Origin of the sequence: Vagococcus silagei (genome assembly GCF_004795745.1) — a bacterium.
GTDB classification, from domain to species: domain Bacteria; phylum Bacillota; class Bacilli; order Lactobacillales; family Vagococcaceae; genus Vagococcus; species Vagococcus silagei.
The window spans coordinates 57672-115342 of sequence record NZ_SDGV01000010.1 but is presented as its reverse complement, the minus strand read 5'-3'; the positions used below and the strand labels follow the sequence as shown (position 1 = coordinate 115342).

Here is a 57671-nt window from a genome sequence, read left to right as displayed (position 1 = left end):
ATCTACAATTAATTTAGGAAAAATAGTCTGCAAGCTTGGCGCAGCACTTAAGAGAACAGAGTCGCCAATCGCAGAAATATTTAATTGTTGTGCTTCTTGATACTCTTCAGGTGTGATTTCTTCAGATTTTTGTTCAGTTGATTCTGTTTCTGATTTCTCTTTTTCTTTTTCACTTGAAGACGTTGTTTCTTTCGTCTCAGTTGTCTTTGTTGTTTTTGAATCTTCTGGCTTGGGTTTATTTTCTTTGTTTTTTGTCTCAACCAACTTTTGATTTTCCTCAAGTTGTTTTTGAAGTTTTAAACTATCTTCAGTTTTTCCAGTTGAGGCTTGAACAAAACTAACTGAGAATAAAATCATCGAGATAATTACCAAACTTGCACCAATTTTTTGGCTAACTGATCCGAAATTGGTTTTCAAATTAGACAAATCAATTTCATAATGACGCAATAAAAAGACAAGTTGATAGAACAATTCTGAAATTGATAAGATTAAAATAATTTGAACTGTAAAATGTAACCACGGTAACGATCCATCCAACTTCATTAAGGATTCATAAATAATCATCACTGGAAATTGAACCAAATAGATCTCGTAACTTCTTGTTCCAATCCATTTTAAAATCACATTAGTCATTACTCGATTTGCAAACGGACTCTGAATAATTGTAAATAAAAATAGTGTTGATACTAAACTAAAGACAAACATTCCACCACGATACACAATATTCAAAGTATCACCTAAAAATACAAAGCCAAGAATGATTAATACAAATGTCGATAGAAACATCCAAATGCCGGCACTCATTCTAAATTTCTTCAGTTTCAAACTATTTTCTCGCATCCACAATGATAAGTATGCACCCATTAAGATCGAGAATAAACGGGTATCTGTTCCGTAATAAACACGATTAATTGATTCCGGTGTATAAAGAATAATCATTGCTGACGCAGATAAAATAATTAATATGCCTGTAAGGCGCTTTAATAACTTACCAGAATTATCTTTAAACATCGTAATAGCAACAATAATTGGCCACGTCAGGTAAAACTGGCCTTCAATAGAAAGTGACCACAAGTGTGTAAATGATGAGTGATTTGTAAAACGATCAAAATATGAAGCGCCATTGATGATCTGCCAAAAATTATTTACATTTAATAAACTTGTAGTCGTAATTCCTCTAAAATCATTTAAAAAAGTTTTTGGTAAAAATACTGCGATTGATCCAAACACTAGAAATAATAAAATTAACGAAGGGTAAATTCTTCTTGCCCGTCGACGGTAAAAATCAAGTAATTTTATTTTCTGTCGATTGGCCCATTCACTCAAAAGAATATCTGTCATTAAATATCCAGAAATAACAAAAAATAGTGGTACCCCTAGGTATCCTCCAGGCATTTTATCTGGTAACAAATGATATATAATTACACCAATCACAGCAATCGAGCGCATTCCGTCAATTCCTGTAATGTATTTTCTATTTGCCATAAATGTCAATCATCCCTCATTCTTTATAATAAAAATTATTCGTAACAAATTTGTTGCAAATATTGCAAATATTTCATTGTATTTCAAAGTATTCATTATTAGTTTTTCAAATAAATATATTATATTTTACCTTTAAAGACACAAACTTTCTATTTGTGGCATTAAAATTAATCAATGAATAGATTGTAACATATTAGTAATAATAAAGAAATAATAAGTAGAAAAAACGAGCAAATTAAATTTGCTCGCAAGTTATTTTTATATAATCAAATTGTTACTTTTATTTTAAACTGGCTTTCGAATTGATTTGCATTCTTTTTTCAAGAATTGGGATTATTTTTTTATAAGTCACGCCAAAGATAAGACTAACAAATACGCCTTTAATTAAGTTAAATGGAATAACACCAAAAATAATCATTTCAGACATCGGCATCTCGAAGTTTAATTTTAAAACGAACAAGTATATCGGTAAAATGACAAAATAATTTGCAACTGCCATAAAACCTGTTAAAAGTAACGTTGAAACAAAAGTTCCTGTTACTAATCCTTTGATATTATTTTTCTTTTTCATAAAGAAATGTATTGGCAACAGAAAAAGAACCGACGCAACAAAACCTGTCGTATTTCCAATCAAACTACCTAAATCTGCGCCACTCATAACATAGTTCAGCAACGAACGAATAAACGCAATGATAATCCCTGAAATCGGACCGTAAATTAATGTGCCAATTAAAATTGGAATATCACTAAAATCTAGTTTCATCCATGGAAAAGTTGGCAAAATAAAGAAATCTAGTTTCAATAATATAAATGCCATTCCTGCAAGTAACGATAAAACCACCATTTTTTCCGTTTTTGTTTTTCTCATCTGAAAATCCTCCTATGGATCATCTCCCGAGACTATTTAAGGATACAAAAAGGCGCCGTTTTCGTCACACAAAAGCATAACAAAACAGCGCTCACTTGATTGCATTCTCAAATAAGCTCTATCTTCTTTACTCCAGACTTTAACTGTCGGTTTTGGAATTTCACCAAATCGGCTTTACAAACGGTTTGTAAAGTTCGTGGACTATAACCACCGGTCGGGAATTACACCCTGCCCGTGAAGACGACCTTTATTTATTTTTATATAAGTTCATTATAACTAATTTTTAGTAAGTTGCAATTACTTTGTCTGACGTGTATGACGACGACCTGTTTTTAAGCCTTTCGCATCAACTGTCAACTGACTTACTTCTTTTTTTGATAATTCACGATATTCGCCTGGATTTAAACCTGTTAAGGTCAAATGACCAATTTGTTCTCTTTTCAATTTTAAAACTGGAAAACCAATCGCTTCAAACATTTTCTTAACTTGATGATTACGACCCTCGTGAATTGTTAATTCAACAATCGCCGTTTTCTTTTGAATGTCTGATGATTTTAATTTAGCGACTGCAGGCGCAGTTTTACGTCCATCAATTTCAACACCTGTCTCAAGAGCTTTTAAGTCCTCTTTAAGTGGGTTTCCTTTAACTTTTGCAATATAAATTTTTGGCACTTCATGACTTGGGTGAGTTAGTAAATTAGAAAACTCACCATCATTTGTCATAAGCAAGATACCTGAAGTATCAAAATCTAAACGTCCTACTGGAAAAATACGTTCATGAACACTTGGGAAATAATCTGTCACAACTGAACGTTCACGATCATCACTGACAGCTGAAATAACACCCTTTGGTTTATAGAATAGGAAGTAAACAGGTTCTTCTTGATAAATCGGAACACCATCCACTTCAATTGCGTCACTAGCAGATACTTTTACCCCTAATTCTGTCACCAATTGACCATTGACTTTAACTCGACCTTCTGTAATCATTTTCTCTGAATTTCTTCTTGATGCGACACCGCAGTGCGCCATTACTTTTTGTAATCTTTCCATTATTATTCCCCCATCTCAGTTTTGTTTTCGCTATCTATCTCATCAAATTTTTCTTTAAAACGATCGAAGAATAAATCATTTGGAATCGCTTTTTCTGCTTCTTCTTCAAGTTCTGTTATTGCTGGAAGACTACTCAGGTCTTTTAATCCAAAGTAATCTAAGAAATAAGGTGTTGTTCCGTAAAGAATTGGTCTTCCCGGACTATCTTTACGGCCTTTTTCAGTAATTAACTGACGCGAAATTAAGCGTTGAATCGAACCAGAAGAATTCACACCTCTGATTTCTTCTAATTCAATACGTGTAATTGGTTGTTTGTATGCTACAATCGCCAAACATTCAATCGCTGCTTGGGACAAGCTCTGCGTCACTGATGATGCTGCAAATTTTTTCAAAAGGTTTGAATATTCTTGTTTAGTTGTTAGCAAAAAGACATTGCCAACTTCTAAAATACTCATTCCCGATAATTCATCATCATGATATTTTTTTATTAATACCTGGATCAAGTCATATGTCTCGGACGTAGAACAACCAATCACATGTGCTAATTCTTCAAGCGTCACTCCTTCATTACCTGATACAAATAGTAAGACCTCAATTTGACTTAATTTATTCATTGTTTTCCTCACTTACCACTAACAACAAGCCAATTGAATTGGTTCATTGATATTTTCTTGATAGGCTCTAATCTTCCCATCTTTCATTAATTCGAGCATTGCCATAAAAGTTGTTACAACTTCTGTTTTGGTTCTCATTTTAAAGAGCGAAACAAAATCAATGGTTTCATGTTTATCTAATAAAGAAATTGTTGTTAATAGTTCATTCATCTTATCTTCAATTGTATAAGAATCACTTGTAACATTAACCTCAATTAGCTCTTGAAGCTCTTTTCGATTTACCACATCATGAAACGCAAGAAATAAATCGATAATCGTCACTTCATTAGGTTTCATTTTAGGAACTTCATCGCGATATTCATCGAGATTGGTTGCTTCTTTTGTAAAGAAACCTTCTCTTTCTTCTTCTCGCTCTTTTAAAATGGTCGCGGCATACTTAAATTTCCGGTATTCTAAAAGTTGATTTACCAACTTCTCACGCGGATCTTCTTCATAAATTTCGTCATCATCAAAGTTGACTGCAACCTGGGGTAACAACATCTTACTCTTAATCGACATTAACGTTGCCGCCATTACAATATACTCACCTGCAACTTCCAAATCAAGTAATTGCATTGAACGAATATAAGCCATGTATTGTTCGGTAATTTCTGCGATTGGAATATCGTAAATATCAATTTCGAGTGTTTTTATCAAATGAAGTAGCAAGTCAAGTGGCCCTTCAAATACATCTAATTTTATCTTTAATTCTTCCATTATTTACCTCTATCTATGCTCTTGGAAAATACTGTTTGTAGACATCTGTCATTCGCTTTTTGCTAATATGTGTATATATTTGTGTTGTTGAAATATCCGCATGACCTAGTAACTCTTGGACAACCCGTAAATCGGCACCATTCTCAAGTAGGTGTGTTGCAAAGCTATGGCGTAGTGTATGGGGCGTTACTTCTTTTGTAATACCTGCTTCTACGACATACACTTTTAAATTTTTCCAAATTCCTTGTCTTGAAAATCCAGTTCCTTGATAGTTTAAAAATAGATAGCCTTGATCTTCATTCGCTTTTAGAACTAACGAAGGACGAACTTCATCCAAGTACTGTTCAACCCAACTAATTGCTGTATCTCCCAAAGGAACAATTCGTTCTTTATCACCTTTACCAACGGTCTGTAATAAACCTAATGATAAATGTAAATTATCTAATTTTAAATTAATTAGTTCGCTGACACGTAATCCCGTTGCATACATCACTTCAAGAATAGTTCGGTCACGAATTCCCAAAATAGTCGTCGTGTCTGGCGCTTCAATAATACGCTCAACTTCCTCTACTGATAACGTTTGTGGCAAATGTTGTTGCTTTTTCGGTGTATCAATATGTTGCATTGGATCCGCCTCAGCGTATCTTTCTTGACGTAAGAATTGATGAAAACGACGTAAACTTGAAATCATACGAATAATTGTCGCAGAAGATTTGTTATCCTGTTTCATTTGTTCGAGAAAGTCCAAAATAAAATATCGTGAAATATCATCCCACGATGTTACATTTGCTTTTTCTAAAAATAATAAATAACTTGTTAAATCGCGACGATAACTTAATATAGTATTTTCTGATAAGCCGCGCTCAATTTTTAAATAATGAAGATATTCTTCGAAATCGTTTTTCATCGCTATCCCTCACTAACTTATTCATTTTAACAGCTTTTATGACTTAATTCTATTATTATGTAAACTATTTTAAAAAAAATGTCCGAGGTCATAGACTTTTAATCGTCTAACATATACAATAAGAATATTGCACAGGAAAGGAGTGGGACCCGAGTGTTTCCCAAATTAAAAGTAAATCCACACTTAAAGTTATTTCGTCTAATTGGTGTCAACGGCGATAAATATACAACAAAATTATCAGACTTTTATGAAGAAAAAAAACGGATTTATTTACTTTCACTCATGATTTGTCTTCCTCCGATTATTGTTCTTTCCGGGTTCTTTTATTTTATCTTGAGAGATCAATTTCATATCTTGCTTATTGTTTTAACAAGCCTATTTATTTTAGGATTTTTCATCATAGCACTTCCTGCCTACCTCACATCTCAACGTGAAACAGCAAAAATGGAGAAAGAATTATTTCATGATATTGAAACTCATCTCACAGAACTTGCAAACCAAGACTTCTTTTCAAAAGATGCTAAAGCAAAACGACTGCTCAATCAAGAGTTTCAAATTGCAAAACTTCAACCTGTTAAACAAGAGCACATTCAACAAATCTTACAAAATGAAAAACTTAGCTATACAACTCTTTACTATCGCCACCTTAAAACTAAAGAAATTGTCAAAAAGCAAGTTGTCTTTTACGAAAAACAGCCACTAAAACCAATTGTTTTAGCCACTATCTTCCTTCAAGACGATTCAAAGCGTTTCTTAATCCAAGTTCAAATACCTGTTGAATTCGAGTTAGTTAATGGCCTTGTTAGTGAACAGATTGTTTATCTTGATAAATCTGACTATATTGTCAATCCGAAAATTCTAATTGACCAATATCATTTTAGAAAACTTTATCAATCCAAATAAAAAATAGTGAACAAAATTGAGTTGAAGAAAACCTCTTCACAACATTTTCGTTTACTATTTTTTTATTATTTATTTTGACACTTTTGACAAACGCCATGAAAAGTTAAGCGGTGATCTTTAACTTTGAAATGAAAATCATGTTCAACGATCACTTCAACTTCACCTAATAAATCATCTTCAATTTCTTCAATACTGCCACATTCAAGACAAAGCAGATGGTGATGAAAATGTTTAGCACCTTCTTTACGCATATCATAGCGTGCTAAACCATCATTAAAGCTTACTTTATCCAAAATTTTTAGATCTGTTAACATTTCTAAAGTTCGATAAACAGTTGCCAACCCAATTTCTGGTGTCTTTAATTTTACAAGCATATAAATCTCTTCTGCTGATAAATGATCTTTTTCATTTTCTAGTAAAACTAAAACAGTTGATTCTCGTTGAGGTGTCAGCTTATAGTTTGCTTCATGTAGTTGCTTTTTAATTTTGCTTAACATTTTTACATTCGCATCCATTTTAACATCTCTTTCTTATTTATAATTAATATAATATAGGTAATAAAAACGACTGAATTCCCTTATTAAATTATAATTTATCTAAAGAGTAATTGCAACCATTCTCAATTAAAATTAACCTTTATTGACCAACTTTGTCATCCCATCTTCTTGAACAATCAACCCTTGTTTCATCAGAGATCCTAATGCCCGTTTAAATGATGCTTTACTAATCGCGAAGCGTGCATTAATATCTTCTGGAGTTGACTTATCAGTAAACGGGATCGTACCATCCTCACTGTTATTAAGAAACGTCAAAATCATTTGGGCATCGTCGCCTATTACTTCGTAACCACGTGGTCTTAATGATAGGTTTAAGACTCCATCTGGTCGTACTCCAATGACACGTCCACTGACTTCTTGACCTAAACGTGGTTCCATATCACGCTCTGACGGATGAATAAAGGCAATATAGAAATCATCAGTCAAGACATATGTTCCAACTAATTTAACACGATAAACTAAGCCTTTTACATCTTTATTTTGCATCGCTTCTTGATTCGCTGCACGTGACATCGCTTTAAAGTGAGTGTCCTCAGCTAAAGTTACCCATACACGTTCTTTTTCATCTACTTTGATTTTTACAAGGACATGATCACCTTTTTTAGGCCATAATTCTTTCATTGCCGGTAACTCATCAACCGATAAAACAATTTCCTTATCATCTAGTCCAATATCGACAAAGACACCTAAATCTTTTCTCTGCGCTACGACAGTCGCAAAAGCATAATGATCTTGTCGAACTTTTGGAATTTTAGTTGTGAATCGCAATTGGTCTTTTTGATTTCGATAACCAAACCCTTCAACAAACTCACCAATACTATATTCCGTTCCTTCTGATTTTGCCAATGAAAACGTCATACCATTTTTTTGAATATAATAATATTTGTCATTCTCGTCTGTTACTAAACCTGACCAAACATTTGCTAATAATTCTTTCATTTTTAACACTCCTCGTTCATATTTATTTCTAAGTTCGGGGTTAACGTTTTATATAGATGCGTTAACATTGCACGCGTATCAGATTCTGTGTAATCATCATTCGCGTTTCTTAGGACAGTATATGGTACCCCAATGATGCAGGTTTGAATTTTCGTTTTCAAAATTCCCTGTTTCAAGTAAAATGAGATACGCTTTTCTCTGAGTTTTCGTTCTGCTTCTGTTTTTGCCATTTCGGGTGTCTCACACTCGATCATCAAACATTTTGAACTGTTCTCTGCTAAAATCCATTGTAAGATTTCACTGCCAATTCCCTGGCCTCGAATAGAAGATGTCACGGCGAAGTAGTCCAAAAGATTACTCTTTTCTGACACACTCACAAAACAAGCATAACCAACCATTTCCTTATCTTTTATCGCAAGATACATGATAAAGTGATTTGCGTGATACAATGCTTTAATTTGATCCAAACTTTTTAACTCATCCTCAGGAAAATCATCCTTCATAAAATTAAGATAGACATGTTCAATTTTCTCAAGTGAAGCTTCCAGATACTCCATTCTCTCAAATCCTTTATACTTTCTTCGTTTTCCATCTTACCACGTAGACGCACATATGCATAATCATTTTAAAAAGGGTGCTAAAAATCGTGAATATTTAAACCAAAACGATTTTTAACAACCCTTTTTATTTAAGTTTGTGGTTTTTTCCAGAATAAAGATAAGAGTGCCGTAGCAAACATGACTGCTGCTGACACGTAATATGGATAAAAGTGATTGATATCAAATAAAAAACCTGACATCATTGGTCCAACAATATTTCCAAAACTTGTGAAAGTCGAGTTCAAACCGTTTACAGTTCCTTGACGGTCACCTGCATATCTTGATAGATAAGTCGTAATAGCCGGACGTAGTAAATCAAACGCTAAAAAGATAATAAAGGTACAAATACTCACGATTATCTTGCCATGATTCACTGATAATATCGCAATAAATAGGGCACTCGTAAAGAATCCTAAACGAATCAAGCCCACTTCACCAATTCGTTTAATAATACTATCAAAAAAGACAATCTGACAGACTAAGGCTAACGAGCCACTGATTGTAATTACGATTGCCATCTCCATTGGCGTAAAACCAAAGTTTATTGTCGCCATAATGCTATAGATAGACTCAAAGGCTTGTAACCCAAATGAAGACATGATGATCACAATAAACGGAAATGTAAAGAGGGGGTTCTTTAAAATTTCAAGAATAGATCCTTTTGTATTCACTTGACCATGAACAATTTTTTTCTCAGGTTCTTTTAAAATCATTAATGACAGAATCGCACCACCTAAGCCTAAAATACCAGCAGTAAAGAAAGGCATTCTAATGCCGAAATGAGCGATAAAACCACCTAATCCAGGGCCGATAATAAACCCGCCACTAATCGCGGCAGAAACGAGTCCCATCGCCTTAGGTCGTTCCTCAAACGTTGTCACATCAGCTACATACGCAGTTACGGAAGGCATAATTAGTGCTGCTGCAATTCCACCTAGCCCCCTAGCCAAGTAAAGCAATTCAACTGTTTGACCCAATCCAAAAACAATTTCTGAAATTGAGAAAATAAACATCCCTACAACAATAATCAACTTGCGGCCAACTTTATCCGATAAATGCCCGCCAATTGGAGACACGATAAGTTGTGCCGCTGCAAAAACTGAAACCAATGTTCCCATTGTTGCGCCTGATAAATGCATCTGATCTTTTAAGACAGGCATTACAGGAATAACTAAACCCGCTCCTAGAAAAACTAAGAACAAGTTCATAATTGCAAGATATAGCATTGATTTTTTATTTTCCATAGACTCCTCCCCTTTTTATCAAAATTAGACTAACTTTGTATATTTTACACTATTTCTAATAGAAAAGACTAGCTTTATTTTTTATTATTTTTAACTTCACCTTTTTTTAAAGTTTCCATAAAAAAAGGAGTTTGAGATTTAAACTCAAACTCCTAAAACTTATCGTTATTTAGCTAAAATTAAAGTGTTGATTCACCTTCGAAAACTGAACCATGACGTGGGTCAATTGAGATGATCATTTCATTTTTAACTTTAGTAGTTGCACCTTCAACACCAACAATTACTGGGATTCCTTGTGCGATTGCAACAACAGCTGCATGAGAAGTTAAACCACCTTCTTCAACAACTAAAGCTGAAGCTTTTGAAATAGCTGGCATGTAATCTTTATCAGTTGTTTTAACAACTAAGATTGCATTATTTTTCATCATTTCATTTGCTTTTTCAGCTGATTCAGCAACAATTGCTTTTCCACAAACTGCTTTATCACCAATTCCTTGGCCTGAAGCTAATTTGGAACCAATTAATTGAATTTTCATTAAGTTTGTAGAACCAGTTTCACCAACAGGTACACCAGCAGTAATTACGATTGAATCGCCATCTTTAGCGTAGCCTCTTTCTTTAGCAATTTTAGTTGCTAAGTTCATCATTTCGTCAGTGTTTGTTGTTCTTTCAGCGATTTCTGCATAAACACCCCAGTTAAGAGATAAACTTCTTGCAGCACGTTCACCAAAAGTCATTGCAACGATTTCTGCATTTGGACGGTATTTAGAAATCATACGTGCAGTCAGACCAGATTCAGTTGCCGCAACAATTGTTTTAATACCTAAGTTACGAACTGTATGTCCTACTGCTTGACCAATTGCTTCAGTCATGTCAGAACGATTATGTAATTTAAGAGCATAAGCATCATGTCCCACTAAAACACTTTCAGTTTTAACAGCGATGTTATACATTGTTTTAACAGCTTCTACTGGGTAATCCCCTGCAGCTGTTTCACCAGATAACATGATAGCGTCTGTACCATCATAAATTGCATTTGCAACGTCAGATGCTTCCGCACGTGTTGGACGTGGGTTGTTTTGCATTGAATCTAACATTTGTGTAGCAGTAATTACCGGTTTACCCATAGCGTTACATTTTTTGATCATTTCTTTTTGTACGATTGGCACATTTTCAGTTGGGATTTCTACACCCATGTCACCACGAGCAACCATTAAACCAGCTGAAACTAAAAGAATTTCATCAACGTTATCAATACCTTCTTGACTTTCAATTTTAGAAATAATTTGAATATGTGTTGCTTTTTCTTCTTCTAAAATTTTTGTAATTTCCATTACATCACTTGCAGTTCTTACGAAACTTGCAGCAATATAATCAACATCGTTTTCAATACCAAAACGAATGTCAGCAGCGTCTTTTGCAGTAATCCCAGGTAAGTTGATACTTACATTTGGAACGTTTACGCCTTTTTTATTTTTTAACGTACCTTCGTTTTTAACTTCAGTTACGATTTCATTATTTGCTTTATCTAATGCTGTTACTTGTAAGTCGATTAAACCATCATCTAAAAGAATGTGACTACCAACTTCTACGTCGTTAATTAAATCGCCGTATGTAATTGAGAATTTTTCTCTTGTTCCTTCAACTTCTGTCATTGAAATACGAACACTATCACCAGTATGGAATTCTACTTTTCCATCCTTCATGTCGTTAGTACGGATTTCAGGACCTTTTGTATCTAATAAAATTGCAATTGTTTTATCTGTGATCTTCGCTGCTTCACGAATATTCTTAATTCTTTGGCCATGTTCTTCAAAATCACCGTGTGAAAAGTTCAAACGCGCAACGTTCATTCCAGAATTCATTAACTCTACTAAAGTTTCCACTGATTCACTAGCTGGTCCAATTGTACAAACAATCTTTGTTTTTTTCATTACAAAACGCTCCCTATGTATTATTTATCTAAAATAGTAAAACTTATTAGGTCATATAATTAGTAAGAAATTTGATGGTTTAAATTGTATAAACTTACATCAGGTTGATGCTTCTTACTTTCCAATGTTTCAACAATGTCAGAGGCAACAACTTGATTGTTTAAAATACCAATACACAATCCGCCACGGCCTTCTTTTAATAAATCAACTGCATAAGAACCAAATTTACTTGCTAAAACGCGGTCACGTGCTGTTGGTGAACCACCACGTACAACGTGTCCTAAAACTGATACACGCGCATGGAAATCACCATGCTCTTTCAATTGTTCTGCAAACTCATGACCATTCATTACACCTTCAGCTAAAATAATTAAACAGTGTTTTTTACCACGGTCACGACCATCACGAACTCGTTTAGCAACTTGAGCCATATCAAAATTATGTTCTGGGATGACAATATCGTCCGCTCCACCAGCAACTCCTGCCCATAAGGCAATGTCTCCAGCATTACGTCCCATTACTTCAATAATAAATGTACGTACATGTGATGTAGCTGTATCACGAATACGGTCAATTGATTCTAATACTGTATTAATCGCAGTATCAAATCCAATCGTAAAATCTGTACCTGGAATATCGTTATCAATTGTGCCTGGAATTCCAATTGCTGGGAAACCACGTTTAGTTAACGCTAATGCACCATGATAAGATCCATCTCCGCCGATAACAACTAATCCTTCAATTCCGAATTTGTTCAATTGTTCAATACCTTTTAATTGTCCTTCTTCAGTAGAAAACTCAGGATAACGTGCAGAATATAGAACAGTACCACCCCGTTGGATAATATCACCCACATCTGGTGTATCAATTCGTCTAATATCTCCAGCAACTAATCCAGCATAACCATAGTTAATCCCATAGACTTCCATACCTTCAAAAATTGCTTTACGTGCTACTGCTCGAATGGCAGCATTCATTCCTGGTGCATCTCCACCACTTGTTAATATAGCGATGCGCTTCATACAATCTTTCACCCCTACTAAATTATAATTAACAATCCTAATAATGTAAAAAATACTTAAATCCAAAGACATAATACCATTTTTTTTGATAAAAGTCTTTTATTAATCGAAAAAAACTTGAAAAATTTTTGAAAACTACATTTCGGGTTGTTCTAATGCCAAATAGGAAATTTTATTTTCAACTATTTACTGAAAAACAATCGAATCTTCACCTAGTAATTTAGCTATAGCTTGGGTTAATTCCTCAGTCTGTGACACCCAAAATTTCGAATCTAACATCATCTTTTGCTTAGTGTCAGCAAAAAACAAGATAACCGGATGCTCTCCTTGATTTTCTTGAAAAAGCTGTTTCAATTTCGCCAAAATCAATGGCGTATTCATTTCGGCTGGAATTTTGATAAAACACTTCACTGTGTCACGCGCTTCTGCAAGTGTGTCTGCAGGTACGATTTTGGTTACGATTAATTGATTCTTGCGGGAATATTGACTATATTCAATGCGTCCTTCCACATAGTAAACAATTTTTTCTGGTAAATTAAAGTTAAGTTCACGATAGAGTTTAGGAAAAATTGTCAATTCGATATTTCCGGTATGGTCACTGCCATTTAAAAACAGCATAGACTCACCTTTTTTCGTTCTAATTTTCTTAGAATCAGTGATATATAGTAACATTTGAACTTTTTCATTGGTTATTACTTCATGACAAAGCTTAATGTTATAAAAGGAACGTTGTTTCTTGTATCGCTCTGTAGGATGGCTTGAAACATAAGTTCCCAAAAACTCGACTTCTTGTTCCAATTTTTCTTCTTCGGAAAAGTCACTTACTTTATCACCCTTCAAACTTAAAAAGCCTAAAAGATCGATACTCCCACCACTGTATTGAATATTTTGAATTAAACTTGATAAGTCGATAACTAATTGACGCCTATTTCCGTGCAAGCGATCAAAGGCGCCACTATAGATTAAAGGCAAAATATATTCTTCCTTCAACCATTTTTTATCTAAACGAATTAATAAATTTTCTAGTGAAGAAAATGAGCCACTTTGTTTTCTTTCATCTATAATTTGACGAATCAGATCACGACGCACTCCTTTTATCGAAGAGAAGCCCATTAAAATCTTGCCTTTATGACTTATAAAACCATATTGGCTATCATTAATACTAGGCGGTAGAATCGCAATTTGTTGCTGTCTTGCTTCATTAAAATACTCTACTGTTTTTGCTTGTGAGTGTTGCACTGAATGCAGTAATGAAGCAAAAAAGGCAAGCGGATAATGGACTTTTAGATAGGCCATTTGATAAGCCAAAACAGAATAAACAACAGCATGCGAACGGTTAAATCCATAATTTGCAAATTTTTCGATATAAGTATACACATTTTCACTAATTTTATTTGTGTACCCATTCGAAATGGCACCTTGGACAAAATGTTGTCTCTCTTCATCTATAATCGCTTTATCCTTTTTACTAATCGCACGACGCAAGATATCAGCTTGACTCAGTGAATAACCTGCCATCAATGAAACTATTTTCATCACTTGCTCTTGATAGACGATGACACCATATGTTTTTTCAAGAATTGGTTGTAAATCTGGTGTTAAATAATCAATCGGCGCCTGACCATTTTTTCGTTCGATAAACAAATCAATATTTTGCATTGGACCAGGTCGATACAATGCATTGACAGAAGTAATATCCTCAATAGACGTCGGTTGTAATTTTTTCAAAACTTTCTTAATACCAGGTGACTCAAATTGAAAAATACCGTCCGTCAAACCATCTCTAAACAAGGCTAGTGTATGTGTATCATCAAGCGGAATGTCAGTTAAGGTCAATTTTTCTTTTTGCGAATAATTGATATTTTCAAGTGTTTGGTTGATAATTGTCAAATTTCGCAAACCTAAAAAGTCCATTTTCAAAAGACCAACTTTTTCAACATCACCCATTGTAAATTGTGTTAAAGGTATTTCTCCGGAACCAGTTTGAAGTGGTACTTCATTAGTTAAATCATGATCCCCAATCACAACTCCTGCGGCATGTGTCGACATATGTCTAGGTAACCCTTCTAGCTTCAATGCAGTTTCAAAAATCAAACGATTTCGGTCAGAAAATTCAACTAGCTTTTGCAAGTTATTTGATTGTTTTAATGCATCACTTAAAGTAATTTTCAAAACATTTGGAATTGATTGCGACCATTTATTTGACTCAGCTTGAGATAAGCCAAAAACACGACAAACATCGCGTAAAGCTTGCTTAGCTGCCAATGTCCCAAAAGTAGCAATTTGTGCGACTCGTCGATTTCCATATTTTTGATGCACATAATTAAGAATGTACTCTCTTTTATTATCTGGAATATCAATATCAATATCAGGCATTGTAAATCGCTCGGGATTTAGAAATCGCTCAAATAGCAAGTCATATTCAATCGGATCAACTTGCGTAATTTCTAAACAATATGAAACTAGCGAACCTGCTGCCGACCCCCGACAAGCTGTAATAATATTTTCATCGCGCGCATATTTCATTACATCCCAGACTATTAAAAAATAATCATCATAGCCCATTTGATGGATGACAGAAAGTTCATAATTTAGTCGTGCGGCGTAGTCTGGATGAAAAGCTAGACCTCGCTTTCTTAATCCTTCCTCACTTAACATCTTTAAAAAATCCACAGCAACTTCGTCATGCGGTGTTTGATATTTAGGAAGCAACGTCTGATGTTTAGGTATCTCAACTTGACAACTTTCAGAAACGATTTCGTTATTTCTCAGAGCCTCTTCCAAATCCCTTTCCTTAAAGAAAGTAAAAATTTCTTCACTAGTTTTGAAATACTCTGGCCCCTGCTTTTCTTTTAAGTGATATACATTCATTGTCTGACCTGAGTCAATATGACGCAATACTTTATAATTAAAATAATCTTCCGTTTTTAAATATTTAACTGGATGCGTCGCAATTTTTTTAAATGGTAAACTTTTTATCTGTTCCTCTTCTTCACTAAACTGACTATCTGTATGAGGTAAACTATGATAAACATCAATTGATTTCAATGATTCTTGATATGTTTCTTGCCAAATATTTCGCGACTCTTCACTATTATAAACTGTAGTTAGGTTTAACCACTCACTATTTTCCCAAGGTATGATTGCTATTACATCTGCCAGTAAAGGTTTCACGTCACTTAATTCTAAAGTACGTGCCTTTTCAAAGTACAGTGTTACTATTTTTAATAGATTTTGATAGCCATCTAAATTTTTAGCCAACAATACTATTTGATAGTTCTTACCTTCAATAACCGAGGAAACAAAATCAATTGTCACACCAATAATTGGTTTAATGTCATACTTCAGACAGGTTTTTTCAAAATCCAAAACACCAGACATCGTATTCAAGTCTGTAATAGCCAGCGTTGAAAAGCCATGCTGTTGACTTTTTTTAACAAGTTCTTCAATGCGATTGGTACTTTGCAATAACGAATAACTTGTCAATAATTGAAGTTGTCCTAGCAACATTTTGTAACCTCCTTTTTTACCCTCCATTGTAACATAAAATATTGTGTGATAGATTCACGAAGTTCTTTACTTTTAGAGTAACTCTTGCTAAAATTATGTTCGAAGAGAGGTGCTAAGTCATGAAGAAATTAATTGTTTTAGGATGGTCATTCCTTTTAGGTCAAGTAGTTGGCTATATTGGAGGTGCCCTTAACGGCGGCTCTTACGATTTCGTAAAAACTACTATCGTTTCCTTAATTGCTGGAGTTTTAATCATGCTAATTGGCGAAATTTCAATTCCAAAGCAAAATAAAAAACAACAAAAAACACAAAGTTAAAAAATAAAGCGATCCAATCAACATATTTTAAATGTTGATTGGGTCGCTTTTTCTTTTTATCAAATTTTCTCACGTTTAAACAATGTTTTTCTAAAGGTAAATAAAGTCAATGCTATATTAGATGCAATTAAAATACTAGTTGCAATAAATACTGAGCGATAACCGTAAAATCCAGCCACTGCTGATCCAACCAATGGACCTGCAACTTGACCTAAGTTAGTAAACATCTGATTAAAACTAAACACACGACTCACACCTTCAGCTGGTGTTAGTTTACTGATTAATGTATTTATTGATGGCATCAATGCTCCCGTTGAAAATCCCAAAAGAAATCTCAGTAAACCTAGTTGAAAAGTTGACTTAACAAAGGCCATTGGTAGGATACATAGAAATGATAAAATCAAACCTGCAACTAGGATTTTTTGATTACCAATCCGATCACCTAGTTTCCCTAAAAGCGGTGACGAGATAAAGGCAGAAAGGCCTGCTACAGAAACGATCATCCCACTTACAAAGAGAATGTTACCACGTTCACCACCAATTTCACGAATGAACAATGTTAAAATGGGACTAATACTTGTCATGCCAACTTGTAAAATCAGTGTTGTGATAAATAATCCAATTAAAACTTGTAAATTTTTAACTTGCACGAATACTTCTTTGGTGGATAACATATTTTTTTTCTCAACTGGCACAAAATCTTCTTGAACAAAAAAGATCGTTAAAATTGTATTAATCAATAAAATAATTCCTGTCACAATAAAAACATTCTTAATCCCAACGGTTTGCGCAAGAAACCCACCCATTAAAGGACCAATTAGATTACCCGCCACAGCTCCCGTTGCCAAAGTTCCAAGTGCCCAGCCATTTCGTTCAACCGGTGCCTGAGACGCAATCATGGCTGTCGCATTTGGAATATAGCCAGATAGTGTTCCTGTTAAGAAACGCATAATCAATAGCCACGTTACATTTGGTACAAAGGCTAATGATCCCATTGTAACCATCATACCGACTGCTGCACGAACCATCATCAACTTTCGACCTTTGCGATCGGCAAGAACGCCCCACATCGGTGACACCACCGCTGCTGACAATGCTGTCACACTAATCGCAAGGCCGGAATAAAACTCAATTTTATTTTTGGGCGCACCCAATTGTTCAATGTAGATTGGAATAAAGGGCATTACAAGACTAAAACTTGCTCCTGTAAAAAAACATCCAATCCACGCAATATACATATTTCTTTTCCAATCAACTTTTTTTACCATTTAACAGTCCCCCTTAAAATATCAAAAACATATTAAAAGGTTCGCTTAACTTTTTGCTCTTCGCTTCAACCTTTTCAGCGAATGTTTAATTTCAGACTCGACTAAAGTCAGCTCTTCAGAAAAGTTTACCAATTCTTGGCGTAACACGTCCTGATTTAACTTTGTTTTAATTTCTGTCATTTCCTGATTCCAAGAATCATTGTTTTTTGTATCTTGATAGAACGTTTCAAAATGAGCAGTTTTTGCTTTTGGAAGTTCTACTGGTAACTCATCTAATACCGTTTTTTTCTTAAATAAAGACATTTAACTCAGCTCCAGTTTTATAAACTAATAATAGTTTAACTCATTTTATGAGAATTTACTAATAGAAAACCAGCGAAGATGAGCAAATCAATAAACCAACCATTAATCAAAGTCAGTTTGATTAATGGTTGGTTTACTAAATTTGTTTAGATTTTATAAAATTGCCATGACCGCAAAATTCAAAACAAAGAGTCCTGTTACCACCCAAAGTACTGGAGATATTTCTTTCATCTTACCTCTGACAACTTTAATGATAACAAAGAAGACAAAGCCAGCTGCTATTCCATAAGAAATACTATAGCATAAGCCCATAAAAACCGATGTAAAGAATGCAGGAATTGCATCTTCAAGATCATGCCAACGAATTTCTTTGAAGGAAGCCATCATCATAACACCAACTAAAATCAAGGCTGGTGCCGTCGCTTGAGCTGGCACAACACTTACTACAGGTGCTAAAAAGCTACTTGCAAGGAATAACAAAGCAATAACCACACTTGTTAAGCCTGTTCGTCCACCGGCACCAATACCTGCGGCACTTTCGACAAATGTTGTTACATTTGATGTTCCGAAAATTGAACCAGCCGATGTTGCAATCGCATCAGCAAATAGAGCTTTATCCATTTTTGATTTAAAGCCACGACTATTTTCAACTGCTGCTTCGTCTTCTTTAGAGAAAATACCTGTTCGACGACCTGTCCCAATAAATGTGCCAATAGTATCAAAGATATCAGACAAACTAAAGGCAAGTACAGTTAGCAATACTTGGGGTAATTTGGCCGGATCTGAAAAGAGCGAAGGTAATCCATGTGGTCCAAACGCTGCTCCAAAAGTCACGCCTAATTCTTTAAAAGAACTTCCCAAAGAATTTTGTTCGAAATTTATTGCTGATAAATCAACTACTCCCATTGGAATTGCAATAATTGTTGTTGCTAAAATCCCAATCAGGATTGCTCCTTTTACATCGCGAATAACTAATATTGTCATCAAAATCAAACCGATAACAGATAAAATAATAGCCGGGTTATTAAAGTTAGCTAAAGCGGGTACAATGCCACCGTTTGACACAACATTTACAACCTGATCTCCATCAACAACAGATGACACAATGCTATTTCCATCTGAAGTAAACTGTAATAATCCCGCATTCTTAATTCCTACATAAGCTACAAAAATACCAATTCCGCCGCCAATTGCATGTTGCAAACTTTCAGGTATTGATTTAATGATTAATTTTCTAAACTTAGTTACTGTAATCAAGATATTAATAATTCCACATAAGAAGACCATCGCAAGCGCTTCTTCCCAGCGATAACCTAACCCCATTACCACTGTAAAAGTAAAGAACGCATTTAACCCCATCCCCGGAGCCTGAGCATAAGGAACATTTGCGAACAATCCCATGATGAGTGTCCCAATTGCTGAACTGATAATCGTCGCTAGAAATACCGCTTGAAATGGCATTCCTGATAAAGATAAAATAGCCGGATTAACAAATAAAATATAACTCATTGCGAAAAATGTTGTAAAACCTGCCATAATTTCTGTTGAAACTGTTGTTCCATGTTCTTTTAACTTGAAAAACTTCTCCATTTCCTAACATACCGCCTTCTAAAATTGTATTTTGTTCGTTTTTATTACTTACAAATTTGATTATAACGATACAAGATATAAAATCAAGAGATTTCTAAATATTAACTAAAAAATATTGCATAACGTTCGTGTTTAGCTTAATTTTATTGTTATTTCTTTTTTAAAATCAGTATAATCTACTTAAATTACGATAGTTTTAAAAAAATACAGAACTAAGACATTTTGACTGTTAAATATGTTATAATTGTTAAATAATGGAATGATTATTGACATTTATCATCTAATGTAAGTAAAATTGTATATAAAGGCGTTTTTATCAACACTTTAAACCAGGAGGAGTCAGAATGAATATCTTCAAGAAATTTAAACAACTGAGATATTTAAATAACGATATTACTATCGCTAACCAAGAAATTAATGATCTTGAAATTAAAATAGATACATTGAGTGACATTCTATCGAATAAGCACTCTCTTTATGAACAAATAAAAGAAGACTGGATTCTACAACAAAATCAAAACCGTTCAACACAACAAGAAATTGACGAAATCAATCAAAAACGTGTCTTAAATGGTATTAACCACTTAACAAATGTTTATGAAACAAATAAACAAAATAATCAAGAGTTGATTGATGATAATCAAAAACTATTAAAAGAAAACCAATTCCTAAAACAGTACAAACTATCTTTAAAATCTAGTCTTGATTCTTTTGACAAAGAGTTTCCTAGCGCAGTCAATTATGACCGACTTGCTGTGATGTTGAATGAAATTACGCCAGATAAAGACTTTGCATTAACACTACACTTAATCGATAGCTTGACCTTCGATGCCTCTGAGTCATATGAGATTAAACAATTAATCGAGCAAACAAAAATTGAAATTAAGCAATTATTTAATAATTATCGAACTAATTATATTGATAACCAATACTATTCAATTTATCATTTACTTATTCTCGGCATTCAAGATGCTTTCCAATTTATCTTAAAAACGAGTCAACTTGCATCTTTGGGAGAAACAAAAACAGAAGTGCAAAATATGTTAAAACAGTATTTTTCAATCGCTGTAAAAGGGAATGAAACAAACTTACTACCAATCTTCACTCCTCTACTTTTCAAAATTGAACCTTTGTATTTAAAACTAGTGACTTTAGAGTATCAATATCAAAATAATGAAACTGAAGTCAATACTTTTGTAAATGAAAAACAAAATAATACCAATACAAAGATGATTCGTAAAAAGAAAGTTGTTCAGCCAATGCCTAAATTTAATCAAGTAAACGTGAATAACAATGTTAACTACAATAATTACGAAAATGAAAAATTGATTAAGTTACGTCATCAATAAAAAAAACCTCTCAAGAAAATTTGAGAGGTTTTTTATTAGTCTTCGAGTTTTTTTACATTCCATTTCTTTTGTGCCATTCTTGCTGAGATTGCTTGGATAAACGTTGTCGATAAAATCATTGTCGCACCTAAAGCCTCAATAATTGAAAATTTAGTTCCAAGGAGAACCATGGCTAATACTGTTGCTGTTAATGGTTCAAATGAACTCAACATACTTGTAACAGTCGGTTCTAAGTAGTTGAGACTTTTTGTATAAAATAAAAATGAAAACATCGTGCCACCAACAATGATATATGCCAGTGTCAACCAGCCATTCACTGTAATCGCTGGAATTGGGGTTGAAATCATTAATGGTAAAAATGCTAATCCTGTAAGGAACATTGCGCCACCTGTCACAAGTCCTACATCATATTTTTTCAATAGATCTCTAGGTAATAACGTATACGACGCCGCACTCACTCCGGCGAGTACACCCCAAATCACTGCTGCTGGTGCTAATGCAAGTTGTCCAAGTTTACCTTGTGTAACTAAAAGGAAAGTACCCAGCAAAGATAAGAAAACCGAAAATGTCTCTATTTTCCTTGGTAATTCTTTATTTTTGAGTGATAAATAAAACAAAATAAATAATGGACTTAAAAACTGCAAGACGGTCGCAGTTGGTGCATTACCATATCGAATTGACATAAAATACGTAAATTGCGCTGGTAAAACACCACAAAATCCGAATAAAAGTAGTCGAATAAAATCCTTCTTATTTTTTAATAATTCTTTTATTTGATCTGGTGTTTTGACAAGCGTCCAAATCATCAGCAATAAACCCGCTGTTAATAATCTTGCACCAACAACCCATTGTGTTGAAACATCATTTTCTTGAAAAAAGAACTGCGCTGCAGTTCCTGATGCTCCCCAAAGCATCGAGCCTAAAATAACATAAAAAAACCCTTTTTGTTTACCTGTCATACCTTTAAACACCTCTTTAACATTCTATTAAAGAAAATATAGCATCTCTAGTTTTGCATTACAATCTAAAGATTTAATTTACGAATAAAAGTACATCATATTTTCATAAAGAACTATTATTTTTTATACATATTGTGTATGATTAGTTTAAAAAGCATACGAGGAGCTTCCATGAAGAAAACAAAATTAATTTTAGTCGAAGTCATTATTTTTACAATTGGCTTTATCATATGGTTTTCTGTTTACAACCCAACCTTTCAACAAAAATATGAACTTTATGACATTAATAAGGGTAGTCACTATATTGTTGAGTTAAAAGGTAAAGGAAATGCAATTAAGCAAAAAAAGGTCGATTTTGCTAGAGTTTATGTCGATACAGGTACAAATCTTGTCGAGTCAGATACTTTGCTACCTAAGCACTATAATTTAGATAGTATTGAAGGTCTTAGTGTCTGGGATGCCCACGACACTTTAGAAATTAAGTATATGGTAGAAATTGATTTATATCGTATCAACACTGCTAAAATGTTACGTGCTTTTACAATGGGCTTTCGCGAAACAGACTACATTAAAGACAAAGAGATGTTAGATTTTTTTGACTCGCTAGAGGAGTTACCAGACTATGATGAAAATCGCCCTGTTGACTTCGCTGCACTCTCAAAAAAATTAAAAGATGCTGGCTTTAAAGAAATCGATGACGATCAAATTGTTAAAGATGGTAAAAAATACTTCTAGTAAACTTGGCGATTGCAAACTTTTATGGTAGAATGAAAGATGTTGTAATTCCCCTTAAGAGGGGGCGTTACGGATTCGACAGGTATAGTTCGAGCTTTGGTTGCGTTCCGTAGGTTACGTCTACGTAAAAACGTTACAGTTAAATATAACTGCTAAAAACGAAAACAATACTTTCGCTTTAGCTGCCTAAAAACAGCGAGCGAAGATCCTCTCGGCATCGCCCATGTGCTCGAGTAAGGGTCCTAACTAAAGTGGGATACGTTAAATTTTTCCGTCTGCAAAATTTAAAAGAGTTTATCAGACTAGCAAAGATGTCTGTTTGTTTTGTGTCATAAATCTTAGCGAAACTTAAACACTAAACTATGAGCGTAGATACTAGGGTGGCGATATATTTGGACGCGGGTTCGACTCCCGCCGCCTCCATATGTAGAGGTCTTGCTAAATCATTGTGAATGCAGTGATTTAGCAAGTTTTTTTTATCAAAAATCAGAAAAAAGCACTTGCCTCAATGCAGAGACAGTGCTTTTTAAATTCCTATATTATTTTACTTCTGAATAACCGAATCCCTCATACAATTTTGTTACAGAATCTAAAGAATATGTTTTATCTTTTTTCGTAGATATATTCTCCATTTCAGCCACATTTACTTTGTTATTCTCATCTAATACAATATTTGAAAAGCCAATAATAGCTGTAAATGTATCTTCTAGTTTACTATCTGTTCCAGCAGTATATTGTTTAATTGTATAAATACCAATAAGATTACCATCCGCATTAGTGTATGACCCAGTATCTTCTTTTGAATTTTCTTTAAAGAACTGACGATACATCATTTTATTTAATGAGATATCATACTTAAAGAGATATTCTGAATCTTCATAATTTCTTTTTGCTTCTTCATCAATCATTTGCTTAATATCATCTAAATTAGAAATATCCGTGACTTTAGCTGCCACATGATCTAACCCCTTAACTTCAAATGTCGGATCAAATTTTTCTTCCAAAGCGTAGCCAATTATACTTAAAGATTGCTTTAAATCTTTTGTAATCGCTACTTTAGCTTGCTCATCATTTTTTAATTTACCATCATTTTTGATTTTGAATTCAATGTTATACAACGGTGCGTCAAAAGTATTGTCAATTTGAGCTTCACCACGACCACTTGTTCCATTAAAATTAATGACTAATGCTTTCTCAACTTCTTTGCTAGTCAATTTTTTAGGCTCTTCTAATCCCTTAACCACTACTTCTTTTTTACCAGATTTGATTTTTTTCGTTTTATCTTGATTTACAGAAACCGTAATATTCACCTTATCACCGTTAGACAAATTTTCTGATTTATCCAGTTTAATTTTATAAGAATTATAGACAACTTCCATTTCTTTCTGCGCTTTTTCATCTAAAAAATCTGAATCTGATTCATAATTAAATAAGTCTTTATTTAGCTTATCTGTATCAACAGTTGCTATTGCCATACCCTCTGAATTCATCCCCGTGAATTCAACTTCCACGTAATTTGATAAATCTTTTGTAGAACTACATCCACTCAATAAAAAAACGCTACCTAAAAACAAAAATAACTTCTTCATTTCCTTTTCCCCAATCTAAAATAATTTTGTACCCAGTTATTATATAGATTTTATATTTCAAAAGCAAACAAATAACTTTTATCTTTAATATTATTTCGATTTTTTTTAGATCTTCATTTTAAAAAAATACAGTATCAAATATTTAAGATAACAATTTTACATATAATACATCTTTGTTGATTTTTTTATTAGATTTCCTCTTTATCTGATGGGTAAGTAAAAAAAGACCTAAAGAGAAGTCACTCTTTAGATCTTTCATTAGTCTATGTTAAAAATTAAAAGCTTATTAATCCTTTACTTCGCAAGCCAAGCACTTACTTCTGCTAAAGCGTCTTGCATACCATCAGGATTTTTACCACCAGCTTGAGCCATATCAGGACGACCACCGCCACCGCCACCGATTTTCGGTGCGATTGCTTTAATTAGATCCCCTGCTTTAAAGCCTTTTTCATTTGTTTCTTTAGACATTGCAACTAATAGATTTGCTTTACCATCTTGAGAGGTCCCAAGAACTAACACATCAGATAATGCTTTTTGTTTCCATTGGTCCGCTAGTTGACGTAATTGATTCATATCTTTCACGTTAACTTGTTGCGCAATAACAGTCACATCTCCAACTGTTTCAACTTTAGTAAAGACATCAGCCGCTTCTGCATTCGCAATTTTAGCTAATAATTGTTCATTTTCTTTTTGTAATTCTTTAAATTGCTCTTGTAATTGTTCAACTTTAGCTACTGTTTCTTTTGTTTGAGGTGCTTTAACCATGTGAGCAATAGCTTTCAAACGATTTTCTTCTTCATGAAGAACTTCAAATGCTTCTTGACTCGTTACAGCTTCAATACGACGAACACCAGCACCAATTCCTGATTCAGAAATTATTTTGAAGATACCGATATCTGAGGTAGTGTTAACGTGAACCCCACCACATAATTCAATTGAATAATTACCGATATTTACAACACGCACTACTTTACCATATTTTTCACCAAATAAAGCCATAGCACCCATATCTTTAGCTGTATCTACATCTGTTTCAATCGTTTCAACTAAAATGTTTTCCCAAATTTTTTCATTTACCTTACGTTCCATTTCGTTTAATTCTGCTTGTGAAATTTGTTCGAAATGCGTAAAGTCGAAACGTAAATATTCAGGAGCAACTAATGACCCTGCTTGATTTGCATGATCACCTAAAACATCTTTCAAAGCTTTATGTAACAAGTGAGTTGCTGTATGGTTTTTCGTGATTTTATCACGACGTTTCTTATCAACAACTAAACGATATGTTTTACCAACTTTAAAATTACCTTTCAATTCAACAAAATGCATTGATTGTCCATTTGGCGCACGTTTAACATCAGTCACTTTACCAATCACAACACCTTCTTGATTTAAAAGAATGCCATGATCAGCCACTTGACCACCCATTTCAGCATAGAAAGGTGTTTCGTTAAAGATAAATTGTGCAGTACCACCAGAAATAGAATCTACAAGTGCATCTTCTTGAATAATTGCCACTAATTCACCATCAGCTTCAACTTGGTCATAACCAATAAAGCGACTTTCAACTTTAATATCAGTCAATAAAGCAGATTGAACATTCATAGAACTTTCACTTGAACGAGCAGCACGAGCACGTTCTCTCTGTTGTTTCATCTCAGCTTCAAAGCCTTCATGATCCACTTTCAAGCCTTCCTCTTCAGCCATTTCTTCCGTTAATTCAACTGGAAAACCATACGTATCATACAATTTAAAGATATCTTTACCTGCAAGCACATCTTTTTTGTCTGCTTTTAATGACACGATTAAATCAGTAATAATTTGTAACCCATCATTAATTGTTTCATGGAAACGTTCTTCTTCAGTACGAATAATTTTTTGAATAAAATCTTGTTTTTCTGTTACTTCTGGGTAATAACTATTCATAATCTCAGCAACGACTGGTACTAATTGATATAAAAAGGCTTGGTTGATACCTAATTTTTTACCATGCATAACGGCACGACGAATTAATCGACGTAAAACGTAGCCGCGCCCTTCGTTTGATGGCAATGCGCCATCACCAATCGCAAAGGAAACCGCACGAACATGGTCAGCAATTACTTTATATGAAGTGTTAATCGCAGTAGATTCACCGTATTTACTTTCTTTACTCATTGCTTCTGTTGCCTTAATAATCGGCATGAACAAATCTGTTTCAAAGTTTGTCGGTGCATCTTGGAAAATTGAAACGACACGTTCTAATCCCATTCCTGTATCAATATTTTTATGTGGCAATGGTAAGTATTCATGATCTTCGGTATGGTTAAACTCAGAGAAAACTAAGTTCCAAATTTCTAAATAGCGTTCGTTTTCGCCACCAGGATAATTTTCTGGATCATCTTCGGCAACGTCATTGTATTCTTCACCACGGTCGTAAAAAATTTCAGAGTTTGGTCCACAAGGTCCTGCACCAATATCCCAAAAGTTGTCTTCAATATCAATAATCGATTCATTTGGTAAACCAACTTCATCGCGCCAAATACGACGTGCTTCTTCATCGTCAGGATGGACAGTAACGTATAATAAATCTTTATCCATCGCAAACCATTTTTCATCTGTTAAAAGTTCCCAAGCCCAATGAATTGCTTCGCGTTTGAAGTAATCACCTACGGAAAAGTTGCCTAACATTTCAAACATTGTATGGTGACGCGCAGTTTTACCTACGTTTTCAATATCATTTGTACGGATACTCTTTTGAGCATTTGTAATTCTTGGATTTTCAGGAACCACGGTGCCATCAAAATATTTTTTTAAGGTTGCAACACCAGAGTTAATCCATAATAATGTTGGATCTTCAATTGGTACTAATGATGCGCTAGGTTCTACAGAGTGTCCTTTTGTTTTGAAAAATTCTAAATACATCGCTCTAACTTGAGCACTTGATAATTGTTTCATGTTTTTTCCTCCTAAAAATAATAAAAAACACCCTGCAGTCAGGGACGATTATTCGCGTTACCACCCTAATTGCAATGATGTTTGTACAGTCATTACCTCTTTTACTCATTAACGCTGAGACACGTAAGTTGCCCAATCAATATGACCACTTAATTCTGAAGGGAGCATTTAATATTAATCCGGGCTTTTTTTCACCAACCAAAAGCTCTCTAATCACCGAAGTAAAATAAACATATCCTTCATTTATAACATTTAAATTATATGAAATCCATCACGCAATGTCAACAAAGATTATCCCAATGCGTAAAACTTCACAATTTAAATAAATATATGTGATAAAATTGAGAAAGGTCGGACTAAAATATAAGGGGAGATTTTCACATGTATCGTAAAGAAATCGGCTCAAAAGCTCACATTGTTGCTGGCGCATATTATTTAAGAATGATGGTATTTGTAGAAGAACAACAAATAAAATTAATGGATGAGTTTGATTCAATTGATAATATGAATCCGCCATACATTGTTTATTTTGATCAAGACCTACCCATTGCAACTGGTAGATATCAATTTATTGATAATCATACATGCATTGAACCGGATCGACTTTGTGTCCATCCTGATTATCGGACAAATGGATTGGGCTCAAAAGTATTAAATACTATTGAGAAAATTGGTCGTGATAATCAATGTCTATCGTCTAAATTAAGTGCTGAAATCACTGCATTAAAGTTCTATGAAAAAAAAGGGTATCAGGTTTATTCAGAACCGTTTACTCAAGACGGTATTCCATGCGTTAAAATGATTAAAATGCTCTAAAATTTCTACAAATAATAGGCTTAAACTTTTTGTACTTTATCAACGAAAAGTTTAAGTCTATTTTTCATTCAAGTGAAAAGACATATCATTATAAATATTAACGGCATTCAGTCAGGACTTTTTTGATTACTAAGCAGCAATTTATTGATTTTTTTAAAGGGGTATTCCATCAAAATCACTTTTTTCTTAATCATTTTATTGTACGCTTCGGAACTACAATTGGAAACAAATGTAAAACAATCTTTCATTTTGTTTTTAACGTACTATAATTAAGTAAAGGTTTCTTTACATAAAAAAGCAAGGAGGAACCAAAATGTCGACTGAAGTCACAAATTCGATCAAAGAAATTCGCGAAGCTCGAAAAATTAAACAATTGGATATGGCAAAGGAGCTTGGTGTTTCCCGGCAAACGATGACCGCAATTGAAAATATAAATATAATCCCAGTTTAGAATTATCATTAAAAATTGCTCAATTTTTTGACTTAAAGATTGAAGACATTTTTGCATTGAAAAAGGAGGAAAAATCATGACATATTTAAATCTTTTGCTATCAGCATTTTTTATAACTATTGCACAATTTAGTCTTATATCCACGTTTCAATTTTTTCTAATCTTGTTAATATCCGGGTTTTTGATGAACTTGAAAAAAATCAATTTATGAATCATTTACGCTAAGTTTCTTAATTATTGTAGGTGTACATATTTTACAATCAATCTTCATATTCATTTCGTTTGATTCACCAATTATAGTTATCACAGGTTTTCTAATGCATTCAGATGGTTTTCAGAAACTAAAAATTGGAAACCTTACACTTGATATGTTAGTAGTTGGAATCACTTATTTTTATAAAAGAGTGAAGTTTGGATTCTATTCAAAAACAGAACTTAGAAAAAAAATTATAATGCCATGACTCTTAACTTTTATCGGCATACTTGTGCTGGTTATCTTTATTTATAAAGATCAATTGTAATTTTTTTGGTAATTTTCATCATAAATATATTGATACGGGGAGTGTTTACTATGAACGTTTTTTTCCATTAACATCAGCTATTATAGATGTATGCATTATTTTTGGACTTTATTCAATTTATTTAATTTTCAAAATATTGATACAGTTTAGAACTTTTGATGAATTAGAAAGAAAAATAGTTTATCAATCTTTTTCAATAAGCTATCTAATTGTTATAACATATAACTTAATTCTTCTCATATTAGGCTTTTTCTACATCCGTATTCCAGTCATATTCCATCATGGGATTGGACCTTATCTTCAATCAACTTATTATATTGATTCTTTCTTCGCATGTTCAGCATTATTTGGACTAGTTTATTTTTTAATAAAAATTCGCTATGGACAGTACACAAATAAACAAATTTTAAAAAAAGGGATGATTCCATGGGGAATATTTTTTGTATTCTTTTTAATAATTGATTCATTTATTTAATGATCAGACTTGTTTCTCCAAAAGAAAATAGCACACACCAACCTAATTTCCGTAAAACAAACTTTTTTTAATACAATAACGCATGCTATACTTGTTATATAATATTAAAGGGGTGAAGGAAATGAAATTTGTATTAATTGATGGTATTCGAACGCTTCAATTGGATCTAATTACGACAGCTGCTCTCGCACTACTTCTACTGATGTTGGGTAATCATATTCGGAAAAAATATACAGTGTTTCAAAAGATGACTATTCCAGCTTCCGTGATTGGTGGATTTCTCTGTTCCTTTATTGTTCTCATTCTAAGAGTTACAAATGTTCTCTATATTGAAATGGACACCACCTTACAACTACCATTTATGCTTGCTTTCTTTACGTGTGTTGGTTTTGGTGGTAGTTTTAAAATGCTGAAAACAGGTGGGCGCCTACTCATTATTTATTTAGCATCTACGTGGATTTTGGCTATTCTTCAAAATATTATCGGTGTTGGGTTAGCCAAAACTTTAGGAATTGATCCACTACTTGGAATCATGGCTGGAACAGTTTCACTGGTTGGTGGCCACGGTAACGCAGCAGCCTTTGGACCAATCGCAGAGCAAGCAGGTGCACAAGGAGCGAGTGCAGTAGCCCTTGCATCAGCAACCTATGGATTAATTGTCGGCAGTCTTCTCGGTGGCCCTGTAGGTGATTGGATTTTAAAGAAAAATAAAATTGATGTCACTTCTGACGCTGAACAAGCTATATCAACTGACAAGTCAGAAACCACAACAGAAATGAAAAATGGATTTACAACAGATCGTTTCTTAGCCCATTTAACTTTCGTTTTTGTTTTCATGGCTGGCGGCGTTATCTTCTCAGAACTCATTGCAAAACTTGAAATTAAAAACTTTGCAATTCCTAGTTATGTTGGCGCAATGTTCTTGGCTATTGTTTTTAGAAATATCAATGATAAAAAGCAACTATTCAAAATGGACAATCAAATCGTTGAAATGATTTCTGATATTGGCCTCGGTTTCTTCTTAACCATGGCCATCATGACCTTAAAGATTTGGGAGCTCGCTTCTCTTGCGGGTCCATTAATTATTATTCTATTAGTTCAAACTGTATTTTTATTCTTCTTTGTACTCTTCTTTGTTTTCCCACTTCTTCGTGGCAAAAAAGGATCTACTGATTCCTATGATGCCGGCGTTTTAAGTGGAGGATTTATGGGTTGGGGGCTCGGAATTGCAGCAACTGCATTTGTCTGTATGTCTGCAATTGTTGAGAAATATCGCAAATCCTCACCAAAAGCTTTCCTGATTGCACCTCTTTGTGGGGCAGTATTTGTCGATATCGTAGCGATTCCGACCATTATTTTCTTTATTAGCTTATTTAGTTAAAAAAATGAGACGCAAACCCTCTTACTGGTGTGCGTCTCGTTTTTATTGTAAGGCTTTTTTGAATTTTATAACTAACTTCTCTAATTCTTCTTGTAACTCTAAATTAATACTTCCTTCATTGGTTAATTGTTTAACAGGTTGAACACTAAAATCAATTAATCCAGTAGCAATGACTTCATTTGGTGTCACACTCACGGTAATTTCAGGCGCCACTATGCTAGCACCACAACTGTCCATCTCTAAAAATGACAGTTTATAGGTATGTGCACTTTCTTGTTTCAAACGATAATAACCGCCACTGATAAATTTTTTTTCATTTGAAAAGTAATTTTTTAGTGCTAAAAAGTGTTCTCTCTCCATTATACTCACCTCTTTAGACAGCAAATATTGTATAAAAAAACAGGTGCATTTTATAGTTGCACCTGTCTATCAAACGATTCTATTTTGTCAAACAAGCTAGCAAAAAAATTATTTTTTGTTTTTTGCAGTTTGTGTTTTCATATTTTGCATCATTTGACGTACTTTTTTCTCTGATGGCTTTTGCCCCATTTGTGCCATCATCATTCTTAACATATCCTCATTAACAGGAGGATTTTTTTCTAATTGATCTTGAAAAGCTTTTTTTGCAAGGAAAAATCCGCCGACTGCTCCACCAAAAAGAGCCACGATGATTAATAAAATTGCTAATCCCATGTTCATTGTTCTGACACTCCTTTCCTCCAGTTAATTTCTTTCAACATTACATATTGTACTAAAATTCAAGCCTAAAGGAAAGTAGGAATTAATTTTATTTAGCATTTTGGATTTTTTCAAGTAAATTTGGATTAAAAATTTGTTTTTGTAACATCTCAATTTCGTGTTTATAAGGTGCTTTTGCTGTTTTTTTATCTTCACCTACAAAAGGTGTTTCCATAATCTTTGGCAGGTCTTCTAATTGAGGATGATGTGCAACATAATTTAAAGCATCAAAGCCAATCGTGCCAAAACCAATATTTGCATGGCGATCTTTATGCGACCCTTGCGGATTTTTAGAGTCATTCAAATGAATCACTTTCAAACGGTCTAATCCAATCACACGATCAAATTCTTCTAAGACACCATCAAAATCTTCACCCACATTATAACCAGCATCATTAATGTGACAAGTATCCAATGTCACTGATAGTTTTTCATTATGTGTGACACCATCAATAATTGCAGCAATTTCTTCAAAAGAACGACCAATTTCTGTTCCCTTACCTGCCATTGTTTCTAAAGCAATTTGAGGTATTTGATCTGCACGCAAAACTTCATTTAATCCCTTAATAATTTGTTGAATACCTGCTTCAGCACCTGCGCCAACATGAGCTCCAGGGTGTAAGGTAATTTGTGTCGCACCAATTGCTTCCACTCGCTCCACTTCTTGACGTAAAAAATCAATCGCAAAACCAAAATTTTGCGGTTTAATCGTATTACCAAGATTAATAATATACGGCGCATGAACAACAATTTTATCCAATGGAATATTACTTTCAGCCATCATCTTTTGTGCTAATTCAATATTCAACTCTTCAATCGGTTTTCGACGCGTATTTTGGGGAGCACCTGTATAAATCATAAATGTATTTGCCCCATAGCTTTGTGCTAATTCAACCGAACCAGCCATCATTTTTTTCCCATTCATACTCACATGAGATCCAATTATCATATTTAATTCGCTCCTGACTACGTTTTATCTCTCTCATCATAACTTTACTTTTCTTCTATGACAAGTATCCTGCCTAACTTTAGAGTTTCGTTAATAACAGGCAGCTAAACTAGGCAGATGGTATCTCACATGATATAATACTCTATATTTATACTATTTTTAAGAGGTGATAGTTTGTTTAAAAACAAGGATGACATTAATAAAATTAAAGAGAAACTCTCTTCACTCTCATTTCCGGTAAACGTTACATACCGTGTGTTGAGAGCTTTATTAGTGTTTACAATCTTTGCTTTGATCGCTCTAGGAACGATGGGATTAGGAATTGGCGTAGGCTATTTTTCATCACTTGTCAGTACGCTAGATGTTCCGAGTAAAGAAACATTAGAAACTAAAATTTATGATATTGAACGTCAATCAAAAATGACTTATGACGACGGCTCTCTTATTTCAGTTATTAAATCTGACTTAGTTAGAACACCTGTCGATGAAAAAAGTATTTCACCATTAATCAAAAAAGCTTTGATTTACACTGAAGATGAATACTTTTACGAGCATAATGGTATCGTACCTAAAGCACTTGCACGGGCAACCATTTCTGATGTCACAGGCTTAGGTGGCGGTTCTGGTGGTTCAACGATTACACAACAGTTAATCAAGCAACAGATTTTGACTAATGAAACATCATACACGAGAAAAGCGTCAGAAATTTTACTCGCGTTACATACTGAAAAATTCTTCAGTAAAACTGAAATTTTAAATGCTTATTTAAATGTTTCGCCATTTGGTCGAAACAATAAGGGTGAGAATATTGCTGGAATTGAAGAAGCAGCAAATGGTATCTTCGGCTTAAAATCAAGTGAAGTTAATTTACCTCAAGCAGCCTTCCTTGCTGGATTACCGCAAAGTCCAATTGAATATTCACCTTACAACAATGATGGTAGTTTAAAAGAAAAGTTTGATTCTGGTTTAGCGCGTAAAGACAATGTCTTATTTAATCTATATCGAGAAAAACAAATTTCTAAAAAAGAATATGAAGAAGCGAAGTCATATGATTTAGTTAAAGACTTCTTACAACCAGAAAAAGGACAAAATGCTGAAAATAGCTTCCTATATCATCAATTATACGATGAAGCAGCTAGAATTATGATGGTCCCTCTTTATGAAGCTGATAAGAAATCAAAAGATGAAGTCTATAAATCACAAGAACTATTCGAACACTACTTTGATCTTGCAAAACGTGATATTCGTCAAGAAGGATACACAATTGAATCTACAATTAATAAAAATATCCATAATGCCATGGAAGAAGCTGTACAACAATTTGGTTATATCCTAGACGATGGTCGTCCTCTACTATTAGAAACGGGTAGTATTCTAATGGATAATAAAACTGGACGCATCTATGGCTTTATCGGTGGACGTGATTATCAACAAAATCAAAATAATCATGCCTTCCAAAGAAGACGTTCACCTGGTTCAACAATGAAACCAATCTTGGCTTACGCACCTGCAATTGATCAGGGGTTAATTGGTTCTGAAACAAGATTAGCAGACTTTCCAATGAACTATAAGCATGGTGGAACACCCGTGAAGAACTATTCAGACTTTGGTTCAAATTCATTTAAAACAACGCGTGATGCACTTAAATGGTCTCTAAATATTCCTGTTGTTAATCTTTATTCAGAGATGCAAGGAAAAGTCGATCCGAAAGCTTACTTCGATAAAATGGAAATTGGCTTAAACCCTGAAGAATATGGTCGTGAATCGATTCCATTAGGTGGTACAGATGAAGGTTTAACAGTCTTTGAAGAGACTGGAGCCTACGCAACACTCGCTAATAAAGGAACCTATAATCGTGGTTATACAATTAATAAAATTAAAGATAAATCTGGTAAAGTCGTCTATGAACATAAGAGTAACCCAGTTCAAGTCTTTAAACCTGCAACTGCAAGTATTATGAATGATTTAATGCGAGATGTTCTCGATTCAGGAACTGGACAAGCTGCAAAAGAAGCTTTCCGAGGTTCAAACTTAGCTAAAGCTGATTGGGTCGGTAAAACTGGTACTTCGGAGAATCAAAGAGATTACTGGTTCACTGCTTCTACACCTTCAATTACTATGAGTAGTTGGATTGGATACGATGATAACACTGAAATGTATGACACTTGGAATAAACAAAATATGGTTTATTGGTCATATATGACCAACTACGTTTACCAACGAAGCCCTGAAATATTTGGGGAAAACGAAAAATTTACAATAGATCCATCTGTTAAAAAAGTTAAAGTTTCAGAATTCACTGGTCAAAAAGAAGGTCCTGTTAAAGTTGACGGAGGTGGTACTGTTAACCTACGCGGTAGTAAAACTGTTACTAGCCTTTATTCGGGCGACTATGCAAAAGATAGTACTTTCCGTTTTGGTATTGGTGGTACTGATAGTCAATATCAAAATGCTTGGCGTAACTTTGGTCGTGGCGGCTCGTCTTCAACTGAAAAACCTAAGACTAATGATTCAAATAAGAAAAAACCAAAAGAAACAAAAAAAGATGACGAAGAGAATGACGAAGAAACTGATGACTAGTCCTCTCACATAAAAAATGCGACACGCTAAATAATTTCAAGCGTGTCGCGTTTTTTCAATTGATTGCGTCTAAGTACATTTTTAACATCATAAAGGCCGCAAGCCCATTTTGAAAGAAATGGAAGAGCATCGAGTCACCAATATTTTTTCTCGTTCGATAGGTCAGAAACATTAACATTCCCATCGCGAAATAGATAATAAATGAAATAATATTAGTACTTAAATGACCTGCTGAAAATAAGAGTGACGTCACAATACCGATTACCCACATTGGCATTTTATCACCAAAGAAAGCTACTGGTATACCTCGAAACAATAATTCTTCCAAAATTGGTGCTCCAATGGCAATCGAAATTGTCATACATAAAACAGTCACCATAGATTGATCAGCACCAAAGAGTGTTTCAATCACGGCTTGATTTTCGGTTGTTGTATCTCCATAAACGACTTGCATTAAAACAGTTCCAATACCTGTAATTCCTAGACCTACAAGGTAGTAAAGAAAAACAACTACGCCATCACCTATATTTATTTTTTTGAACCCTTCTTTTGAATACTTGTTAAAAAATTTGATAAAGAAAATAATAATCGCTGTAAAGATAATCAGCCAAACAACCCCTATTCCCACCTGAACTGGAATTGATGCTTTGTTGGCAAATTTTCCGACAATAGTTGCTAAGAGTGTTGGTACTTGTGAAAGAAAAAACAACCCAATTAACCAGAGAATGCATTTGACATAGTACCATATTTTTTGACCACGTGTTTCCATATAAGTCTCCTTTATAAATTATTGATAGTTTTAGTTTAACAGAATTTTCTCTAAAAATAAAAGTGGTCACCAAAAAGGTTACCACTTTATTTTTTGAACTTATTTCTAAATATTTTGTTATTATTTAATTAAGCTTGCTGCAGCCTCGTCAATAATTAAAATAGCATCTTCATGGTTTTGTAATATACTTGCTGGAACCTCTTCAGAGATTGGTCCTTTAACTGTGTTATAGATTGCTTGTGCTTTTTTCTCACCATATGCGAGTAAAATAATTTGCCGACTACTCATGATTGATTTGATACCCATTGAGATTGCACGTGTTGGTACATCTTCAATTTTTTCAAAATTACGACTATTAGCTTTGATTGTTGATTCTGTTAAGTCAACAATGCCAGTTGTTCCTTCAAATGAGGCCCCTGGTTCATTAAAACCAATATGTGCATTTTCACCAATACCAAGAATTTGAATATCAATTGGGTTATTCGCGATGACTTCATCATAACGTGCACACTCTTCAGCTAAGTTTTGAGCTAAACCATTTGGTAAATTATTATGTTTAAATGGTTTTTGATCAAATAAGTGTTCCTTCATAAAATAATGATAGCTTTGATCATTGTCAGCACTTAAACCAATATATTCATCTAAGTTAACTGAATTTACACTTGTGAAGTCTAAATCACTTGCAACAAGTTCTTCATAGAGCGAAATAGGAGTGCTACCTGTCGCTAAACCAAATGTTTTTAAATTACCTGAATCTAGAGTTTCTTTAACAAGTTTAAAGGCTTCTTTTCCACCTTCAACTTGATCTTTTACAATAATAATTTTCATACCTATCGCTCCATTTCTTATCAGTTTGGTATAGTCCAATTATAATTAGATTTTACCACTTTTGCAAGTAAAAATAAAACAAAAACAATGACAAATGTTGTATTTTTGTCTGTTAAAAGAAGTTATGACATGATACTTGCCATAACTTATATTCATTTTATTCAACTGTTACACTTTTAGCTAAATTGCGGGGTTTATCAACATCTAAATCGCGTTGTAAACATGCAAAATAAGATATTAATTGTAGTGGCACGACTGTTGCAAGTGGCGTTAATAGTGCATGTAGTTCAGGGATGATGATTTGATCGCCTTCTTTTTGCAAACCTTCCATCGCGATTACCATTGTTTTCGCCCCACGACTTTCCACTTCCTTCACGTTACCACGAGTATGACTTGCTGTGTCTTCACCCGTAATAATCGCTAGAACAGGTGTATCTTTTTCAATTAAGGCAATTGTACCATGTTTTAATTCACCGGCCGCAAATCCTTCTGTTTGAATGTATGAGATTTCTTTTAATTTCAAGGCACCTTCTAATGAAACTGCATAATCCAAACCACGTCCGATATAAAAGGCATTTCTTGTTGTTAAAAGATAGTCACGACTGATTTCAGCCAGTTTATCTTTTTCTGAAACCAAAGTATCCATTGCACTTGCAACTAAACCTAGTTCGTGCGCAATATCAAATGATTTGGCTAGTTTTAAGTTTTTGTAATCCCCAATTGCTTTAGCAAGATAAAGCATCACAGCAATTTGAGAAGTATACGCTTTAGTCGATGCCACCGCAATTTCTGGTCCGGCATGTAACAACAAAGTATTTTCTGCTTCTCGTGAAAGGGTTGAACCTTTGACATTTGTAATGGTTAATGATGGTAAATTAAGTTCATTCACCTTAACTAGTACTTGACGACTATCAGCCGTTTCACCACTCTGACTAATAAAAATAAAGAATGGTCGTTCTGATAATAATGGCATATCATAGCCAATTTCACTGGCTAAATGAACTTCTACGGGAATATTAGCCAGTTCTTCAATCATTTTTTTACCAACTAGTCCAGCATGCCAACTTGTTCCACAAGCCACAACATAAATGCGATCACTTTTGGCAATTTTTTCAACTAAATGTTCATCAATCGCAACTGAACCATTTTCAGCAGTATATGTACTGATAATTTTACGCATGACTGAAGGTTGTTCATCAATCTCTTTAAGCATATAGTGAGGATAAAGACCTTTTTCAGTATCATTTGCATCAATTTCAGCTAAATAGAAATCGCGCTTAATTTCTTCGTTTGCAGCATTAAAGATTTTCATTTCAGATGCTGATAAAATGATACGTTCGCCGTCCATAATCTCAACAAAGCGATCAGTTTCACCAATCATGGCCATCGCGTCACTTCCAACAAGATGACAGTCCGTTCCAATCCCTATTAATAATGGACTTTTATTTTTAGCTAAAAAGATTTGTTCTGGATTTTCAAGGTCGATTAATGCGAAAGCGTATGATCCTTCCGTTACTTTAAGCATACTTGAAAATGCTTCAAATCCTTCTTGACCTTGACGAGAAAAATAATCAACGACTTCCACAATGACTTCAGTATCTGTTTCACCAGTTAAATAAATATCACTAAGATAATCTTTTTTTAATTGCTCAAAATTTTCAATCACGCCATTATGAACCAGACCGAAGCGGCCACTTTTAGATAAGTGCGGATGCGCATTTTCTTCTGTTGGTTCCCCGTGCGTTGCCCAACGCGTATGACCAATACCTGTTCCCTCGCTATTTAAGCTATCTGTTAATTTTTTTAATTCTGCGACACGTCCAGCAGTCTTTTTAAGATAATAACTTTCTGGTTGCGCAACAAGAATTCCAGCTGAATCATAGCCACGATATTCTAGTTTTGTAAGACCAGTTAATAAAATTTCCTTCGTACGACGACTTCCGACAACACCGACAATTCCACACATATAAAAATCCAACTTTCTTATTTAAAATTGTTTCTATAACCACTGCATCGCTAAAATTTTGTCATGGTCGTTTCCAACGCACTTTTAGTTTAACGTGTAGAGTGCAGACCCTGGGATCACCCGCCGAACTTTCGATAAATCCCTTCCTCGTCACCTATTCTTAAGAATAGGTCTGGCGCTTATAAATCGGTATAGATATTTTACCATATTGGTATACTTATAGAAACAAGATAATATTACTATTTTACCATTAACGTGTCAATGTTTTTGGAATATTTTCATAATGGTCTAAAAAATGGTCAAGCTATCATTGTAAGATAACTTGACCATTTACATTTATTAATCTAAACCAATTTTTTCAACAACAACTGCTGCAATTTTTTCAACATAATAATTTACTTTATCAGTTGTAGGTGCTTCAGCCATTACTCTTAATAACGGTTCTGTTCCAGAAGGTCGAACAAGAACACGACCATCACCAGCCATCTCTGCTTCTACTTCATCGATGACAGCTTTAATTTCAGGTACGTCCATCGCGCCGTGTTTGTCACTCACACGAATGTTAACTAATTTTTGTGGATACTCTTCAATTTCAGCTGCTAATTCAGATAGTTTTTTACCAGTATGTTTCATAACGTTCATCAATTGAATACCTGATAAAAGTCCATCTCCTGTTGTGTTGTAGTCTAAGAAAATAATGTGTCCTGATTGTTCACCACCAAGGTTATAACCATTCTTCTTCATTTCCTCAACAACATAACGGTCGCCTACTTGAGTCGCGATTGTTTTCATGCCAGCAACATCGATTGCTTTGTGGAAGCCAAGATTACTCATAACAGTTGAAACAACTGTATTTTTATTTAATTGGCCACTTTCTTTCAGATATTTACCACAAATGTAAATGATTTTATCACCATCAACAATCTGACCTTTTTCATCGACAGCAATCACACGGTCGCCATCGCCATCAAATGCTAAACCTAAATCAACTTGTTTTTCTAAAACAAATTCGGCTAGTGCTTCAGGATGAGTCGAACCCACGCCGTCATTAATATTTAAGCCATTAGGTTTAACGCCCATTGTGTAGAAGTCAGTTTCTAAATCAGCGAATAATAAGTTAACACTTGGAGATGTCGCACCATTTGCACCATCAACACAAACTGATAATCCTTCTAAATCACCATCGATTGTTTCTTTTAAGAAACCAATATATTTTTGAATACCTTCTTGATATTCGTCCAAAGTTCCTAAACCATCAGCTGACGGTCTTGGTAAAGTATCTTCTTTGGCATCTAATAAAGCTTCAATTTCTAATTCTTCTTCGTCAGCTAACTTAAATCCATCTGGTCCAAAGAACTTGATACCGTTGTCTTCTGCTGGATTATGAGATGCAGAAATCATAACACCTGCTGCAGCTTTTTGCGTACGTGTTAAATATGATACACCAGGAGTTGAAATCACTCCTAATTGAAGGACCTCAATTCCGACAGAGATTAACCCTGAGATTAAAGCTTGCTCTAATAATTGACCTGAAATACGCGTATCACGGCCAACTAAAACTTGAGGTTTTGATTCTTCATTTTGATGATGTTGGCATAGGACGTATCCCCCACAACGACCAATTTTAAACGCTAATTCTGGAGTTAACTCTTTATTCGCAACTCCTCGTACACCGTCTGTTCCAAAATATTTTCCCATTTTCTTCTTCTCCTACTTCTTTAAGTTTCGAAAAATTTCGTTTTATCGTCTAATCTTTTTTATCTTTTGATTCTTCACTATGTGGAATAACTGTGATAAACACCTTGTCTGGTTCCACTTTAATATTATTCGGTACAACCACTAAATAAGAACTGCTTGTTGTTTCACGAATATTACTTGTGTCGATTTTCAAATCCAATGAATTTATCTCATCGAGAGATTTTTTAGGGCCCTTGATTGAGACTTCATCATCTTTTACAGAAAACGTAAAATTCTTAATCCCCTTTGGTATAATACCAGACTGAACAGGGTTGACTTTTACCTTTTTAGAAGGGACATCTACCTTAACATCAACCCGGACACTCTCAGGTTTAATTTGTACTTCCAGGGTCTCCCCCTTATCGTTAATCGCATATAACTTAACTCTTGAGGTGAAATCACTAGAGACGCCTGACTTGTCACTAACACCTGCAATAACACGATCCACTTGATTCAAGGTGTCATTACCTGCTGCTAACTCAACTGTCGCAGGTTCAACAATTGCCTCGGACATTTCGTAGCCTGGAGCAAAAATTTTATTATCTACCGCAGCTTCAACTTTAAAATTGTTTTTCTTTTTCTTTTCAATTGTTACGTGCGCTTTTTTAGGCGTAACTTCTGCTTGAATAGCCCCTGTTTTGCCCACAATTTCAAGTGGTACTTCATAAGTGCCTTCTTTATATTTTGTTAAATCCATTACGACGGAGAAACTACGAGTTTCAGCGTTAGATTCCTTATCTAATAAAATTTTGTTCACACTTTTAAGTTCCACATCAACAGTCTGTTGATATCCTGAAATAAAATATTTATCTTGATTGTAGGTAACATTTACAGGAACATTTTCTGCAGTCGCTTCTAACTCATTTAATTTACTACCACCATCTGAGCCTTTATATGGCGTGTTCGCATTAAAGAAAAGTAATAGGGCAAAAAACAGAGAAAGTATTTTTAATAACCACGGAACGCGCTCTTGTTTTTCCATTACTTTTTCTCCTTTCGATGCGGTATTTTTAAGCTATCTAAAAATTGCACTAAAACATTTTTCTTTTCCACTACTTCACTTTCTATCAGCTCTTCATGAAAAATATTCAAATATTCATCACGTGTTTGATGTGGTAAGAAGCGATCTCGAAGTGTTAAACTGACATCTCCCGTTTCCTCAGATACCACAATCGTTAACGCATCAGCAACCTCTGACAAACCAATTGCAGCACGGTGTCTGGTACCGTATTCTTTAGGAATCTTTGGATTTTCTGTTAAAGGAAGATATGAACATGCTGATGCTATTTTTTCACCTTGTATAACGACAGCACCATCATGAAGAGGTGTGTTAGGAATGAAAATATTAATAAGTAATTGATTAGAAATATCAGAATCTAATGAAATCCCACTTTCGACATATTCCGTTAAACGCTCTTTTCTCTCAATACAGATCAAAGCACCTATTTTTCTTTTTGACATATATTGAATTGCTTCATCAAGTTCGTCAATCAAATAATCACGATTTTTTTTAGCATCCTGACTGCCACTTCTAATCAATGACCCACGGCCTAAATGTTCTAAACCACGCCGCACTTCTGGTTGGAAAATGACGATTGCCGCAATCGCACCATATGTAATGACTTGGCTCATTAACCACGACACAGTATTCAATCCAATAAAGTCACTTATAATACGAATTACAATGATAATTGCAATTCCTTTAAAGACCTGAATAGCTCTCGTACCATTTAACAAAGATAGTAATTTATATATTAAATACCACACGACTAAAATATCAATCACATGAAAAATGGCACTTACAGAGAACAAGCTCTCTGTAAACGATTCCCAAGTACTTAGCTTTAACAGGTTTAAAAAGTTGTCTATCATGGTCTTGCCTCCTTAGTTAAAGGTACTTTCAAATTGATGTGGTGTTATGATAAAAAGACAAAGTTACATATCACGCAACTTTGTCTTCAGTGCTTAATTTTTAGCACGTTTGATGTAAGTTCCTTCAGACGTGTTAATTTCTAATTTTTCACCAACTTCGATAAAATCAGGAACATTGACCACTAAGCCAGTTTCCATAGTAGCTGGTTTACCAGAACCTGTTACAGTTGCGCCTTTAATTGATGGTTGTGTTTCAGCAACTTCTAAAACAACTGATGTTGGTAAGCTCACGCCTACTACTTCATCAACATAAAATTGAATTGTAACTTCCATGTTATCTAATAAATATTTCAATTCCTCTTCAATGACTTCAACAGGAATTTCATATTGTTCATATGTTGCTAAATCCATAAAGTTTGCAACGCCTTCTTGGTTATATAAGAATTGAACCGCTTTGCTATCAATATGAGCTTTTTTAACTTTTTCATCAGGTCTCATTGTAGTGTCAGTTGTTGATCCACTACGCACGTCGCGTAATTTCATACGCATTACTGTATTACCTTTACCTGGTTTGTGGTGACTAGCTTCTAAAACTTTAATCAGTTTGCCATCTTTTTCAAATGTCATGCCTGCTCTTAAATCTACTGCTGATATCATATTTTATTCTCCCTTTCATAACAAATACCTTATTATTGTATCATATAAACGAACAAACTTGTATGCTATCAAGAATTTTTTTATTGATTCATACTATTTTTTTCAAGGTAAGTTTCTTTAAAATCTAAAGTGTAAATTTCCTTTAACTTATCAGGCATAAACGCGCTTTCTATACCATTTAAATTTAAAGTTAAAAAATCATTTCGCGAAAGATTAAAGCGAGAATACAATTCCAAGTACTCTTTTGTAAGATTGGTATTAGAAACTGTACGATTATCAGTATTAATACAACATTTCACACCTTCATCTAAAAATTGGCGAATCGGATAATTATTCCAACCATTCACTGCACCTGTTTGAATATTACTAATCGGGCACATCTCTAAAAGCACAGCTTGTTCTTTAACTGTTGCAAGTACTTCAGGGTCATTAATGATTGCAACGCCATGACCAATGCGTGAAGCACCAGCACTCATGGCTTCAATCACATTATGTGCACAGCCACATTCGCCAGCATGAAGCGTTAACGGATAGTCTAAGGCTTGAATTTTATCTAACCATTTTTTAAAAATAGCCACAGGAAAATTAGATTCATCTCCTGCCATATCAAAGCCTACAATTGAATCATGGTTTAAAGCGATGACTGTCTCTAAAACTTCTTCATTTTGTGCCACAGTATGATGCTTCATACCACAAATTAATAGGTTTACTTTTAAATCATATTTTTCTTCAGCTTCTAATGCACCTTTAACCACTGCTTCAATTACTTCAGTCAGCGTCAGTTCACCATGCAAATGTAAACGAGGAGCAAAACGAATTTCTAGATATTTCACACTATCTAATGAAGCCTGACGTGCCACATCGACAATGGCCCGCGTCAACGCTGATGAAATTTGAAGTAGTGGCAATATTAAATCAAAACTCTTCAAATAATCAGTCAAACTCACATTCTCTCCAACAATTGCAATTTCCTCTAATGCCAAGTCTTCTCTACCTTGCTCAACTGCTAATGTTTTTAATAATTCTAATCCCACCGAGCCATCTAGATGACAATGTAATTCTACTTTGGGTAATTTTTGAATTTCAACTTCGTTCAATCCGTACTCCTCCTTGTGATATGTTCTACATATTTTAATACATTATACATGAATCTAAAAAAAAGAAAACGGTTTTTAGGTAAGATTAAAAAAGCTATCATAAAAAAGAACACCACAGTCGAAATCAAAAAAATTTCGCATGCGGTGTTCATAATTATAGAATTAATATTGTTCTAAGTATTGTTCTCGTTCCCATTCAGAAACTTGCTCACGGAATGCTGACCACTCCATTTTCTTAGCTTCGACAAAATTACGATAAATATGCTCGCCTAAAGATCCACGAACTACTTCGTCTTTTCTTAAGGCTTTGACTGCATTATGAAGGGTTGAAGGTAAGTCAGTGATTTGAGCTTCTTTTCTTTCTTCTTCAGTCATCACATAAATATTGCGTTTAACTTCGGCAGGTGGTGTTTTTTTATTTTTTATTCCATCTAAGCCAGCCGATAATAAAACGGCCATCGCAAGATAAGGGTTAGCTGTTGGATCAACGGAACGTAATTCCAAACGTGTTGATAAACCACGTGAACTAGGAACGCGAACTAACGGCGAACGATTCTTCCCACTCCAAGCCACATAAACAGGGGCTTCAAAGCCTGGAACCAAACGTTTATATGAATTAACAATTGGATTACAGATTGCTGTGTAACCACGCGCATGCTCTAATAAACCGGCTAAAAATTGGTACGCGACTTCGCTTAATTGATCTTCACCATGTTCATCGAAGAAAACATTGCCATTTTGATCAAATAAAGACATGTTAACATGCATCCCTGATCCTGCAATGCCATGGATTGGTTTTGGCATAAAGGTTGCGTGAAGACCATGTTTTCTAGCAATCGTACGCACAACTAATTCAAAAGTTTGAATATTATCACAAGCTTCAATAGCATCGGCATATTTAAAATCAATTTCATGTTGGCCTGGTCCACACTCGTGATGAGACGCTTCGACCTCAAAACCTAAACTCTCAAGTTCAAGTACAATATCACGACGACAATTTTCACCTAAATCAACAGGTGCAAAATCAAAGTAGCCACCATTATCATTTAATTGCATGGTTGGCTTACCATCTTCTCCTAGTTTAAACAAGAAAAACTCTGGTTCTGGTCCAATATTGAAACCAGTAAAACCTAAATCAGTCATCTCTTTTAAAATACGTTTTAAATTACCACGAGGATCGCCCTCAAAAGGTGTGCCGTCTGGTTTATAAATATCACAAATCAAACGCGCCACTTTTCCTTTTTCACTTTCCCATGGGAAAATCATCCAAGTACCTAAATCAGGATATAAATACATATCACTTTCTTCAATTCGGACGAATCCTTCAATAGAAGAACCATCAAACATCATTTTATTATCTAAAACTTTCTCTAATTGGCTAATTGGAACCTCAACATTTTTAATACGACCTAAAATATCAGTAAACATTAAACGTAAGAATCTAACATTCTCTGCTTGAACCACTTCGATAATTTGTTCTTTTGTTGTAAATTTTTTCATCCTCTTTGTTCCAACTCTCCTATTAGTTTTAATGTCGACCATGTAAGCCACTTTCACGCATCATATCCTCATATAAAGCAATCCTAATTTTTTCGTCAGAAACCTGTTCTGGCTTTCCTTCTTTATTAAACTGCTTATGGATTTCTTTAATCGTGAAACTAGCGTCCAACATTTCTTTTATCTCAAGCAAGCGATCAATATCATTTAAAGAAAACTGACGCGTTTTCCCTTCATTTCGTTTTGGGAAAATCAATTTTTGTTCTTCATAATAACGGATTTGTCGAGCAGACAACTCTGTTAATTTCATAACAGAACCAATTGGAAAGACGGCAACATCACGTTTTAAATCTTTTTTCTTCAATTAGACCACTTCCTTCGATAAAAGGTTAGTAAGAGAATAACAAGCCTCAATTTATTTGTCAACAAACCATGTCAGATAATCTGACATGGTTTATAAAAATTAATGATTTGCCCACTTCGAATCAGGACGAGCAAAACCCTCAACTACATAATTTTGTTTTTCTTCATCAAAACGCCAAGTCGTTAATAGCGTTTTTTGCATTAATTCATTCAGTGAATAGGATTCATGTGCTTGTAGAATAATAGTATATGGTTGATAAATTTCTTTAATCATCGACACAATTCCTTTTTCAACTTTTTCTGAATCTTCAGTGCGTTGTGCTGACACAAGGATATTTGGAAATAAAGTGGGATAGAATGCTTCATCACCTAACAAATCAATTTTATTGTAAACAGTTAAGACTGGCATTTTTTCCATGTCTAAATCTTTTAATAAATCTAAAACCGTTTCTTCTTGTTGATGGCGATTAGTTGAACTCGCATCGACAACATGTAACAGTAAGTCCATTCCTTTACTCTCTTCTAAAGTAGACTGAAAAGCTTCGATTAATTGCGTTGGAAGGTGTTGAATAAATCCTACTGTATCAGTCAAAGTCATTTTCAAACCTTCTGGTAGTGCCATTTTTTTAGTTAATGGATCCAGTGTTGCGAATAATTGGTCCATCGCGTAGGTGTCTGATTCAGTTAATTGATTCATTAACGTTGATTTTCCAGCATTAGTATAGCCAATTAAACCGATTTGGAAGACTTCCGCATTCTTACGTTTTTCACGATTACGTTCCCGATGTTCTTCCGTTAACTTTAATTCACGTTTGATTTGCGTCATTTTATTTCGAATATGGCGTCGGTCTGTCTCTAACTTTGTCTCCCCAGGCCCTCTCGTGCCGATACCACCACCAAGACGAGAAAGCGACGTTCCCTGACCTGTTAAACGAGGCAACATATAACTTAATTGTGCGAGTTCAACTTGTAACTGACCTTCCTTGGAAGTTGCTCTAAGGGCAAAAATATCCAAAATAAGCTGAACACGATCAATCACTTTAACGCCAACTATTTCTTCAATTAATCCAGCTTGTCTTGCTGTTACTTCATGGTTAAAAATGATTAATTCAGCATCACGTGATTGAATTAAAGCTGCCAACTCTTCCAATTTACCTTTACCAACGATTGTCCGTTTATTTAAAACCGGCAATTTTTGCGTTAATTGGCCGACCACTTCACCTTGTGCTGTTTCAGTTAAATTTTGTAATTCGATCATTGATTCATCAAATGTTAAATAATTTTCTTGGGTTTCTACACCAACAATAATTGCTTTTTCGATTAGTAAGCCCTCCTACTCTTTAATCCATGGCTCTAGCTCTTCTTTTAATCTAGATACAGAATCTGGATTGGTCACAAGATCCCACCAATTCACATTCATCCGATTACGGAACCAAGTCATCTGTCTTTTGGCATATTGCCTTGAATGTTGTTTTACTTTATCGACGGCTTCATCTAAAGAACTTTGCTCGTCAAAATAAGGAAAGAACTCTTTGTAGCCAATTCCTTGGCTAGCTTGGACCGAACCCAACTGATGGACATACTTGGCCTCTTCTAAAAGACCTTGTGACATCATCATGTCAACTCGTTGATTGATGCGCTGATAAAGCAAGTCTCGTTCAGTTGTTAGTCCAATGATATAAGCATCATATTTCATGTCATCACTATTTTTAAAATCAATTTTTTGTTGATCAAGAATACTTTTTCCTGTATTTTCAAAAACTTCAATTGCACGAATCACGCGTTTGACATTATTATGATGAATCGTAGCAGCAGCTTTAGAATCTATCTGATTTAAGTGATCCCATAACCACTCATTACCTTTTTCAAATGCTAATTTCTCCAAACTCGCTCTTTTTTCTTGCTGAAGTGATTCAGATTCATTTTTACCCAGTTGAAAATCAAATAATAAAGACTGAATGTACATCCCTGTACCACCCACAATAATCGGAACTTTGCCCCGATTGATGATATCAGAAATTCGCATTGCAGCTTCTTCCTTAAAATCAAACGCCGTATACTTTTCTATTGGTTCTCTTACATCAAGTAGATAGTGAGGAATATTTTCTCGTTCTTCAATTGTCGCTTTCGCGGTTCCGATATCTAAATGGCGATATACTTGTAGTGAATCGCCACTTATAATTTCCCCATCTAGCATTTTCGCAAGTTCGATACTTAAACTTGTCTTGCCTACACCTGTCGGGCCCACAATAACAATTACTTTATTTTTCATACAAAACTCCTTACCCTTGATTCTTTCTCACTTCCCATTCTAACATAGATTTTTCAAAGTCACGATCAAGTTCCTCTGAAAAACATTCAAATAAAAAGCCAGTCCATGCTCACTTTTTATACATAAAATGTAATAAACTCTCTTTTTTAATGATTTTCGATAAATTATTGGCTTTTTGTTCAGAAATACGGCATAATATAAGTGTAGTTTTATTGAATTTTGTAGAGAAGGAAGTGTCACTCATGAAAAAATTTACATCAGGCTTTCTTGCTGGTACTGCAATGACTTTAGCTGCATTAGCTGGCGTTGCTGTAGGCTTTAAAAAAGTTGTTATCGAACCTGTTGAAGAAAAAGAAAAAATGGTTGAAGATAACCGCCGTCGTGCTAGCCGTAAAAGCTATTCTCGTTCATAATAATAGGCAAAAAAAGAGGTCAGTCACTATTCCAAGTGTCTGACCTCTTTTACATTTAATAAAAATAATAATTATTGCTTTTTCAAATATAACTCTTTAAGTAAATCAACTTGTCTTTGTCCAAAATTTAATTTTTGAGCAGCATAATTTTCAAACGATTCATATTGGTCACTAATTAACGTCATCACATGTTTTAAATATCTTACATCAACAGATAAAGCACGCAAGAGCGCTTGTGCATGTTCTTCAGAAATTTCTTCCTCACGAGCACGAACAATCAACGCTTCATTTGCTTCGCGTCTAGATTCATTTGTTTTTAGATAATCCGCAATAACTAATTCATCTGAGACACCTAGTAGTTTTAAAAAGAGCATTGCGCCAATTCCAGTCCGGTCTTTACCCGCAAAGCAATGAAACAGCGTAGCGCCTTCTTTTTGAGCCACTAATAATTCAAGAAATTCTTGATAACCTTTTTGAGAAACGCTATCTTCAAGTAACTGCGTATACAGTTGCATCATCAATTCATCGACACGTTCGACTGTTAAAATATTTTGCATATCATCAAAGTTGGCTGAATTTTTTTCCGTTTCTGCTAAAACATCAAGATGAGTGTATGAAACAGAATCAAACTCATCATCTGGAGCACTGGTAACTTCTTTAACTCCTCTAAAATCAACAATATTGACTAAATCGAATTCAGATATTAACTTTTCTTTTTCTTCATCTGATAAATTGACCAACTGACCTGCACGCAGAATTCTTTTTTCTTGAACGATTCGATCATCTGTTGTTGGGATACCACCTAAATCTCTAAAATTAACTAAATTCCCCATAGTTATCCCCTTTCTCTCTATATTTTCGTTAGAAAAAACCAAGAAAATAGCGACCTACTATCTCTTGGTTTTCGATTGCATTATTTTTTCTTAATTTTACCTGTCCACCCAGAGTAACCACCTTTTAAGATGTAAACATCTTTATAACCATTTTTCTTTAATAAAAGTGCCATGTTAATTGAGATGATTTTTTTATTATCATACAGATAAACTGGCATATCTTTGCGAATCGCATTCAAATACTCTTTTTGCGCACGTGCTAATGAATACGGTACACTGCGCGCACCCATAATATGCCCTTGGTTAAATTCTTGCTTTTCTCGTACATCAATAACTTGAGCTGATCTCATTGTTTCTTGAAACTTATCTGCTTCAATCCATTCTGCAGCACGTTTTCTTTGAATATAAAAATACAGATGATAAAGACCAATCCCGATAATGACTAGGACTAATACCATATTAAAGACTTGAAAAAACGTCATCAATAAAACCTCACTTTAATTTTTTAAATTATTTGAATTGTAATGCTAGTGAAGCTGCTCCAATTACTCCGGCTTCATTTCCTAATTGAGCTAACTTAATTTGCGTACTTGCAAAAACTTGTGGATACGAAAATTGTTTAAAATATTTTTGAATTCGCTCTAATAAAAAGTCACCCGCAGCAGAGACGCCGCCCCCAATTACGATATGTGTTGGATTTAGAATGTTACCTAAATCGCCACACGCATATCCTAAATAATAACATACTTTGTCGACAACTAAAAGAGCGAACGTATCATTTCCCTTAGCCAAATCAAAGATATCTTTACTTGAAACATCTTGTCCATCATCGATTCTCAATTTTAATTCTGAATCGCCAGAATACTCTTCTGACATTAAACGTGCTAACCGAACAACTCCAGTAGCACTGGCAACTGTTTCAAGACAGCCTTTTTTACCACAAGTACAGTCAAAACCTTCAGGATCAATTGTCATATGACCGATTTCACCTGCAGCACCAGCCACACCATGTAACAGTTGTGAGTTGGCAATAATCCCACCGCCTACACCTGTCCCCAGTGTCATGAAAGTAACGTCTGCTGCGTTTTCGCCTGCACCTTTCCAACGTTCGCCTAATGCAGCAACGTTAGCGTCATTATCTAAAGTAAACGGAATATTTAAAGCCGCTTCAATTGGTGTTTTAACTTCTTGTAGTGAGCCCCAGTTTAAGTTATACGCTCCCTCAACTGTTCCAGCTTCACGGTCTACGGTTCCAGGAGTTCCCATGCCAATTCCGACAAAATCTTCACTGGTCATATTGTATAAATTTAAACGGTGTTCTAATGACGCAATAATGTCAGGGACAATATGGCTCCCATTATCTTCAATATTTGTTTGGATGCTCCACTTTTGTTGGATTTCACCCTCTTCGGTTAAAATCGCAAATTTTGCTGTTGTACCACCTAAATCGATGCCAATTAATTTCTTACTCATTCGCTCGTTCCTCCTGAATCGTTTGTTCTAATTGATGTTCAGCTCGTAACACCATAATCGCATTGAGATATTCGCGTTGTTCGATTACACCAGCCTCATACAATTGCTTGACTTCAATCATCATGAGTTCAATATCCCATAAACGATTACCGACATAAATAAAAATGCCAAACCTTTTCAATAACTGTTGCACATCATATAACGTTTCCACTTCAACACTACCTCTCACATTATACCTATTTCTTCTTAAAAAAAATAGGGCAGAAAGTCTTTTTGTGGACTTTGCCCATTTTTTCGACAAATTGTTAAATTAGGCTTTGCCAAACCCGTAGAACAGACAAAAAACAATCATAAAAACTAACACGATGCCAGCTAAAATCCTAAAATGTGGATTCATCTCAGTTTGAGCAGCTTTATAACGTTTTGGAACATCAAGCAACAACATCATAATCACGCCACCAATTGCACCTCCCAAGTGCCCCCAGATATCAACACTCGAATCGAATAAATTTAAGACTAAGTTCATAATAATTAACAGTTTCATGTTTTGATACATTTGATTAATCAATGGTTGATTTGGATACATTCTCCCTAAAATTAAGAATGCTGCGAACATCCCAAATATCGAAGTACTCGCACCTGCCGATAGACTGACAGGGTTGGCAAATGCAAAACTGAGGAGATTTCCTAAAATACCACTCATAAGATATAAAACAAAGAAACGCCAATGACCGATGAGGGGTTCTAAAATTCGTCCGCAAAAATATAGTGTTAATGAATTGACACCAAAATGGACAAAACCAATATGAACAAAAATCGGTGTCACAAAACGCCAAAAATGATGTAAATCGGTCACTGCCACTGGATACATCGCACCGAATTTGTATAATGTTGCACTGCTTGTTGAGCCAGAAAATGTACCTTTTAAAACCCCCGATAATTCCATTAAGGCAAATATGATGACTTGAATTGCTAAAAAGAGATACATCACATAAGGGCCTGACATGAGTTGTTTAAATTTACTTTGTTTTGGTTGAAATTGATACATATTAGGCCTCCTGACTTAGTTGATCAATTATTAACTGCGACACTGGTAAATCATATTCGCCCGGTTCCCAATCTTCAGCCAGTTGTTCTTGGAATACAACACTACACGTTTTATTAGGAAAATCACTTAAAAAGCGGTCGTAGTAGCCACCACCAAAACCAACACGATAACCATCTGATCTAAAACCAACACCAGGGACAATTAACAAATCAATTTCTGATTTTAATGCAATGTCTGTTACGACTGGTTCTTTCACGCCAAATGACGTTTTTTCTAAAGCGTCTCCTATTTTGTAGGTTACAAAATCCATGCCTCGTTCAGGTTTTGTTTTAGGTACGACAATCCTCTTATTTTCTTTTTCAGCTTGTTTAATTATTTTATAGGTATCAAATTCTTTGGTCATAGGTAAAATCGTGCCAATGACCTTCGCATTTTGCCATTCGGGCATTGCACTTAATTGTGCTAATACATCAAATTCTTTTTGTTCTTTTAGTGTAACTTGAGCACTTAATTCAGAAAGTCTCGTTAAAACTTCTTTTCTAACATCGCTTTTCTTTTTCATATCGCACCTCACTTACTATAGTCATTGGTCTATTATAACATGTTTGTTAATTATTTCTAACTTTTCTCATAAAGGTAAGTCATCCCTAAGACTGAGAAAAATTTCATTCTTTGTTAGCTGTTTCCTATTGCAAACTCACGATATACTTGGTTCAACATTAAGAAAACAAATAAAGGATGATCAATATGAAAAAATTTCTAGTCTTTCTACTCGTTTCTGGCGTTTTAGTTGGTGGACCACTTTATTATTATTACGTAAATTACAATACGACTGATTATTATACTCAAATTAATAAAGGCGGCAAAAGAACCTATGACACTGAAGATGGCAATCCCGATGCCCGCCATTACAAATACGAATATCAATTAGAAAGTTTTAATGACAAAGGCGAAAAACGTGTCGAATCTTTCAATACGGTTGAAGATAAACCTTTGAAAGAAAATGCCTATCTTAAACTTAAAATCAATAAGAAAAAAGGCGTGATGGGCTGGGAAGAAGTCACCAAAGATGCTCTGCCAAAAACAATTGAAGAAAAATTTTCCAAATAACGTGAGTAACTGTTAAACATTTAGCAATTTAAATGTTTAACAGTTATTTTTTTGAGACAAAAGAAACAAAATATAGTACACTGACAATGTTTTAAGATAAAAACTACAAATTAAAGGAATTTTTCAAATGAAAACTCGTACAAAGCCTAAAAAGAAATCATATACTTTACATATCTTTTTATTTATTATTCTAATTTTACTACTTATCACAACCATCATCCTTCTAGTAAAATCTTACCAGACAACCGATGATACTTATGATCCAATCATCATTTCTCACCGCGGCGCCGCTGGAGAAGAAATGGAACATACTTTCGAGAGTTACGATTTAGCAATTCTTTACGGATCTGAATATATCGAACAAGATATCGTACTATCAAAAGATGGCACCCCTTACGTCTCACATGATACAAATAGTGCGCGCCTAACAGGTGTGAATAAAGAATATAATCAAATGCACGACAACGAAATTAAAACGTTAAAACTTGAGGGTGGTGAACCCATTCTGACGTTAGAAGAAGTCTTTAACAAATATAAAGATTCTACAAAATATGTCATTGAATTAAAAACAAAAGAACAAAGCAAAACGGTGGCAAACATTATCAAAAAACATAAACTAGAAGAACATGTTATTATCCAAAGTTATTATTTAAATGAAATCAAAGAATTCCATAAGCTCTTACCAGATACTCCACTTATGTTTTTAGCGGATAGTGATTCTGCAGAAGATTATCAAAATGCATTAAAAACAAAAGAAGTCACAATAATTTGCCTCAATAAAAAAATGATGAACGCTGATGTCATTAATGAAATTCATGAACAACATAAACAAGCCTTCTTTTATACTGTCGACAGTATGAAAGATATTAATCGTGCCTATAACTTACGTGCGGATGGCTTTTTTACAGGCTATACAGCCAAAGCACTAAAATTATTAGAGAACAGACAATAAAATACATTTAAAAGAATGAACTAACTTTAAGTTTCATTCTTTTTTATTTCGCAAATAATGATTGCGCTTCCAACACCTTTGATGATACGATTGTTACAATGATAAAAACATAAAAACATAAAACTATTGGAGGAATAAACATGGCTGTACCAGAATTATTACTATGGACATTTACAAAAGAATGCGAGATTCCAGGAGACGTTTACGAATTGCTTGTTGCAGGCGAAGAAGCTCTTACTGCCTATAAAACAATTCGTGATGTTGCGATCATCACAAATAAACGATTTATCATTAGAGATGCACAAGGTTTAACTGGTAAGAAAGTTGAGGTCTACTCTATTCCATTTAAAAATATCAACATGTGGTCCTCTGAAAACGCTGGTAAAATTGATCTCAACTCTGAAATTGAGCTTTGGACACGTGCCGGTCACATAAAAATTAATTTAGGTCGTGGAGTAGATGTTAGGAAAATCGACCACCTAATAGCCGAATATCTATTATAAAATTTATACTTTTTACTGCTACATACTTAACTTTTTAACATTTTATACCGATTTATTTTATGACGCAGGTCATTTAATAAGTCGGTATTTTTATTTATCTCGCTTGACAAAAGCGAACGTAAGTTCGTATAATTAAATAAAAAAAGAGGTGATCGTTTTGAAAAATAATTTAGTCGGCATTGTAGATCGAATAAAAGTCATCAACCAATATCCAGATGCATTAGTGCGCTTCACATTAATCGTGGAAAATAAAAAAATCAATTGTATTGTTCGCAATAAACAAATTTCAAATCAACTTCTCTTTTTAGAAAATGGGCGCACAGAAGTTGCTGTTTATGGAAATTATAACCAACTTCAACAACTCGTCATCAAAAAATTAACCATTCGTAACCCCACTTCCTTTGATCGCGTTTTTGCAATGGGCTTGAAAGCATAGGTTCTTTTCAAAATTTTCAAAAATAAAGAAGAAAAATAAAAATTATCTACATTATTTGCATAAATAACAGTAAATAGAGGTAAAAATTTTTACTTTTCAACTTTATGTGATACAATCTCTTTATTAGGTGTATTTTATCTATGACTGACTGATCAGCACTCCTCGCTGGTCGGTTTTTTTGTGTTTATGGGATGGATTGAGTTTAAAATATGGCTCAATCCGTTTTTGCTTTAACGTAATATTTTGACATGAACGACTTCAACGCTTCTGAATCATGATCTGTCAACAATCATTTGCATTTAGCCATAAACATTCGCCTAACCCATATCCCATATAAAAAAATAAAAGTATTCACATTCGGAAGATTTATTCTTATAGACCCGTGATATCTGATACTCTTTTCTTTTTTCGCCATGATTTTTTAATTTTAATGTTTGAAAACACTACACCAGCACCTATAAAAACATATTTTTTGGAAGGCTTTTTTTCAAAAACTTTATTATATGGAACATAAAAAATCTTTGTTTCCATGGGCTTTAATCGACAATCTTCTAATTCTACGTATTCCGCATAATCCGAATATTTGCAATAGACGCGGTACCCATTAATTATTGTTTCGTAATCACTTTTACTTTCAACTTCTAACTTTATTCCTCGATCTGGTATTACGTTATCAACATTCACCCTTACTTTTATCTTTAGCTTTTTTTCACGAATTGCTAAATAGATGCCAAGCGCTGTTATAATTCCACTAAACCATTCTGCCAAGCTACCTACGTTCACGACTAAAACTAGTTTTTCCATATTAAATATCTCCTTTTTATTTTAACTTAATCATACAAAATTCGAGTTTAGAATTACAGAATAAAAAACAGGTAATTATTGGTATAAAGAAATCGAGTAGAGGAATAAACCTTTAGGTTTATTGCCCCTCTCACACCACCGTACGTACGGTTCCGTATACGGCGGTTCAATAGTTTGAGTGTATGAACTGGTATTGTATAGCTATATCTTTATAGCCATACTTTGCCAGTTCTTTATTTGTTAAAGACCTATGTAATATGTAACTCTTTGATATTTTCCAGTACCCTTTTCTGGTATTTGACCATTCATAAGCCTTTGCCTTATCGATACCTAACCGAATCAGATTATGTCTCCTTGTTCGTGGAAGTTTCCACTGTTTCCAGATATATTGTCTGATTCTTCGTTTCAGCCATCCATTCAAGTCATTTATAAAAGTTTTCATTTCGCTTATTCCATAATAGTTTAACCACCGGTCATAAGTTGTTTGATTTCTTTTAATATTACTTTTACACTCTTGCCACGATTACGCTTCGTTATTCTACGTAACCCTTTGTGTGTTGACGAATTTTCACACCGTTCTTTGTTGCTAGAAGACAGAAACCTACAAACTTTCGTTTGAGTGGACTGCCAACTGCTGACTTATTTTGATTCACTTCTAATTTTAAAGTGTTCTCCAAAAATTCAACTGACTTTATCATCACACGTCGACCAGCACGTCGGCTTCTTACTTAGATGTTTACATCATCAGCGTAGCGGACAAATTTATGTCCTCGATTTTCTAGAAGTTTATCAAATTCATGTAAGTAAATGTTACTCAAAAGTGGAGACAAGTTCCCACCTTGAGGTGTTCCTTTATCAGATTTAGTAAACAAACCTTTATCCATAATCCCACTAACTAAGTAGCGACGAATAAGATTTAACACTTGTTTATCATTCACTTTCTTTTCGATATAGTACATTAACTTATCATGATTCACAGTGTCAAAATAAGCTTTCATATCAATATCTACAACATATTTGTATCCTTGTTCGTAATACGCTTTGGCTTGTATGATAGCCATTTGAGCACTACGTTTTGGACGAAACCCAAAACTGTTATCGGAGAACTCAGATTCAAATATGGGTTGTAGTACTTGATTAATCGCTTGTTGAATCATTCGGTCGACAACCGTAGGTATTCCCAACTTTCGAACGCTACTTGTTGGTTTAGCTATCTCTACCCTTAAGACAGGTTGTGGCTTATACTTCCCCGTTCTAAGTTGAGTTAATAACACCTCACGGTTTTCTCTCAAGTAGGGAAGTAGCTGGTCATACGTCATACCATCAATTCCAGCTGCTCCTTTATTTCTGACTACTTGGAGATATGCTTGATTGAGATTACTTCTCGAGATAATTTTCTCAAACAAATCTACACCATCTTGATTGTTTTGTTCACCATGAAAAGCACTACACGCTCTAGCATATCTTTCATGTTCCACATTGTCCTTTTGACAGTAGCTTTCTTTAACTGTTTTCTGTGATTTCTGCACTTTTCACACCTCCTAAAATTTTCAAGATTACTATTGTTCAATCCTTCATAGTTATCAGTCTAACTACTACTATGACGTTGGCTGACTTCTTTCGATTCATCTAAATGTCACCACTTAAATTGTACTTTGGCTTGTTTTTTATTCAACTTGCACTTGTACCCTCGAA

At 34.4% G+C, this 57671-nt stretch carries 54 protein-coding genes, 1 other RNA gene, 1 pseudogene, 1 riboswitch and 1 other annotated feature (1 of these 58 only partly in view); of the genes and pseudogenes, 14 read left to right on the top strand and 42 right to left on the bottom strand.

The annotated features are described in order from the left end of the window. The 6 genes from ESZ54_RS04225 to xerD form a co-directional block, all read right to left on the bottom strand. Nucleotides 1–1485, bottom strand: partial view of an acyltransferase family protein gene (locus ESZ54_RS04225; protein WP_136136434.1) — the 5' portion only. Its footprint begins 387 nt before the window's first position; only the first 1485 of its 1872 coding nucleotides appear in the window; it begins with the start codon at nt 1483–1485; the stop codon falls past the left edge of the window. A 280-nt stretch (nt 1486–1765) separates the two neighbouring features. After that, entirely contained in the window at nt 1766–2353 is a 588-nt protein-coding gene (locus ESZ54_RS04220) for an ECF transporter S component (RefSeq protein ID WP_136136433.1), read from the bottom strand. A gap of 116 nt (nt 2354–2469) precedes the next feature. Beyond that, nucleotides 2470–2599: riboswitch (FMN riboswitch) on the bottom strand. Nucleotides 2600–2650: 51 nt separating this feature from the next. Continuing rightward, complete coding sequence (locus ESZ54_RS04215) at nt 2651–3406, bottom strand: pseudouridine synthase (protein ID WP_136136432.1); 756 nt, start codon at nt 3404–3406, stop codon at nt 2651–2653. A 2-nt stretch (nt 3407–3408) separates the two neighbouring features. Continuing rightward, entirely contained in the window at nt 3409–4020 is a 612-nt protein-coding gene (scpB, locus tag ESZ54_RS04210; protein WP_136136431.1) for an SMC-Scp complex subunit ScpB, read from the bottom strand. A gap of 18 nt (nt 4021–4038) precedes the next feature. Then, entirely contained in the window at nt 4039–4776 is a 738-nt protein-coding gene (locus ESZ54_RS04205) for a segregation/condensation protein A (protein ID WP_136136430.1), read from the bottom strand. Between the two features lie 13 nt (nt 4777–4789). Next, nucleotides 4790–5683: a site-specific tyrosine recombinase XerD gene (xerD, locus tag ESZ54_RS04200; protein ID WP_136136429.1), complete on the bottom strand. Its 894-nt coding sequence runs from the start codon at nt 5681–5683 to the stop codon at nt 4790–4792. 153 nt (nt 5684–5836) lie between these two features. Here xerD and ESZ54_RS04195 point away from each other — a divergent pair, with 153 nt between their 5' ends. Beyond that, nucleotides 5837–6586 (top strand): hypothetical protein, encoded by a 750-nt coding sequence (locus ESZ54_RS04195; protein WP_136136428.1) that lies wholly within the window; start codon nt 5837–5839, stop codon nt 6584–6586. 65 nt (nt 6587–6651) lie between these two features. Here ESZ54_RS04195 and fur read toward each other — a convergent pair whose 3' ends face one another. From fur to dnaE, 7 genes are all read right to left on the bottom strand, one after another. Continuing rightward, nucleotides 6652–7101: a ferric iron uptake transcriptional regulator gene (gene fur, locus ESZ54_RS04190; RefSeq protein ID WP_162615091.1), complete on the bottom strand. Its 450-nt coding sequence runs from the start codon at nt 7099–7101 to the stop codon at nt 6652–6654. Nucleotides 7102–7215: 114 nt separating this feature from the next. Continuing rightward, nucleotides 7216–8082, bottom strand: a complete 867-nt coding sequence (locus ESZ54_RS04185) for a CvfB family protein (protein WP_136136427.1) — start codon at nt 8080–8082, stop codon at nt 7216–7218. A 2-nt stretch (nt 8083–8084) separates the two neighbouring features. Beyond that, nucleotides 8085–8639 (bottom strand): GNAT family N-acetyltransferase, encoded by a 555-nt coding sequence (locus ESZ54_RS04180; protein WP_136136426.1) that lies wholly within the window; start codon nt 8637–8639, stop codon nt 8085–8087. Between the two features lie 131 nt (nt 8640–8770). Beyond that, nucleotides 8771–9925: an MFS transporter gene (locus ESZ54_RS04175; protein WP_136136425.1), complete on the bottom strand. Its 1155-nt coding sequence runs from the start codon at nt 9923–9925 to the stop codon at nt 8771–8773. Nucleotides 9926–10104: 179 nt separating this feature from the next. After that, the gene (gene pyk / locus ESZ54_RS04170) at nt 10105–11859 is read right to left on the bottom strand and encodes a pyruvate kinase (RefSeq protein WP_136136424.1); all 1755 of its coding nucleotides are present in this window, start codon (nt 11857–11859) and stop codon (nt 10105–10107) included. A gap of 59 nt (nt 11860–11918) precedes the next feature. After that, entirely contained in the window at nt 11919–12881 is a 963-nt protein-coding gene (gene pfkA / locus ESZ54_RS04165) for a 6-phosphofructokinase (RefSeq protein WP_136136423.1), read from the bottom strand. Between the two features lie 186 nt (nt 12882–13067). Continuing rightward, nucleotides 13068–16391 (bottom strand): DNA polymerase III subunit alpha, encoded by a 3324-nt coding sequence (gene dnaE, locus ESZ54_RS04160; RefSeq protein WP_136136422.1) that lies wholly within the window; start codon nt 16389–16391, stop codon nt 13068–13070. Nucleotides 16392–16510: 119 nt separating this feature from the next. Between dnaE and ESZ54_RS04155 the strand changes: the two genes are divergently transcribed. Beyond that, the gene (locus ESZ54_RS04155) at nt 16511–16708 is read left to right on the top strand and encodes a YjzD family protein (RefSeq protein ID WP_136136421.1); all 198 of its coding nucleotides are present in this window, start codon (nt 16511–16513) and stop codon (nt 16706–16708) included. 59 nt (nt 16709–16767) lie between these two features. Here the strand turns inward: ESZ54_RS04155 and ESZ54_RS04150 are convergent, their stop codons facing one another. From ESZ54_RS04150 to ESZ54_RS04140, 3 genes are all read right to left on the bottom strand, one after another. Continuing rightward, nucleotides 16768–17976, bottom strand: a complete 1209-nt coding sequence (locus tag ESZ54_RS04150) for a multidrug efflux MFS transporter (protein WP_136136420.1) — start codon at nt 17974–17976, stop codon at nt 16768–16770. Nucleotides 17977–18021: 45 nt separating this feature from the next. Then, nucleotides 18022–18279, bottom strand: coding sequence for a hypothetical protein (locus ESZ54_RS04145; protein ID WP_136136419.1), 258 nt, complete (start codon nt 18277–18279; stop codon nt 18022–18024). 153 nt (nt 18280–18432) lie between these two features. Further along, nucleotides 18433–19869, bottom strand: a complete 1437-nt coding sequence (locus ESZ54_RS04140) for an NCS2 family permease (protein WP_136136418.1) — start codon at nt 19867–19869, stop codon at nt 18433–18435. Nucleotides 19870–20213: 344 nt separating this feature from the next. Here ESZ54_RS04140 and ESZ54_RS04135 point away from each other — a divergent pair, with 344 nt between their 5' ends. Further along, nucleotides 20214–21218: a hypothetical protein gene (locus tag ESZ54_RS04135; protein ID WP_136136417.1), complete on the top strand. Its 1005-nt coding sequence runs from the start codon at nt 20214–20216 to the stop codon at nt 21216–21218. 35 nt (nt 21219–21253) lie between these two features. On the opposite strand, the gene ESZ54_RS04130 is transcribed toward ESZ54_RS04135, so the two are convergent. Continuing rightward, nucleotides 21254–22177, bottom strand: coding sequence for a DMT family transporter (locus tag ESZ54_RS04130; RefSeq protein ID WP_136136416.1), 924 nt, complete (start codon nt 22175–22177; stop codon nt 21254–21256). Between the two features lie 171 nt (nt 22178–22348). Between ESZ54_RS04130 and ESZ54_RS04125 the strand changes: the two genes are divergently transcribed. Then, the gene (locus tag ESZ54_RS04125; RefSeq protein ID WP_136136415.1) at nt 22349–22912 is read left to right on the top strand and encodes a hypothetical protein; all 564 of its coding nucleotides are present in this window, start codon (nt 22349–22351) and stop codon (nt 22910–22912) included. A gap of 60 nt (nt 22913–22972) precedes the next feature. Continuing rightward, nucleotides 22973–23338, top strand: a transfer-messenger RNA (tmRNA) gene (gene ssrA / locus ESZ54_RS04120). 113 nt (nt 23339–23451) lie between these two features. Here the strand turns inward: ssrA and ESZ54_RS04115 are convergent. Next, complete coding sequence (locus ESZ54_RS04115) at nt 23452–24501, bottom strand: lipoprotein (RefSeq protein WP_136136414.1); 1050 nt, start codon at nt 24499–24501, stop codon at nt 23452–23454. Between the two features lie 294 nt (nt 24502–24795). Further along, on the bottom strand, nt 24796–27435 hold the full coding sequence (gene alaS, locus ESZ54_RS04110) for an alanine--tRNA ligase (RefSeq protein WP_136136413.1): 2640 nt from the start codon (nt 27433–27435) through the stop codon (nt 24796–24798). Nucleotides 27436–27472: 37 nt separating this feature from the next. Continuing rightward, nucleotides 27473–27691: a binding site (T-box leader), on the bottom strand. A 125-nt stretch (nt 27692–27816) separates the two neighbouring features. On the opposite strand from alaS, the gene ESZ54_RS04105 reads away from it, so the two are divergent. The 3 genes from ESZ54_RS04105 to ESZ54_RS04095 all read left to right on the top strand — a co-directional run bounded on the left by ESZ54_RS04105 (nt 27817) and on the right by ESZ54_RS04095 (nt 31079). Further along, entirely contained in the window at nt 27817–28251 is a 435-nt protein-coding gene (locus tag ESZ54_RS04105) for a GNAT family N-acetyltransferase (protein WP_136136412.1), read from the top strand. A gap of 313 nt (nt 28252–28564) precedes the next feature. Beyond that, the gene (locus ESZ54_RS12830) at nt 28565–28702 is read left to right on the top strand and encodes a helix-turn-helix transcriptional regulator (RefSeq protein WP_420824352.1); all 138 of its coding nucleotides are present in this window, start codon (nt 28565–28567) and stop codon (nt 28700–28702) included. Between the two features lie 1117 nt (nt 28703–29819). Continuing rightward, nucleotides 29820–31079: a sodium/glutamate symporter gene (locus ESZ54_RS04095; protein ID WP_136136411.1), complete on the top strand. Its 1260-nt coding sequence runs from the start codon at nt 29820–29822 to the stop codon at nt 31077–31079. A gap of 42 nt (nt 31080–31121) precedes the next feature. Here ESZ54_RS04095 and ESZ54_RS04090 read toward each other — a convergent pair whose 3' ends face one another. The 3 genes from ESZ54_RS04090 to ESZ54_RS04080 all read right to left on the bottom strand — a co-directional run bounded on the left by ESZ54_RS04090 (nt 31122) and on the right by ESZ54_RS04080 (nt 32766). Further along, nucleotides 31122–31439 (bottom strand): hypothetical protein, encoded by a 318-nt coding sequence (locus ESZ54_RS04090; RefSeq protein WP_136136410.1) that lies wholly within the window; start codon nt 31437–31439, stop codon nt 31122–31124. A gap of 108 nt (nt 31440–31547) precedes the next feature. Next, nucleotides 31548–31778, bottom strand: a complete 231-nt coding sequence (locus tag ESZ54_RS04085) for a YneF family protein (protein WP_136136409.1) — start codon at nt 31776–31778, stop codon at nt 31548–31550. Nucleotides 31779–31866: 88 nt separating this feature from the next. Further along, complete coding sequence (locus ESZ54_RS04080; protein ID WP_136136408.1) at nt 31867–32766, bottom strand: deoxyribonuclease IV; 900 nt, start codon at nt 32764–32766, stop codon at nt 31867–31869. Between the two features lie 174 nt (nt 32767–32940). Here ESZ54_RS04080 and ESZ54_RS04075 point away from each other — a divergent pair, with 174 nt between their 5' ends. Next, the gene (locus tag ESZ54_RS04075) at nt 32941–35346 is read left to right on the top strand and encodes a transglycosylase domain-containing protein (RefSeq protein WP_136136407.1); all 2406 of its coding nucleotides are present in this window, start codon (nt 32941–32943) and stop codon (nt 35344–35346) included. 55 nt (nt 35347–35401) lie between these two features. On the opposite strand, the gene ESZ54_RS04070 is transcribed toward ESZ54_RS04075, so the two are convergent. The 12 genes from ESZ54_RS04070 to miaA form a co-directional block, all read right to left on the bottom strand. Further along, a complete protein-coding gene (locus ESZ54_RS04070; protein WP_136136406.1) occupies nt 35402–36115 on the bottom strand; it encodes a CPBP family intramembrane glutamic endopeptidase in 714 nt (237 codons plus the stop codon). Between the two features lie 120 nt (nt 36116–36235). After that, nucleotides 36236–36943 (bottom strand): glucosamine-6-phosphate deaminase, encoded by a 708-nt coding sequence (locus tag ESZ54_RS04065; RefSeq protein ID WP_136136405.1) that lies wholly within the window; start codon nt 36941–36943, stop codon nt 36236–36238. A 157-nt stretch (nt 36944–37100) separates the two neighbouring features. Beyond that, nucleotides 37101–38909, bottom strand: a complete 1809-nt coding sequence (gene glmS / locus ESZ54_RS04060) for a glutamine--fructose-6-phosphate transaminase (isomerizing) (protein WP_136136404.1) — start codon at nt 38907–38909, stop codon at nt 37101–37103. A 339-nt stretch (nt 38910–39248) separates the two neighbouring features. Further along, a complete protein-coding gene (glmM, locus tag ESZ54_RS04055; RefSeq protein WP_136136403.1) occupies nt 39249–40607 on the bottom strand; it encodes a phosphoglucosamine mutase in 1359 nt (452 codons plus the stop codon). A 49-nt stretch (nt 40608–40656) separates the two neighbouring features. Continuing rightward, complete coding sequence (locus ESZ54_RS04050) at nt 40657–41628, bottom strand: CdaR family protein (protein ID WP_136136402.1); 972 nt, start codon at nt 41626–41628, stop codon at nt 40657–40659. Further along, the gene (cdaA, locus tag ESZ54_RS04045; RefSeq protein ID WP_136136401.1) at nt 41628–42518 is read right to left on the bottom strand and encodes a diadenylate cyclase CdaA; all 891 of its coding nucleotides are present in this window, start codon (nt 42516–42518) and stop codon (nt 41628–41630) included. The genes ESZ54_RS04050 and cdaA overlap by 1 nt, the downstream gene beginning before the upstream one ends. A 93-nt stretch (nt 42519–42611) precedes the next feature. Further along, complete coding sequence (gene efp, locus ESZ54_RS04040) at nt 42612–43175, bottom strand: elongation factor P (RefSeq protein WP_136136400.1); 564 nt, start codon at nt 43173–43175, stop codon at nt 42612–42614. Nucleotides 43176–43255: 80 nt separating this feature from the next. Beyond that, nucleotides 43256–44272, bottom strand: coding sequence for an adenosine deaminase (add, locus tag ESZ54_RS04035; protein ID WP_162615090.1), 1017 nt, complete (start codon nt 44270–44272; stop codon nt 43256–43258). A 162-nt stretch (nt 44273–44434) separates the two neighbouring features. Continuing rightward, nucleotides 44435–45772: a type I glutamate--ammonia ligase gene (glnA, locus tag ESZ54_RS04030; protein WP_136136398.1), complete on the bottom strand. Its 1338-nt coding sequence runs from the start codon at nt 45770–45772 to the stop codon at nt 44435–44437. A gap of 28 nt (nt 45773–45800) precedes the next feature. After that, nucleotides 45801–46133: a MerR family transcriptional regulator gene (locus ESZ54_RS04025; protein WP_162615089.1), complete on the bottom strand. Its 333-nt coding sequence runs from the start codon at nt 46131–46133 to the stop codon at nt 45801–45803. A gap of 99 nt (nt 46134–46232) precedes the next feature. Then, complete coding sequence (gene hflX / locus ESZ54_RS04020; protein ID WP_136136397.1) at nt 46233–47453, bottom strand: GTPase HflX; 1221 nt, start codon at nt 47451–47453, stop codon at nt 46233–46235. Nucleotides 47454–47465: 12 nt separating this feature from the next. Further along, nucleotides 47466–48404, bottom strand: a complete 939-nt coding sequence (gene miaA / locus ESZ54_RS04015; protein WP_136136396.1) for a tRNA (adenosine(37)-N6)-dimethylallyltransferase MiaA — start codon at nt 48402–48404, stop codon at nt 47466–47468. Nucleotides 48405–48646: 242 nt separating this feature from the next. On the opposite strand from miaA, the gene ESZ54_RS04010 reads away from it, so the two are divergent. Further along, a complete protein-coding gene (locus tag ESZ54_RS04010) occupies nt 48647–48817 on the top strand; it encodes a DUF3042 family protein (protein ID WP_136136395.1) in 171 nt (56 codons plus the stop codon). Nucleotides 48818–48888: 71 nt separating this feature from the next. On the opposite strand, the gene ESZ54_RS04005 is transcribed toward ESZ54_RS04010, so the two are convergent. From ESZ54_RS04005 to ESZ54_RS03980, 6 genes are all read right to left on the bottom strand, one after another. Further along, nucleotides 48889–49650 carry a tyrosine-protein phosphatase gene (locus ESZ54_RS04005; RefSeq protein ID WP_136136394.1) on the bottom strand — a complete coding sequence of 254 codons (762 nt, stop codon included), beginning with the start codon at nt 49648–49650 and terminating at the stop codon, nt 48889–48891. Between the two features lie 80 nt (nt 49651–49730). Beyond that, complete coding sequence (locus tag ESZ54_RS04000; RefSeq protein ID WP_136136393.1) at nt 49731–50132, bottom strand: rhodanese-like domain-containing protein; 402 nt, start codon at nt 50130–50132, stop codon at nt 49731–49733. A gap of 28 nt (nt 50133–50160) precedes the next feature. Further along, the gene (locus ESZ54_RS03995) at nt 50161–51123 is read right to left on the bottom strand and encodes an ROK family glucokinase (RefSeq protein ID WP_136136392.1); all 963 of its coding nucleotides are present in this window, start codon (nt 51121–51123) and stop codon (nt 50161–50163) included. Further along, nucleotides 51116–51334 (bottom strand): YqgQ family protein, encoded by a 219-nt coding sequence (locus ESZ54_RS03990; protein ID WP_136136391.1) that lies wholly within the window; start codon nt 51332–51334, stop codon nt 51116–51118. Before ESZ54_RS03990 ends, ESZ54_RS03995 begins: the two co-directional genes overlap by 8 nt. Before the next feature lie 99 nt (nt 51335–51433). Next, nucleotides 51434–52171, bottom strand: a complete 738-nt coding sequence (locus ESZ54_RS03985) for a rhomboid family intramembrane serine protease (RefSeq protein WP_136136390.1) — start codon at nt 52169–52171, stop codon at nt 51434–51436. A gap of 1 nt (nt 52172) precedes the next feature. After that, nucleotides 52173–52733: a 5-formyltetrahydrofolate cyclo-ligase gene (locus tag ESZ54_RS03980; RefSeq protein WP_136136389.1), complete on the bottom strand. Its 561-nt coding sequence runs from the start codon at nt 52731–52733 to the stop codon at nt 52173–52175. Between the two features lie 185 nt (nt 52734–52918). Between ESZ54_RS03980 and ESZ54_RS03975 the strand changes: the two genes are divergently transcribed. The 4 genes from ESZ54_RS03975 to ESZ54_RS03960 all read left to right on the top strand — a co-directional run bounded on the left by ESZ54_RS03975 (nt 52919) and on the right by ESZ54_RS03960 (nt 55172). Beyond that, nucleotides 52919–53281: a YxeA family protein gene (locus tag ESZ54_RS03975; RefSeq protein ID WP_162615088.1), complete on the top strand. Its 363-nt coding sequence runs from the start codon at nt 52919–52921 to the stop codon at nt 53279–53281. A gap of 127 nt (nt 53282–53408) precedes the next feature. After that, the gene (locus ESZ54_RS03970) at nt 53409–54233 is read left to right on the top strand and encodes a glycerophosphodiester phosphodiesterase (protein WP_136136387.1); all 825 of its coding nucleotides are present in this window, start codon (nt 53409–53411) and stop codon (nt 54231–54233) included. 140 nt (nt 54234–54373) lie between these two features. Beyond that, on the top strand, nt 54374–54736 hold the full coding sequence (locus ESZ54_RS03965) for a PH domain-containing protein (RefSeq protein ID WP_136136386.1): 363 nt from the start codon (nt 54374–54376) through the stop codon (nt 54734–54736). 157 nt (nt 54737–54893) lie between these two features. Beyond that, on the top strand, nt 54894–55172 hold the full coding sequence (locus ESZ54_RS03960) for a hypothetical protein (protein WP_136136385.1): 279 nt from the start codon (nt 54894–54896) through the stop codon (nt 55170–55172). 372 nt (nt 55173–55544) lie between these two features. On the opposite strand, the gene ESZ54_RS03955 is transcribed toward ESZ54_RS03960, so the two are convergent. Next, nucleotides 55545–55976, bottom strand: coding sequence for a hypothetical protein (locus tag ESZ54_RS03955; protein WP_136136384.1), 432 nt, complete (start codon nt 55974–55976; stop codon nt 55545–55547). Nucleotides 55977–56142: 166 nt separating this feature from the next. Continuing rightward, nucleotides 56143–57505, bottom strand: a pseudogene (ltrA, locus tag ESZ54_RS03950) (group II intron reverse transcriptase/maturase). Between the last annotated feature and the right edge of the window lie 166 nt (nt 57506–57671).

What these genes read in the sequence shown, in the direction of transcription:
- ESZ54_RS04005 (WP_136136394.1), bottom strand. Translation starts at nt 49,650, where the DNA reads ATGGGGAATTTAGTTAATTTTAGAGATTTAGGTGGTATCCCAACAACA.
- ESZ54_RS04135 (WP_136136417.1), top strand. Translation starts at nt 20,214, where the DNA reads ATGAATATCTTCAAGAAATTTAAACAACTGAGATATTTAAATAACGAT.
- ESZ54_RS03955 (WP_136136384.1), bottom strand. Translation starts at nt 55,976, where the DNA reads ATGGAAAAACTAGTTTTAGTCGTGAACGTAGGTAGCTTGGCAGAATGG.
- efp (WP_136136400.1), bottom strand. Translation starts at nt 43,175, where the DNA reads ATGATATCAGCAGTAGATTTAAGAGCAGGCATGACATTTGAAAAAGAT.
- ESZ54_RS04175 (WP_136136425.1), bottom strand. Translation starts at nt 9,925, where the DNA reads ATGGAAAATAAAAAATCAATGCTATATCTTGCAATTATGAACTTGTTC.
- ESZ54_RS03995 (WP_136136392.1), bottom strand. Translation starts at nt 51,123, where the DNA reads ATGAGTAAGAAATTAATTGGCATCGATTTAGGTGGTACAACAGCAAAA.
- pfkA (WP_136136423.1), bottom strand. Translation starts at nt 12,881, where the DNA reads ATGAAGCGCATCGCTATATTAACAAGTGGTGGAGATGCACCAGGAATG.
- ESZ54_RS04220 (WP_136136433.1), bottom strand. Translation starts at nt 2,353, where the DNA reads ATGAGAAAAACAAAAACGGAAAAAATGGTGGTTTTATCGTTACTTGCA.
- ESZ54_RS03980 (WP_136136389.1), bottom strand. Translation starts at nt 52,733, where the DNA reads ATGAAAAAGAAAAGCGATGTTAGAAAAGAAGTTTTAACGAGACTTTCT.
- glmS (WP_136136404.1), bottom strand. Translation starts at nt 38,909, where the DNA reads ATGTGTGGAATTGTCGGTGTTGTCGGAAGTCGTCGTACGAAGGAAATT.
- ESZ54_RS04080 (WP_136136408.1), bottom strand. Translation starts at nt 32,766, where the DNA reads ATGATAATTGGATCTCATGTGAGTATGAATGGGAAAAAAATGATGGCT.
- ESZ54_RS04125 (WP_136136415.1), top strand. Translation starts at nt 22,349, where the DNA reads ATGAAGAAAACAAAATTAATTTTAGTCGAAGTCATTATTTTTACAATT.
- ESZ54_RS04050 (WP_136136402.1), bottom strand. Translation starts at nt 41,628, where the DNA reads ATGGAAAAACAAGAGCGCGTTCCGTGGTTATTAAAAATACTTTCTCTG.
- alaS (WP_136136413.1), bottom strand. Translation starts at nt 27,435, where the DNA reads ATGAAACAATTATCAAGTGCTCAAGTTAGAGCGATGTATTTAGAATTT.
- scpB (WP_136136431.1), bottom strand. Translation starts at nt 4,020, where the DNA reads ATGAATAAATTAAGTCAAATTGAGGTCTTACTATTTGTATCAGGTAAT.
- glmM (WP_136136403.1), bottom strand. Translation starts at nt 40,607, where the DNA reads ATGGGAAAATATTTTGGAACAGACGGTGTACGAGGAGTTGCGAATAAA.
- cdaA (WP_136136401.1), bottom strand. Translation starts at nt 42,518, where the DNA reads ATGATAGACAACTTTTTAAACCTGTTAAAGCTAAGTACTTGGGAATCG.
- ESZ54_RS04130 (WP_136136416.1), bottom strand. Translation starts at nt 22,177, where the DNA reads ATGACAGGTAAACAAAAAGGGTTTTTTTATGTTATTTTAGGCTCGATG.
- ESZ54_RS04180 (WP_136136426.1), bottom strand. Translation starts at nt 8,639, where the DNA reads ATGGAGTATCTGGAAGCTTCACTTGAGAAAATTGAACATGTCTATCTT.
- ESZ54_RS04065 (WP_136136405.1), bottom strand. Translation starts at nt 36,943, where the DNA reads ATGAAAATTATTATTGTAAAAGATCAAGTTGAAGGTGGAAAAGAAGCC.
- pyk (WP_136136424.1), bottom strand. Translation starts at nt 11,859, where the DNA reads ATGAAAAAAACAAAGATTGTTTGTACAATTGGACCAGCTAGTGAATCA.
- ESZ54_RS04115 (WP_136136414.1), bottom strand. Translation starts at nt 24,501, where the DNA reads ATGAAGAAGTTATTTTTGTTTTTAGGTAGCGTTTTTTTATTGAGTGGA.
- ESZ54_RS04205 (WP_136136430.1), bottom strand. Translation starts at nt 4,776, where the DNA reads ATGGAAGAATTAAAGATAAAATTAGATGTATTTGAAGGGCCACTTGAC.
- ESZ54_RS03970 (WP_136136387.1), top strand. Translation starts at nt 53,409, where the DNA reads ATGAAAACTCGTACAAAGCCTAAAAAGAAATCATATACTTTACATATC.
- dnaE (WP_136136422.1), bottom strand. Translation starts at nt 16,391, where the DNA reads ATGTTGCTAGGACAACTTCAATTATTGACAAGTTATTCGTTATTGCAA.
- ESZ54_RS03975 (WP_162615088.1), top strand. Translation starts at nt 52,919, where the DNA reads ATGAAAAAATTTCTAGTCTTTCTACTCGTTTCTGGCGTTTTAGTTGGT.
- ESZ54_RS04215 (WP_136136432.1), bottom strand. Translation starts at nt 3,406, where the DNA reads ATGGAAAGATTACAAAAAGTAATGGCGCACTGCGGTGTCGCATCAAGA.
- fur (WP_162615091.1), bottom strand. Translation starts at nt 7,101, where the DNA reads ATGGATGCGAATGTAAAAATGTTAAGCAAAATTAAAAAGCAACTACAT.
- ESZ54_RS04155 (WP_136136421.1), top strand. Translation starts at nt 16,511, where the DNA reads ATGAAGAAATTAATTGTTTTAGGATGGTCATTCCTTTTAGGTCAAGTA.
- ESZ54_RS04145 (WP_136136419.1), bottom strand. Translation starts at nt 18,279, where the DNA reads ATGTCTTTATTTAAGAAAAAAACGGTATTAGATGAGTTACCAGTAGAA.
- glnA (WP_136136398.1), bottom strand. Translation starts at nt 45,772, where the DNA reads ATGAAAAAATTTACAACAAAAGAACAAATTATCGAAGTGGTTCAAGCA.
- ESZ54_RS12830 (WP_420824352.1), top strand. Translation starts at nt 28,565, where the DNA reads ATGTCGACTGAAGTCACAAATTCGATCAAAGAAATTCGCGAAGCTCGA.
- ESZ54_RS04095 (WP_136136411.1), top strand. Translation starts at nt 29,820, where the DNA reads ATGAAATTTGTATTAATTGATGGTATTCGAACGCTTCAATTGGATCTA.
- ESZ54_RS04010 (WP_136136395.1), top strand. Translation starts at nt 48,647, where the DNA reads ATGAAAAAATTTACATCAGGCTTTCTTGCTGGTACTGCAATGACTTTA.
- xerD (WP_136136429.1), bottom strand. Translation starts at nt 5,683, where the DNA reads ATGAAAAACGATTTCGAAGAATATCTTCATTATTTAAAAATTGAGCGC.
- ESZ54_RS04140 (WP_136136418.1), bottom strand. Translation starts at nt 19,869, where the DNA reads ATGGAGAAGTTTTTCAAGTTAAAAGAACATGGAACAACAGTTTCAACA.
- ESZ54_RS04085 (WP_136136409.1), bottom strand. Translation starts at nt 31,778, where the DNA reads ATGAACATGGGATTAGCAATTTTATTAATCATCGTGGCTCTTTTTGGT.
- ESZ54_RS04185 (WP_136136427.1), bottom strand. Translation starts at nt 8,082, where the DNA reads ATGAAAGAATTATTAGCAAATGTTTGGTCAGGTTTAGTAACAGACGAG.
- ESZ54_RS03985 (WP_136136390.1), bottom strand. Translation starts at nt 52,171, where the DNA reads ATGTATCAATTTCAACCAAAACAAAGTAAATTTAAACAACTCATGTCA.
- ESZ54_RS04000 (WP_136136393.1), bottom strand. Translation starts at nt 50,132, where the DNA reads ATGACGTTTTTTCAAGTCTTTAATATGGTATTAGTCCTAGTCATTATC.
- ESZ54_RS03965 (WP_136136386.1), top strand. Translation starts at nt 54,374, where the DNA reads ATGGCTGTACCAGAATTATTACTATGGACATTTACAAAAGAATGCGAG.
- ESZ54_RS04090 (WP_136136410.1), bottom strand. Translation starts at nt 31,439, where the DNA reads ATGGAGAGAGAACACTTTTTAGCACTAAAAAATTACTTTTCAAATGAA.
- ESZ54_RS04070 (WP_136136406.1), bottom strand. Translation starts at nt 36,115, where the DNA reads ATGGAAACACGTGGTCAAAAAATATGGTACTATGTCAAATGCATTCTC.
- ESZ54_RS04105 (WP_136136412.1), top strand. Translation starts at nt 27,817, where the DNA reads ATGTATCGTAAAGAAATCGGCTCAAAAGCTCACATTGTTGCTGGCGCA.
- ESZ54_RS04150 (WP_136136420.1), bottom strand. Translation starts at nt 17,976, where the DNA reads ATGGTAAAAAAAGTTGATTGGAAAAGAAATATGTATATTGCGTGGATT.
- miaA (WP_136136396.1), bottom strand. Translation starts at nt 48,404, where the DNA reads ATGAAAAATAAAGTAATTGTTATTGTGGGCCCGACAGGTGTAGGCAAG.